Annotated in this window: 41 protein-coding genes, 2 tRNA genes and 1 rRNA gene; 15 read left to right on the top strand and 29 right to left on the bottom strand. The window is 49.3% G+C overall.

Features of this window, described 5'->3' with window-relative positions; genetic code table 11:
- Window positions 1–724 precede the first annotated feature (724 nt).
- From Q7S09_05155 to Q7S09_05085, 15 genes are all read right to left on the bottom strand, one after another.
- Window positions 725–1,453, bottom strand: a complete 729-nt coding sequence (locus Q7S09_05155) for a sugar phosphate nucleotidyltransferase (GenBank protein ID MDO8558540.1) — start codon at window positions 1,451–1,453, stop codon at window positions 725–727.
- Complete coding sequence (locus tag Q7S09_05150) at window positions 1,450–2,238, bottom strand: DeoR family transcriptional regulator (protein MDO8558539.1); 789 nt, start codon at window positions 2,236–2,238, stop codon at window positions 1,450–1,452. Before Q7S09_05150 ends, Q7S09_05155 begins: the two co-directional genes overlap by 4 nt.
- A gap of 128 nt (window positions 2,239–2,366) precedes the next feature.
- Complete coding sequence (gene alr / locus Q7S09_05145) at window positions 2,367–3,533, bottom strand: alanine racemase (protein ID MDO8558538.1); 1,167 nt, start codon at window positions 3,531–3,533, stop codon at window positions 2,367–2,369.
- Window positions 3,534–3,622: 89 nt separating this feature from the next.
- On the bottom strand, window positions 3,623–4,906 hold the full coding sequence (locus Q7S09_05140; GenBank protein MDO8558537.1) for a serine--tRNA ligase: 1,284 nt from the start codon (window positions 4,904–4,906) through the stop codon (window positions 3,623–3,625).
- 86 nt (window positions 4,907–4,992) lie between these two features.
- A complete protein-coding gene (locus tag Q7S09_05135; GenBank protein MDO8558536.1) occupies window positions 4,993–5,433 on the bottom strand; it encodes a hypothetical protein in 441 nt (146 codons plus the stop codon).
- A 178-nt stretch (window positions 5,434–5,611) separates the two neighbouring features.
- A complete protein-coding gene (gene lysS / locus Q7S09_05130) occupies window positions 5,612–7,078 on the bottom strand; it encodes a lysine--tRNA ligase (GenBank protein MDO8558535.1) in 1,467 nt (488 codons plus the stop codon).
- A 122-nt stretch (window positions 7,079–7,200) separates the two neighbouring features.
- Window positions 7,201–7,650, bottom strand: coding sequence for a transcription elongation factor GreA (gene greA / locus Q7S09_05125; protein ID MDO8558534.1), 450 nt, complete (start codon window positions 7,648–7,650; stop codon window positions 7,201–7,203).
- Window positions 7,651–7,737: 87 nt separating this feature from the next.
- On the bottom strand, window positions 7,738–8,568 hold the full coding sequence (locus Q7S09_05120) for a bifunctional 5,10-methylenetetrahydrofolate dehydrogenase/5,10-methenyltetrahydrofolate cyclohydrolase (GenBank protein ID MDO8558533.1): 831 nt from the start codon (window positions 8,566–8,568) through the stop codon (window positions 7,738–7,740).
- A gap of 67 nt (window positions 8,569–8,635) precedes the next feature.
- Window positions 8,636–10,534, bottom strand: a complete 1,899-nt coding sequence (gene mrdA, locus Q7S09_05115) for a penicillin-binding protein 2 (protein MDO8558532.1) — start codon at window positions 10,532–10,534, stop codon at window positions 8,636–8,638.
- Window positions 10,535–10,624: 90 nt separating this feature from the next.
- A complete protein-coding gene (gene mreC / locus Q7S09_05110) occupies window positions 10,625–11,533 on the bottom strand; it encodes a rod shape-determining protein MreC (GenBank protein ID MDO8558531.1) in 909 nt (302 codons plus the stop codon).
- A 21-nt stretch (window positions 11,534–11,554) separates the two neighbouring features.
- Window positions 11,555–12,607: a rod shape-determining protein gene (locus tag Q7S09_05105; GenBank protein ID MDO8558530.1), complete on the bottom strand. Its 1,053-nt coding sequence runs from the start codon at window positions 12,605–12,607 to the stop codon at window positions 11,555–11,557.
- Window positions 12,597–13,871, bottom strand: coding sequence for an aminoacyl--tRNA ligase-related protein (locus Q7S09_05100; GenBank protein MDO8558529.1), 1,275 nt, complete (start codon window positions 13,869–13,871; stop codon window positions 12,597–12,599). The genes Q7S09_05105 and Q7S09_05100 overlap by 11 nt, the downstream gene beginning before the upstream one ends.
- A gap of 118 nt (window positions 13,872–13,989) precedes the next feature.
- Window positions 13,990–15,063 (bottom strand): site-2 protease family protein, encoded by a 1,074-nt coding sequence (locus tag Q7S09_05095; protein MDO8558528.1) that lies wholly within the window; start codon window positions 15,061–15,063, stop codon window positions 13,990–13,992.
- Between the two features lie 307 nt (window positions 15,064–15,370).
- Window positions 15,371–17,608 (bottom strand): thiamine pyrophosphate-dependent enzyme, encoded by a 2,238-nt coding sequence (locus Q7S09_05090; protein ID MDO8558527.1) that lies wholly within the window; start codon window positions 17,606–17,608, stop codon window positions 15,371–15,373.
- Window positions 17,609–17,686: 78 nt separating this feature from the next.
- Window positions 17,687–18,163, bottom strand: coding sequence for an RNA methyltransferase (locus Q7S09_05085; GenBank protein MDO8558526.1), 477 nt, complete (start codon window positions 18,161–18,163; stop codon window positions 17,687–17,689).
- 24 nt (window positions 18,164–18,187) lie between these two features.
- On the opposite strand from Q7S09_05085, the gene tgt reads away from it, so the two are divergent.
- Complete coding sequence (tgt, locus tag Q7S09_05080) at window positions 18,188–19,297, top strand: tRNA guanosine(34) transglycosylase Tgt (protein MDO8558525.1); 1,110 nt, start codon at window positions 18,188–18,190, stop codon at window positions 19,295–19,297.
- Here tgt and Q7S09_05075 read toward each other — a convergent pair.
- The 12 genes from Q7S09_05075 to Q7S09_05020 all read right to left on the bottom strand — a co-directional run bounded on the left by Q7S09_05075 (window position 19,294) and on the right by Q7S09_05020 (window position 34,678).
- Window positions 19,294–20,130 (bottom strand): deoxyribonuclease IV, encoded by an 837-nt coding sequence (locus tag Q7S09_05075; protein ID MDO8558524.1) that lies wholly within the window; start codon window positions 20,128–20,130, stop codon window positions 19,294–19,296. The genes tgt and Q7S09_05075 overlap by 4 nt on opposite strands.
- Window positions 20,131–20,132: 2 nt before the next feature.
- Complete coding sequence (locus Q7S09_05070) at window positions 20,133–21,782, bottom strand: CTP synthase (protein ID MDO8558523.1); 1,650 nt, start codon at window positions 21,780–21,782, stop codon at window positions 20,133–20,135.
- A 206-nt stretch (window positions 21,783–21,988) separates the two neighbouring features.
- Complete coding sequence (locus Q7S09_05065; protein ID MDO8558522.1) at window positions 21,989–22,534, bottom strand: peptidylprolyl isomerase; 546 nt, start codon at window positions 22,532–22,534, stop codon at window positions 21,989–21,991.
- 260 nt (window positions 22,535–22,794) lie between these two features.
- On the bottom strand, window positions 22,795–23,139 hold the full coding sequence (locus Q7S09_05060) for a hypothetical protein (GenBank protein MDO8558521.1): 345 nt from the start codon (window positions 23,137–23,139) through the stop codon (window positions 22,795–22,797).
- Between the two features lie 11 nt (window positions 23,140–23,150).
- A complete protein-coding gene (locus tag Q7S09_05055; protein ID MDO8558520.1) occupies window positions 23,151–24,527 on the bottom strand; it encodes a cohesin domain-containing protein in 1,377 nt (458 codons plus the stop codon).
- A 78-nt stretch (window positions 24,528–24,605) separates the two neighbouring features.
- Complete coding sequence (locus Q7S09_05050; protein MDO8558519.1) at window positions 24,606–26,429, bottom strand: cohesin domain-containing protein; 1,824 nt, start codon at window positions 26,427–26,429, stop codon at window positions 24,606–24,608.
- Window positions 26,430–26,528: 99 nt separating this feature from the next.
- A complete protein-coding gene (locus Q7S09_05045) occupies window positions 26,529–27,932 on the bottom strand; it encodes a cohesin domain-containing protein (GenBank protein MDO8558518.1) in 1,404 nt (467 codons plus the stop codon).
- Window positions 27,933–27,986: 54 nt separating this feature from the next.
- Window positions 27,987–29,207, bottom strand: coding sequence for a hypothetical protein (locus Q7S09_05040; GenBank protein ID MDO8558517.1), 1,221 nt, complete (start codon window positions 29,205–29,207; stop codon window positions 27,987–27,989).
- 205 nt (window positions 29,208–29,412) lie between these two features.
- Window positions 29,413–30,876 carry a hypothetical protein gene (locus tag Q7S09_05035; GenBank protein ID MDO8558516.1) on the bottom strand — a complete coding sequence of 488 codons (1,464 nt, stop codon included), beginning with the start codon at window positions 30,874–30,876 and terminating at the stop codon, window positions 29,413–29,415.
- A 209-nt stretch (window positions 30,877–31,085) separates the two neighbouring features.
- Entirely contained in the window at window positions 31,086–32,006 is a 921-nt protein-coding gene (locus Q7S09_05030; GenBank protein MDO8558515.1) for a hypothetical protein, read from the bottom strand.
- Window positions 32,007–32,249: 243 nt separating this feature from the next.
- Window positions 32,250–33,566: a hypothetical protein gene (locus Q7S09_05025; GenBank protein ID MDO8558514.1), complete on the bottom strand. Its 1,317-nt coding sequence runs from the start codon at window positions 33,564–33,566 to the stop codon at window positions 32,250–32,252.
- Window positions 33,551–34,678 carry a hypothetical protein gene (locus Q7S09_05020; protein ID MDO8558513.1) on the bottom strand — a complete coding sequence of 376 codons (1,128 nt, stop codon included), beginning with the start codon at window positions 34,676–34,678 and terminating at the stop codon, window positions 33,551–33,553. The genes Q7S09_05025 and Q7S09_05020 overlap by 16 nt, the downstream gene beginning before the upstream one ends.
- A 172-nt stretch (window positions 34,679–34,850) precedes the next feature.
- Here Q7S09_05020 and ftsH point away from each other — a divergent pair, with 172 nt between their 5' ends.
- From ftsH to Q7S09_04950, 14 genes are all read left to right on the top strand, one after another.
- The gene (gene ftsH, locus Q7S09_05015) at window positions 34,851–36,665 is read left to right on the top strand and encodes an ATP-dependent zinc metalloprotease FtsH (protein MDO8558512.1); all 1,815 of its coding nucleotides are present in this window, start codon (window positions 34,851–34,853) and stop codon (window positions 36,663–36,665) included.
- A 385-nt stretch (window positions 36,666–37,050) separates the two neighbouring features.
- Window positions 37,051–37,124: transfer RNA gene (locus Q7S09_05010), tRNA-Ile, on the top strand.
- A gap of 407 nt (window positions 37,125–37,531) precedes the next feature.
- The gene (locus Q7S09_05005) at window positions 37,532–37,912 is read left to right on the top strand and encodes a response regulator (protein ID MDO8558511.1); all 381 of its coding nucleotides are present in this window, start codon (window positions 37,532–37,534) and stop codon (window positions 37,910–37,912) included.
- Window positions 37,913–37,998: 86 nt separating this feature from the next.
- On the top strand, window positions 37,999–39,756 hold the full coding sequence (locus tag Q7S09_05000) for a GspE/PulE family protein (protein MDO8558510.1): 1,758 nt from the start codon (window positions 37,999–38,001) through the stop codon (window positions 39,754–39,756).
- A 213-nt stretch (window positions 39,757–39,969) separates the two neighbouring features.
- On the top strand, window positions 39,970–40,407 hold the full coding sequence (locus tag Q7S09_04995) for a hypothetical protein (GenBank protein ID MDO8558509.1): 438 nt from the start codon (window positions 39,970–39,972) through the stop codon (window positions 40,405–40,407).
- A gap of 225 nt (window positions 40,408–40,632) precedes the next feature.
- Complete coding sequence (locus Q7S09_04990) at window positions 40,633–41,862, top strand: type II secretion system F family protein (protein MDO8558508.1); 1,230 nt, start codon at window positions 40,633–40,635, stop codon at window positions 41,860–41,862.
- A 94-nt stretch (window positions 41,863–41,956) separates the two neighbouring features.
- A complete protein-coding gene (locus Q7S09_04985) occupies window positions 41,957–42,847 on the top strand; it encodes a prepilin-type N-terminal cleavage/methylation domain-containing protein (GenBank protein MDO8558507.1) in 891 nt (296 codons plus the stop codon).
- Between the two features lie 6 nt (window positions 42,848–42,853).
- A complete protein-coding gene (locus tag Q7S09_04980; protein MDO8558506.1) occupies window positions 42,854–43,417 on the top strand; it encodes a hypothetical protein in 564 nt (187 codons plus the stop codon).
- A 154-nt stretch (window positions 43,418–43,571) separates the two neighbouring features.
- A complete protein-coding gene (gene rsmI, locus Q7S09_04975) occupies window positions 43,572–44,246 on the top strand; it encodes a 16S rRNA (cytidine(1402)-2'-O)-methyltransferase (protein MDO8558505.1) in 675 nt (224 codons plus the stop codon).
- 6 nt (window positions 44,247–44,252) lie between these two features.
- Window positions 44,253–45,740, top strand: a complete 1,488-nt coding sequence (metG, locus tag Q7S09_04970) for a methionine--tRNA ligase (protein ID MDO8558504.1) — start codon at window positions 44,253–44,255, stop codon at window positions 45,738–45,740.
- Complete coding sequence (locus Q7S09_04965) at window positions 45,737–46,591, top strand: TatD family hydrolase (protein ID MDO8558503.1); 855 nt, start codon at window positions 45,737–45,739, stop codon at window positions 46,589–46,591. The genes metG and Q7S09_04965 overlap by 4 nt, the downstream gene beginning before the upstream one ends.
- A 13-nt stretch (window positions 46,592–46,604) precedes the next feature.
- Window positions 46,605–49,061 (top strand): leucine--tRNA ligase, encoded by a 2,457-nt coding sequence (leuS, locus tag Q7S09_04960; GenBank protein MDO8558502.1) that lies wholly within the window; start codon window positions 46,605–46,607, stop codon window positions 49,059–49,061.
- A gap of 147 nt (window positions 49,062–49,208) precedes the next feature.
- Window positions 49,209–50,627, top strand: a complete 1,419-nt coding sequence (locus Q7S09_04955) for a PhoH family protein (protein ID MDO8558501.1) — start codon at window positions 49,209–49,211, stop codon at window positions 50,625–50,627.
- A 265-nt stretch (window positions 50,628–50,892) separates the two neighbouring features.
- Window positions 50,893–50,964, top strand: a tRNA-Arg gene (locus tag Q7S09_04950).
- A gap of 16 nt (window positions 50,965–50,980) precedes the next feature.
- On the opposite strand, the gene Q7S09_04945 is transcribed toward Q7S09_04950, so the two are convergent.
- On the bottom strand, window positions 50,981–51,745 hold the full coding sequence (locus Q7S09_04945; protein ID MDO8558500.1) for a YdcF family protein: 765 nt from the start codon (window positions 51,743–51,745) through the stop codon (window positions 50,981–50,983).
- A 293-nt stretch (window positions 51,746–52,038) separates the two neighbouring features.
- Window positions 52,039–53,320 (bottom strand): 16S ribosomal RNA (locus Q7S09_04940); the annotation flags it as partial.

Here is a 53,320-nt window from a genome sequence, read left to right as displayed (position 1 = left end):
CGCCAACATACTTGGCGATGTACACCTTGTAGTCGTTGGACGCGCGGAAGATATCGCCGTCATTGATCGTTACCGCAGCGTGGGATGCGACGGGCATAAGAAATGCCGCGCCGGTCATCCACACCGTTGTGGTAATGGTCGTGGTGAGGGAGATCGCTTTGATAAAGCGCTTCCTCATTACTGAATTAACATGTATCATAGTGTGATTTTTTAATTACGTCTCCTCTTGCGCGCAACATTCTGCGACTGATGTCGACCTTTTGGGGTGCATCCCATCGAGAACTCTTTTCGCGCGCCGAAGAAACCCGAAATAATAATATTTAGGAAACCGTGTTTCGTTTATCTTTTATCTTGAATTTTCTGTTTTCAAGGGTCAATCCATGCTAGCAATGTTGTAGCACAAATTTACTTTTCCCGCCACAACATCGCCATCATGAACCCAGACGAACCACTAAAAATAATGGTTTGGCCGCACTTTTCTGGGCATTTGCTATCTTAAGCAACTATAAGCTTAACACATGCCGCTAAATTCTACTGTGGATAAACCATCATCCTTAAGTACCCTTATTGAGTGCTTATCGGCAATCTCAGTCGGCTAAGCCGTTTACCTTAAAAGAGTTCTTGCCTGTACATAGAGACGGGAAAAGCAGTCAAATCTTACAGTTCTTGCTCGTCCGGAGAAATCCATGGCGGCGCTCTTCCCGGCAAATGGAGCTACAAGGCTTTATTTCCGCCCTGCCTTTACCTTATTTGCAATGTGTATATTCGCCTCAAGAAGGGAATCGAACGTTCCGGCATCTATCCAGGTTCCCTTTATTTCTATTGTGGAAAGCTGACCATTCGCAAGGTAGGCCTTATTGACATCGGTAATTTCATACTCCCCTCTTTCCGATGGTTTTAAGGTCCGTATGATCTCAAAAACATTATTGTCGTACAGATAAAAACCGGTGGCAACGAGTGAAGATTTTGGATTTTTTGGTTTCTCTTCAATGCTTATCACCGTACCATCTTTTATTTCCACCACGCCGGACCTCCACGGATCACCTACCTTCTTGACAGCGATTACCGCACCGGGACCAGATGAGGAAAACTTCCGCACCACATCTTCAAAGGTATCTTCAAATATGTTGTCTGCGAGAATAAAGGCAAACTTTCCCTCGTCTGTAAAATCTTCCGCAATCGCAAGACCATGGGCAATCCCAAGCGGTTCTTCCTGCACATCGTATGTCAGCCTTACTCCAAGATCTTTTCCGGATCCAAGAAGATCAAGAAACTGACCACCGTGTCCGGGGCGGGCAATAATGAGGATTTCGGTAATACCTGAGTCCCGAAGCGTCGTTATCGGATAATAAATAAGTGGTTTGTCGTAAACAAGTACAAGGCTCTTATTGACGACTTTTGTAACCGGCAAGAGACGCGTTCCCTTGCCTGCAGCAAGTATGACTCCTTTCATATGACTTGTATGGGTTCCGTATTAAAAACGACCGATTCCGCATGATTAAAAACATGTTCCGTATTATGCATTGATACTTCCGCATGGACAGAAACTTCATAATAGCTTCTTGGAGCAATTCCAAACCTCCGGACAAGGCCATGTTCACAAAGAGCCAGAAGGTCGTTGCGTATGGTTTTTTCGCTAAGAGAGGGGAAATGGCTTATGAGCTCTTTAAGTTGAAACTTTTTGCGGGACGAGGCGAAGCGAAGCATGAACTGCTGACGATCGGAGAGAGGACTTGGAGCAAGATGTTTCTCCGGCTTATCCAGTATCAAGTTTGTCTTCCGCGACTTTTGAAAAAAAGAAGAGCGCCCTGCTTGCTTATGAAGGATTTTCTCTTCATGCTGGCCTTGTCCATCTCGCCTGGAGACAGTCTGAAATCTTGGCGAAGCGGGATTTTTTTCTTCCGCTTCAACCATCGGGACATCTTCAGCCAAGCGCCTACTAATCCCGACATATAAGCTTTTCAGAATATCTATACTTATATCTTTGAAGGCGGGCAGATGTTCGGCAAGCTCAAGGTAATTACATATCTTCTCCAAACTCTCAAGAAGTGCTTTTTGAGAAGCAGGGAGTGTCCCTTTTGAAGCCAAGCTCACATGAGAGAAAAATGAGACGCTTTCCCGGCTTATATCGGTCCTCAACGGCTCATGTTCATCCAGAAGCTCCAAAACCTTTTGTAATAGGAGCGTGAGCCGCTTTACTTTATCTACGGAGATATTTACCAAAACTTGGTTTCCCATTGCATGTACCCTAAAAATAGAACGCCTGCATTATTGTACTCCCCCCCGTTTAGCCGTCAAGGGACTTGCATGGTTACAAAAAACAGGCCCTTAAGGCCTGATAGCGCTTTACCCAGAAAAAGCCCGAACTACACATAAACCCTTTTCATTAAAGGATTGAGCCGCGTAATGATCTCGTAATTTGTTGTGCCGGTAAGATACCCGAGCTCATCGGCAGAGACTTCTTCCTTCCCGTCTCGCCCGATGAGTGTTACTTCTTCTCCGACCATCGTATTTTTAATGCCTGTCACGTCAATGCTCAGCATATCCATGGAAACCCTGCCGAGAACCCTGGCCCGATTTCCTCTTACCAATACGTGTCCCGCGCCGGATAGGGCTCTGGGATAGCCATGCCAATAGCCGATGGGGCATATCGCCACCCGAGAATCTCTCCTCAACATCTCCGTAAAATCATATCCGATCCTACTGCCTGCCGGCAACGCCTTAACTTCTGAAATAACGGTCTTCCATGAAAGCGCCGGTTTGAGTTTCAAGGCATCTGAAAAAACCGCGTTTGTCTCTTGTGAAGGCCAAAGGCCGTAAAGACCGATACCGACCCTTACCATGTTAAAATGCGTGTCGGGAAACACAAGCATGCCGCCGGTTGCCGCAGCATGCTTAAGAACGCTAAACCCCGCCGAAGAAAGAATCTTTATTGCTTTTTCATACTCTCTTGTCTGTGTCAGCGTTTCCGAAGGAAAAGCCGGATTTTTTGCCGCCGCGAAATGCGTAAATGCACCCTCTACAATGCCTGAATTCTTGAACTTCTTTTTGAGAGCGGATGCGGCTGCAGAAATCTCGGAAACCATAAAGCCCTGCCGGTGCATGCCTGAATCTATTTTAAGATGAATCTTTGGCAGACGCGAAGACGCAGCATGTCGAATGAAGTCCTTTAAGCTATCGGGTGAGGAAACGGAAATCCGAATATCGTGCTTTGCGGCTTCCCAAAGCCGAGACGACAGGGTATATCCTAACACCAGTATGGGTTTTTGAATGCCGCTTCTTCGCAAAGCAAGCGCTTCCGTTATTGAATCGACGCCAAACCAATCGGCGCCAAGCTTCTCCATCTCTCTTGTATAATCAATGAGACCATGGCCATAGGCATTGGACTTGGCTACAGCCATAAGGCGGCAATGCTCCTTCAACATAGCCCTTACGGCCGTATAGTTGCTTTCTAGCGCTTTTTTATCCACCTCGACCCATGTCCGCACATCTTGGACGCTCTCTTTGGATACTTTTTTTTTGGCGTCTGGCATTTGGGTTATTTTCAAGCGAGTCGAGTGAAATACAAAAGTACTCTTTTGCATTTCCGAGCGAGCGCAGAAAATACAGGGGACAATACCCTTTATATATATGGAAGATAGGATTTGAGAGCCTCGGGAACAGCAAACTCCCCGTCTTTGGTCTGGTAATTCTCAATGATGGCAATAAGGGTACGCCCTATGGCAAAAGCGGTTGCATCAACCATGTGTACAAGCTCTTTTGAACCCGCACGCCTCTTAACTTTAGTTTGAAGCCTGCGCGCCTGATAATCGGTCATAAGATCTGCCGTATGGGTTTCGCGATACGTGCCCTGCCCGGGCATCCACGCTTCCAGATCGATTTGCCGTGCATCGGGACCTCCCATATCCCCCGTGCATATTTCAACTACCCTATAAGGAATGTTGAGCCCCTTCATAAGATATTCCTGACAAGCCACAATAAACTCATGCTCTTTCCGGGAAAGTTCGGGCAAACAGAATGACTCCATTTCCAGCTTATCGAACTGGTGAACCCGCAGTATTCCTTTTGTATCTTTGCCATAAGAACCGGCTTCTCGGCGAAACGAGGTAGAAAATCCTATATAGCGCTTTGGAAGGTTTTCCTCGGCCAGCGTCTCGTCCATATGAAGAGGCCCCAGCGTATGTTCGGCAGAGCCGGCTAGATAGAGATCATCTTTTTGAATGTAGTACCGCTCTTCTTCTTCGCCAGGGTTCAGGCGCGCCATTTTACGAAATACATTGGGTTTGAGCATAACCGGCGGAACCACAGGAACGAAAGGCTCGGAAGAGATTCCTTCCAGATGCGGATTTTCCCGTATAATTCCTTTAAGGATTTCTTTGTCGGTCAACGCCTTCATGGTGTACTGGATAAGCGCAAATTCAAGAAGCGCGGCCCTTCCCTTTAAGTATCCAAAACGAGAACCAGAAACTTGAGACGCCCGCTCGACATCTATAATGTCTAATTTTTCGCTGATGACAAGATAATCCTTGGGCGGAAAATCAAACTTTGGTTTTTCTCCAACTTCGCGAACCACAACATTTCCTGATTCGTCCGGTCCTACCGGGACATTCTCAAATGGCAAATTAGGGACTGTGTGGAGTATTTCGTCAAGTTCTTCCTTCTTTTCCGACTCTTCCTTATCAAGACTCTGGACACGCACCTTAAGTTCTTTGAGTTCGGCAGACTCTCCTTTTGCTTCTTTGCTTTTTTTATTCTGTTCAGCTCGAAGTTCCTCAAGCTCGCTCAGGAGCTTTCGGTGATCGGCATCCAGCCTTAACAACGCGTCAACATCAACTTTAGCGTTCTTTTTTCGAACGCCTTCTTTGACCTTTTCCGGATTTTCACGAATAAACTTTATATCCAGCATGATTTAACAATACCAATTATTTTCTTAATAAGCAATAAAAAAAGGCGTAAAGCCTATGAAGATTCGAATTGGAAACCCTTTTACTCCTAATCCGCAACTACTTCGATTAAGGCTCCCTGGACGATGCCAAAGCGCAAAGCTTCCTTTTTTGAAGGAAACCAAATATCAATGCGGTTTTGATGCCGCCGGTGCATGCGGTCTTCAACAATAAATTCCTTAGTACCGAAGAGCGACGGCATACGAATACGGGTGCCGAAAGGGAGCATGTTGGTAGCCACCACGCCATCGCGGACGCGGGTATTTGATGCCGTGATAAACGGCGTACTGTCGGTCTCGTCGATCGAGCTTGAATAGGCCGTAAGGGTCATGGTATGGGCCTTCATGACCAGCTTTTTCTTCTCTATCTCAATGGATCTGGCAAATTCAGGAGTCATAGCAGGCGAAGGGGCCGGAGAAGGCAAAATGAACGTTGAGGAGACACCAAAAATCATGGAAAGAGTCGCTGAAATAAGAGATAAGGGAATCATAAATTTGGCATATTTTAGCCATTTTTTCACTGTTACATAGAAGCGGAATTTTGGTAAAAAAAGCTTCTTTTTGGATAACTTGATATAGTAGCATATTCATATTATATAGTCAAGTAATTACTAGAAAACGACCCTGGGAACCCAAGGCCGTCTTAATATGAAATAAGATTGGTTAGAGCTATTTTTTCCGCATGGTGGGGAACAGCAATACCTCCCGCAACGATGCGCTATCGGTAAAAAGCCGTACAAGCCGGTCAATGCCTATGCCAATGCCCGCGGCAGGCGGCATGCCGTACTCCAATGCCTCCAGGTAATCCTCATCCATTCGATGCGCTTCCTCGTCCCCTGCCTTTCGGTCTTTCTCCTGTATTTCAAAGCGTATGCGCTGCTCCGCGGGGTCGTTCAGCTCGGAAAAGGCGTTCGCAACCTCCATTCCTCCCACAACTAGCTGGAAACGTTCCACCTTGCGCGGATCTGCCCTGTGAGATTTTGCAAGCGGAGATAATTCGAGTGGGTGATTGATGACAAAAACGGGGTCCTGCAACATCGGACGCACTACTTTTTTGAATAACTCGTCGAGCAACGCGGCTTTGGTTTGTTTTTTTTCTATGGTAATGCCGAGCTCTTTTGCTTTTTTTAAAAAATCTTCCGCTGAATTTTCCCAAAAATCAAGTCCGGTATGTTTTTTAACCAGATCGTTAAGATCGAGCCGCGGCCAGGGAGTAGCAAATTGCAGTTCCTTCCCGTCAAAACGGATAATAGGATGGTCTTTGCTGAAAACCGACCGTATGAGGTGCCCGAAAAGATGCTCGGTAAACCCCATAAGCCACTCATAATCCTTATAGGCTATGTAGGCTTCCGGTTCCGTAAATTCCGGATTGTGCTCCTTGTCCATTCCTTCGTTGCGGAAGCTCTTGCCCATCTCAAAAACCTTCTCAAATCCCCCCACCAGAAGCCGCTTTAAATAGAGTTCCGGCGCCACCCGTAAATAAAGATCCAAGTCCAATGTTTCCATCCGGGTCTTAAAAGGTCGGGCAAGCGCTCCTCCGGCGATGGTGTGCAGTACGGGAGTTTCAACTTCCAAAAATCCGGATTCCAAAAAAAACTCCCTCGTTGCCTGCAGAATTTTTGAACGCGTCACAAACCGGACGCGCACTTCCGGGTTCATCACCAGGTCCAAATACCGCTTGCGGAACCGTTCTTCCACGTCCGAAAGTCCGTGCCATTTTTCGGGAAGAGGCCGAACGGATTTTGAAAGCATTGTGATGCTGTGAGCCTCCAGCGTTTTTTCATTCTTTTTTGTCAGAAAAAGCGTTCCCGAAACCTCAATGATGTCTCCCACGTCATAGGCGTCCAGAAACTTCCGGTATACATTTTCGTCGAGCACATCTTTTTTCGCATATCCCTGGATGCGGCCCGTTTCGTCTTCAAAATGAAAGAATGTGGAACCTCCGTGCTCGCGCCTCAACATCATACGTCCGACAAGCGTAACGAGGGTTTTATTGCCGAAGAAGTCCTCAAACCGGTCCAATGCTTCCTTGATGGCATGGGTTTTTGAACTTGAGGGAGGATAGGGGTTTATGCCCTCTTTGCGCAAAAGCGCTATCTTTTCCTCTCTGGATTTTTTTATATCTTCAAGCGGCATACAAAAAAATTAAAAAATCAAAAGTCAAAAATCAAAATTTTGGAATCTTGCGAAGGTTTTATGCATAAAATCTTCGCGCCTCCACCATTTTGATATTTGAGATTTATATTTTGATTTTCCGGCTACCTTATCGACAGAATCTTATACGTCACCATTCCCTTGGGCGTCTTTACTTCCACGGTATCGTTTTTATGATGCCCCAAAAACGCCTTCCCTGCAGGCGATTCGTTGGATATTCGGCCTTTGGCCGGTTCCGATTCTTGAGAGCCGACGATGGTGAAGGTTTTAACGCCATTGTCGCCCTCCACCTCGATCGTCGCGCCCAATTCCACAGTTTCCGTAAATTGCTTTGAAATAATGGATGCGTTGCGTATGAGCTCTTCAACCTCCGCTATTTTTCCTTCATTGAAAGACTGGGAATCTAGCGCTTCGGTGTAAGAAGCATTTTCCGAAAGATCTCCGAGTTGCTTCGCCTCTTCGATCATGCGCGCGATTTCCTGGCGCTTTTTTACGAGCTCTCTAAGCTCATTTTTGAGCTTCTCCAAACCTTCCTGCGTAACAAAGTGTTCCATACAGACTAGCTTATAGCTTACAGCTGATAGCTTATAGGAAAAATCTGCCCAGAGTCTTTCCCCCTAAAAGCGATAAGCCATTATCTATCAGCTGTTTTTAGCTAATATAAGAACGTTTTTCATGAGCATCGCAACAGTGATGGGGCCAATGCCTCCCGGAACAGGCGTGATGAGGCGCGCTTTTTTTGAGACCTCTTCAAACTGGATGTCTCCTGAAACCTTGCCGTCTATTCTACTATAGCCTGCATCAAGCGCAACCACCCCATCCTTCACCATATCCGCTCCGATAAGACCCGGTCTGCCAGTCCCGGCAATGACAATGTCCGCATCCTTTGTGAACCTTGTAATGTCCGGGGTTCCGGCATGTACCACGCCCAGAGAGGCTGCTTTGTCGGCAAGAAGGTTAAGCAAGGGTTTGCCCACAAGCGCTCCGAGTCCTACCAGCACAACGTGCGAACGCGAAAGGTCTATCTGATACGTTTCCAAAATATTGAGAACCGCCTCGGCCGTCGGGGGAAGCACTTTCGATTTTCCGGTGGCAAGAAGCCCTCTTGCACGCGAGGAAAGCGCATCTACGTCTTCCTCGGGCCGCACGGCATCAAGAATATACTGGGTATTCACCTGCGGCGGCAGAGGCAGTTGGATAACAACCGCTTTTATACCTTTTGATCCGCGAATATCGTGAATTTTTTTTCGAAGATTGGTGGTTGTAATGGTCTCATCGAAACGATAGAGAGTAAATTCAATACCGATTTCGTCACATTTTTTCTTCTTCTCATTAAGAAACGAGATGGATGCCGGATCATTCCCCACAAGAACCGCGGCAAGGTGCGGCTTTACCTGAAGCAAAGAAATTTCTTCGCGTAATCTCGCAAGGATGCCGGCGGCTATTTTTTTACCATCGACAATAATAGGCATGGGAGGACAAGTTACACAAACATCACAAATGTTGTGAGAACAATAGTAAGTTATGGCTTGGCTGATTCTATTCGCTCTTCGGTCTAAAATACTCCATTAGTATATCACGCGCAAGAGGAACTGCCACTTCGCCTCCCTCACCGGCTTTTTCTACAACGATGGCAAGAACAATCTCCGGATCTTTGTACGGTGCAAAAACGGTAACGAGAGAATGAGGCCTAGATATTTTTCCCGTCTGGGCGGTCCCGGTTTTTGCGGCTACAGAAACCGGCAGCTGCTGCAGTAGACGCGCCGTTCCGTATGTTACGGTTTCGCGCATGGCATTACGAATAACAGCGATGTGTTCTGGATCGACAACGTCTTGCCGGATCGCAAAAGGTTCATATGCGCGGAGCGTATTAAAATCCTTATCAATAACGCGAACCATCAATTGCGGTTTCCATAGCGTCCCGCCATTCGCAATCGCGGCGGTTGCAACCGCAAGTTGCAGAGGAGTAACGCCCATGTCGCCCTGTCCTATCGAGATGTTATACGTATCCCCAATCCTCCATTTTTCTCCTTTTTGAGCTTCTTTGTAGGCAGGCGATGGGATCAAGCCCTCATCCTCCCCGAGGATATCGATGCCAAGCGTCTTTCCAAAACCGAATTTTTGCAAGTATGTTTCAATGCGTTCGGCCCCAAGGCCTCTGATCGGGCCGTATCCTCCGCCTATGGTATAGAAATAAATATCGCTTGAGAGCGCGATGGCGCGCGCCATATCCACCGGTCCCAGCGTCGCATAGCCGCGGAACGTATACACCACTGATGGATTATACACATCGGGAATTGTGATGGCGCCAGCATCCTGAATAACGGTTTGGGGAACAACCACGGCTTCTGCGAGCGCAGCGGCTCCCAAAAAAGGTTTTATCGTTGAGCCGGCAGGATACCGCGCGGCGATAGCACGATTAAAAAATGGATGGCGCGGATCTTGCAAGATTTTTTGGTATGCTTCCTGCGATATCCCGCTGACAAAGAGATTCGCATCAACGCTGGGAGCGCTCACCAGAGCCAAAATTCTCCCATTTCTTGGGTCTATTGCTACCACTGCCCCGCCCGAGGAACCATGCCTGCGAAGCGCTTCTGAAAGCTTCCGATAGGCATGTGCCTGAAGTTTTCCGTCTATGCCCAGCACCACGCCATCTCCTTCCTTGGGATCACTGCGAGAAAGCAAGCGAACTACGCTTCCGTGCGCATCAACTTCATAAAGTTCATGCCCGTATACACCTCTTAACATCGCTTCGTAAGATGCCTCTACGCCGCTCTTACCCAGAAGATCCGAAGCAAGATAGCCGCCCTCGTCAATATCTTTTTTGGTCGCGCGCCCCAAAAAACCGATCAGATGATACATCGCTTCTGCGTCAGTATATACGCGGGATGGCGTAAGGCGCATATGAATGCCGGGAAATTCTGTCTGCCGAACGGCAAATGCTATCGCCGAGAGATTATCAATGTGCTCGGCAACAAGGTACGGCTTTGAGGACGTGGTGGCAAGCCGCGCCCCAAGATCACCGCTTTGGTTTGCGGAGAGCCCAAGAAGTTCTGCGAGCATCAGGACCTCGCGATTTTTTTCTGATTCCTGTATCGGAAGCTCCTGGGGATACGCCAACAGATCAAGAACCGGAACATTATGCATAAGAGGAATACCGTTCCTCTCATAGACAATGCCGCGCTCGGCGGGAATGCTCGTAAGCTCGGTACGATTCGATTCGGCAATTCTCGCATAGGTGTCATAGCGAAGAATGGTGAACCAGAACACACGGAATAGCAATAGAGCCATACCGATGCCAAGAAGCGCCGCAAAGAAAAAAAAGTTCCGCCGTTCTATCGGTTTTTCGAGGCGTCTGGCAATTTCTCCTTGGGTATCGAAAAGGAATTCTTCCGGTGTAAGATCGCGCTTTTCTCTTTGCGGGACAAAATATCTCAACTAGCTGATAGCTGATAGCTGATAGCTGATAGCTTTCAGGAGAGGATCTAAAAAAATCCTATAAGCTATAAGCTAAAACCTATAAGCTGATTAAAACACCTTCGGTGTTTTAATAATAGTTACCGTTTCTATATTTCCAACGTCTACCGCAGGAGAAAGAGAAGCGCGCTGAAAAAAATCTGATGGAGAGGAGACGATGCGTTCAACTTTGCCGATGACGAGATTGCCGGGAAATACCCCGTCAAACCCGCTTGTGAGCACCGTATCTCCCTCATTGAGCAGCGCGCCGGATGGGACCATGTCGAGCGTTATCATCCCAAATCCTTCTCCCCGCACAAGCCCCTCCGAGCCTAACACACCCTCCTTCCCGCTCTTAAGAGCTTTGTCATCGGATTTTTCAGATTCCGCATTTCCGTCAAAAATCTTGGCGCCCGCACGAAAATTACGATTTGAAAGCAGTGTAACGTACGCGTAGTGCGGGGAAACGCGATACACGCGCCCTACGAGCGAGCGGTCCCCTACGGTCACTGTATCATTTTCACCAATATCGTCGCTCGCGCCCCGATCTAAAACTATCTCTTGCCCGAAAATATGTGAACCCTTCCCCACCACGCGGGCAACGACGGCGTTTTCGCGCCACGAGTGCGGTGGATTTCCAAACAAGTGGCGAAGTGCTGCATATTCCGTTTTAAGCGCCTCAAGTTCTCCGGCATCTTCGCGCAACATCCGATTTTCTTCACTAAGCATAGAGACGCGTAAGACCAGTTGATCGCGTGAGAGAAAAAAATCTTGGACGCTGCGCCATCCGCCATAACCGTACCCGGCAAGATTCCAGAAAGGCTTTGCCAACCTCACGTACATATCTCCGGCCCATCCGCCGAAAAATCTCCCGTAAAGCAGAAATGCAGCAAGCGCAATCGCAAAACAAAAAATCACCGCCTTTTTTGTATGCGATGTTCCATGGCGAAATGTTATTTTTTTTCTGAATCCGTACTTCAAAAAAAATTTTGCTTGAGAGCGCTATCCAATAGGCGGATCTTCCTCCGAATCTACCAGCACCTCGCGCAGCTGGTCCAGGTTTTCAAGCACTACACCGGTTCCTCGCACCACCGTAGTAGGCGGCTCTTCCTCCAGCCGTACCGGCATAAGCGTTTCTTGCGCTATAAGCCTATCGAGCCCCCGGAGCAAACTTCCCCCGCCGACCATCACAATGCCGCGACTCATGACATCGGCAAGCAACTCCGGCGGCGTCTCCTCAATAACAATTTTAATGGCGCTCACGATGGCTTTAATGGAACGGGAAAGCGCGTCGCGGATATGCGCATCATTCACCATAATTTCCTTGGGAAGACCAGTAACAAGATCTCTGCCGCGCATAGGGGTTTCAAGGCTCTTTTCAAGCGGCAGTGCGGAGCCAACCTCGATCTTAATCTCCTCTGCCGTGCGTTCGCCGAGCAGCATCTTAAATTCATTCCGCGCATATTGGATGATGTCGTCATTAAGCTTGTCTCCAGCGATCCGCAATGATTTGTCGATCACAATGCCTCCAAGAGAGATCATGGCGATGTCCGTGGTGCCTCCGCCAATATCAACCACCATATTGCCCAATGCTTCCTGTACGGGAAGCCGTGCGCCGATGGCTGCCGCCATGGCCTGTTCAATAAGATACACCTCGCGGGCTCCCGCATTCATTGTTGCATCGCGGACCGCTCTTTTTTCAACTTCCGTAACCTGCGAAGGAATTCCCACGATGACGCGGGGATGTGGCATGAAAGAAAACCGCGACTCGTGCACGCTATCAATAAAATAACGAATCATCTGCTCGGTCACCTCAAAATCGGAAACAACGCCGTCCACCAAGGGGCGCGTCGCCACGATATGCGCGGGAGTTCTCCCCACCATCTTCCTTGCCTCCTTGCCGATAGCAAGCACCTGGCCGGTCTTTTTGTTGACGGCAACAACCGACGGCTCATTGATAACAATGCCTCTCCCGCGCACATAGACCAGCGTGTTGGCTGTGCCCAGGTCAATGCCGATATCATGAGAAAATCTTCCTAAGAGTTTATTGAACATATTGTTTTTTGAATTCGGAAACAGCGGTAGAAATCCTGACCAATTTTGTTTCTTTTTCTCCTCGCCGCTTTATTTCAACACTGTCCTTCTCAAGCGTTTTTTCGCTCACCACAAGCCGTAAAGGCATCCCGATAAGGTCGCAATCGGCAAATTTCTCGCCCGCCGAAATCCCTTCCCTATCATCAAAGAGTACGCCTATCCCCGCCTTAGTCAAATCTTCATAAAGCGCCGTTGATGCGTTCCATATTTTTGTCCTGCCCCCCTCGTCCTTCGGAAAAATCGCCACCAGATGCACGTCAAAGGGAGACACTGTTTTTGGCCAAATTATGCCATTTTCGTCGTGATATATCTCTACAATAGTAGCCATGACCCTACCAAGCCCGATACCGTAAGAACCCATAACGACGGGTTGTTTCTCTCCTTTTTCATTTACAAACATAAGAGCAAACGCATCGGAATATTTCGTTCCGAGTGGAAATATGTTGCCGACTTCGATAGACCTGATCTCTTTCATATTGCCGGAGCATATTGGGCATTTGGTACCGTCTTGGAGTTTCGATATTTCCTTATTCTCCGCATATCCGCACTTTTGACATACAAAGATGGTATCTTCTCCGGCCTTACAGGGCATTTGAAACTCATGCGTATGTGAAGCCGTAAAATCTCCTCCCGCCGCGACTGTATAGATTGCTTTGAGACCGCATCGCTCAAAAATCTTCATATATGCCTGCCTTACCGTTTCATAATATTTCAAAAAATCTTCCGGAGAGGCATGGAAACTATAGAGATCTTTCATAAGAAACTCTCTCCCGCGCAAAAGACCCGATTTGGCGCGCGGCTCATTGCGGAATTTGGTCTGGATTTGGTACGCCGCAAACGGAAGGTCTTTGTATGAACTGATATACTTGGATGCAATGTCCGTTAAAACTTCTTCGTGCGTCCAGCCGAGCACGAATGATGCTTTCTTGTCGCGCTTTCCAACCGCTTCAAAGCCGACTTCCACATCCCAGCGTCCGGTCGTATCAAGATATCTTTTTTCTACCAAAGCCGGCATGAGAAGTTCCTGGGCGCCGATGGCGTTCATTTCCTGGCGAACGATCTTGGCAATGCGTTCGAGCACCCGCAGACCCAAGGGAAGATACGAATACACTCCCGCGGAATTTTTATATACAAAACCTCCGCGCTCAAGCAGTTGTGCGTTTATCGCAGTTTCGTCTTTAGGATTCTCGCGTAATGTTTTTGTGAAAAGCTTGGATTGCAACATGCTAAAAATGTAAAATGCAAATCTCAAAATGTAAAATTATGGAGTGAAAGTTTTCTTCAAGAAAACTTTCACGATAGTCCATAATTTTGATTTTTGATTTTTTAATTTTGCATTTAGCCTAAAATAGGCGCACTACGTCCCTCACCGTCACCAGCAGCATAAGGGTCAAAAGCACCACAAAACTTACCTGGTGGATCTTTTGTTCAACAAGGCGCGGGATGGGACGCCCTTTCAGTTTTTCCAACAGGATAAAAAGCAGTCTTCCGCCATCAAGCGCCGGTATGGGAAATATGTTGATGAGAGCGAGGTTCACCGAAATAACTCCCGCAAATTGCAAAAGATGCGCAATGCCGAGCTTCACCACCCGGCCGGTAAGGACAGCAATGCCCACCGGTCCCGTAACGTCTCCCGATATTTTTCCTGTGGTGAAAAGTCCGAGAAACAGATCGCCAAGAGCTTTCAGAAAAAGCCACGCGAGCACAAATGAGTCTTTAATTCCGCGCCCGATAGCCTGATGCCAGGACAATTTTTCAATTGCCGTTTTTACCATTGCAAATCCTAATGGCCCCTCTCCCTCCGGAGGATTTTCACGGGGAGATGCGGCGAGTATTTTGGAAACACCGTCGTGCAAAACTTCGATAGATATCTCTTTCCCGCGCCGAGCATCCACATAGCCGCGTAAGCCGTCAATCGCATCAAAACGCTTTCCGTCGATGCTCACGATAACATCGCCTATTGCAAGCCCCGATGTCATTGCCGGAGACTCCGAAGCTATCTCGATAACCTGTATCTGCACACGCGTAAAATTCTTTTCCGACGCGCCATCCTCAAGAATAGTCGGCAGGCCTATCATATGCCCGGCAGAGAACAATACCATCGCAAGCGCCATATTCATTAAAACCCCCGCGGAGATGATCAATGAACGTACACCTGCTGTACGGTTCGAGAAACTCCGCGAGTCTTCCGTATACTCCCCTTCCTCCCCAAAAATCTTCACAAATCCCCCAAGCGGTATCAAGTTGAGCGAATAAAGAGTCTCTCCTCTTTGTATGCCAAAAATCCGTGGGGGAAAGCCGAACCCGAACTCTTCCACCTTTATGCCGGCTTTTTTTGCCGTAAAAAAATGACCGGCTTCATGGACCATGATCAAAACGGCAATAAGCGCGATAAATATGAAAATAGTGGCAAACATACCCGCCTAAGTTTTTGCACTACTTGAGCGTAAAAACTTATCTTAATACCGTAATATAATACCATTGGATGCCCGTTCTGACTTACGCACATATCGGCTATTCCCGTGTTACGAGAATAGCTGTGCAAAAATTTAGGCGGGCAGGACGTCCTGATAATACCACGCCTCCCCTCTATTGTGAACCCCGTTAGAAGTAGGACACGGATTCGCTCCATAAGAGACTTGTTTCTTAGGAGTATGAGCGTCCGCGACTTCTAACGGGGTGAAGCATCTGAAAAATAAAAAGCCGCTCCTGTGAGCGGCGTCGTCAGAACTCGAAGTCCAGCAAATCGGACATGGAGCTTTTAACCTTTGCGGCCGTGGGAAGATGCGCTTCCTCGAGCGGCGGAGAGAATGGCACCGGGGTATCTGCGGCGGCTAGAAGTTTTACCGGCGCGCCCAAATATCCAAATGCCGCATCCTGTAAATAGGTAGCAATAGTATTCCCAAAGCATCCGGTAAGCGGTGCTTCGCAAGTAACAAGCACCCGGGCTGTTTTTTTGACGGAAGCCAAAATGCATTCTTTGTCGAACGGCACCAAAGACCGCAGGTCAATGACCTCTATGGAAACGCCCGGTCTTTCCTTTTCCAGTTCCGAAATCGCTTCAAGGACCCGGAAGATCTGCGAGCCGAATGTCACGACAGTGAGCGCCGTCCCCTCACGCACAACTCTCGCCTTGCCGATGGGTACTACGTAATCATGCTCTTTTTTGGGAACAGGCAGGTTGAGTTCATTCGGCAGTTTCTCCAAAGGAACATTGTAATACCCTTTGTATTCAAGAAACAGCACCGGATTGCCGTCGCGGATAGCGGCATTGAATAGTCCCTTTGCGTCAAAAGCGGTGATGGGAGAGACGATCTTCAGCCCCGGAAAGTTCGCAAAAAGCGGCTCGGGATTGAGCGAGTGATAGGGCCCACTATGGTTCGTCCACCCGGCGGGCAAGCGGAACACGATGTGCAAGGGACTCATACCATGAACACTCTGCGTTGCAAGATGATTCCCTATCCATTTTACCGCTTCTGTCGCAAAATCGGCGTATTGAAGCTCCACGACCGCCCAGAGGCCGCGAATAGCGGCTCCGGCCGCAAAAGCGCACATACCCGCTTCCGAAAGTGGCGAATCGATGACACGGCGTTGTAACATCGCCAGAAGATGTCGGGTTTCCGGATTCTTGCTTAACATCTGCCAGTCATACCCGTCAAAGAGCTTTGAGAAGCCTTTCGTGATCTTGAAAGGACCGTCGGAGACGCCGATATCCTCACCGATGTGGAACAGGTCGGGATTGCGCTTTGTCTCTTCTGCGAGCGCCTCGCTTATCGCATCGTGATACGTGAGATATCGCGCTTCCTCCCCTGGATTTGGTTTTGGAGGCTCGCTTAACACTACCGGATGTGCGGGTGTGGGAGAGAAAACCGCACTTTCAATATTCATGGCGTCCGGTAGCGGACTTTGCTCCGCAAAGGCGACGGCTTGAACGATCCGGCGTTTCACACCATCCTCAAGAATTTCTAGATTCCGCTCATCGGCGATACCTTCCTTGAGAAGAAATTCTCGATAAATCTTAAGCGGGTCCCGTGCCTTCCATCGAGTAAGTTCCGTTTCCGGAACATACGTCCTGAACGGGTCTGCGAGCGAGTGCCCTTCAAGACGCATGGAGAGCGCCTCAATGACCGTAATAACACGCTCATGCCGCGCGCGTTCAACGGCTTTTTGCACCGTTCCCAGAACCGTAAGCACGTTCATGCCATCGATAAGATACCCCTCAACACCCTTCCCGTATCCAAGCGCCGTGAGGATCTTCGTAGGGGGAGCGAATTGCAAGGCATTTGGCGTGCCGAACGCCCACTGGTTGTTCTCGATGACCACAACCAACGGCAAGCGCTTCACAGACGCGATATTCAGCGTTGCGGCGAAATCTCCAGTGCTGGTAGCGCCATCTCCGCAGAACGCCAGAGCAACGCCATCGCCTCCCGTATATGTTTCGAAGAACGCGCAACCGGTGGCCACGGGAACCATGGGCAGGTGGCTGATGAGCGGCACAATGCAATGCTCTCTCGATCCCAAATGCAAACTTCCGTCCCATCCTTTGGTCGGACCGTCTACCCTGCCGCATGCCTGTGCGATAACTTGCCCGGGGGTAAGTCCGCGTGTAAGAAGCGCTCCCAAGTCACGAATGGCAATGGTGAACCAATCGCTTTTCCGCAACGCATAGGCTGCGCCCACGCTTACCGCTTCATTACCGCTCGACATGAGATGTTTTCCGAACGCAAGCCCCTGCAGCGAGAGCGTTCGTAACTTCTCATCGGTCGCGCGCGTAAGCAACATGAATCCGTAAAGTTCAAGGTGCTGTTCGGGCGCAAGACCCAGCGCACAGGAACTTGGTACGTCGATCCACTCCCACGACGGATGTTCGCCGGTAAAGACATGAAGCGAACGGTCAACAAGACCGTATACCCGATCCAAACGCTCGAGCTGGGCGTAGGTCGGCTTGTTTTTCTCCTTCATTGATTTACTCCTCTTATATTATGAATTCAAAGATCTTACTCCGAGGCCACTATAGCAAACTTAGCAATGTTTACGCAACTAAAAATTGCTTAGAGCATACAGCGCGATACCGCAGGCAATGGAGACGTTAAGCGACTCTTTGGCGCCATGCATGGGAATGGAGACAATCGCGTCGGCACGGCGTAGCACCGGCCGCGAGAGACCTCTCACTTCGTTCCCAAGCATTACTGCTACGGGAAAACGGGGTTTGAATCGAGTAAGCGCTACCGCGCGAAAAGGTGTGTTATTTTCAAGCGCGACGATCCGTACGCCCTCTTTCTTAAGCATCTCTATAACTCTCCAGGTATGGCGTTCGTGCTTCCACGGCACGCTCTTTTCTGCCCCGAGTGCGGTCTTTGCAATTTCTTTTACTGGTCTCCCGTCCCGTCCAATGGGACGGCCCGTATACCCGCAAAGATATATTTTTGATACGCCGAACGCATCGGCCGTACGGAACATACTGCCCACGTTATGCAGTGAGCGGATATTATCGAGAATGAGATAGATTTTAGGCATACGGGGTGCTATATTGGCTATGTCATGAGTATCACCTTTTCCTATAAAAAATCCAAGAGCGGCGCCCGAAAAGGCATCTTGTCGCTCCCGCATGGCAACACACATACGCCCTTTTTTATGCCGATTGCAACCCGCGGCGCGGTAAAACATGTTCTGTCACAGGAACTGGAAGGACTTGGGGCTGAAATTATTCTTGCAAACACCTATCACCTTCTTCAGCGGCCGGGGCTTGCGGTGCTTAAAAAATTCGGCGGACTGCATGGCTTTATGCGCTGGTCGCGTCCCATTCTTACCGACAGCGGGGGATACCAAGTGTTCTCGCTTTCTCACAAAAGAAAAATAACCGAGAAAGGTGTCCGGTTCAGGTCGGAAATTGATGGGAAAGAGGTCTTTCTTACGCCGGAGAATGTTGTCGAAGCACAGCTTGCCATTGGCTCTGATATCATCATGGTTCTGGACGAATGTCCTCCATATCCTGCCAAACACTCCTACATGGAAAAATCGCTTGAACGGACCATCCGATGGGCCAAGCGCGCAAAAGTCTATTTTGAAAAAAGAATGAAAGCGCTACATCCTAAAAAACGCCCCTTGTTGTTTGGCATCATCCAAGGGGGAACATACAAAGACCTGCGCGAAAAGAGCGTAAAAGAAATGGTGAAGATTGAGTTTGACGGATACGCCATCGGCGGAGTTTCGGTCGGCGAACCAAGGGCATCCAAGCAAAAAGAGATTATGTGGTCTCTTAAATATCTCCCCGAAAACAAACCGCGATACCTCATGGGGCTTGGGAAACCCGAAGAAATCGTCTGGGCAGTGAAACGGGGCGTGGACATGTTCGACTGCATCATTCCGACCCGCGAAGCGCGGCACGGAAAACTGTATGTGATGAAAAAACCCGCCAGCATCGGGGGTGATTTTTATAGAACCATCAACATTAAAAAAGAGGCTTTCGCAAAAGACGCAAAGCCCATAGACGCACATTGCCCTTGTGTGGCATGCAAAAATTTCTCACGCGCTTATCTCCGGCATCTTTTTTCGGTCAACGAAATGCTCGGCCAGCACCTGGCAACGCTGCACAACCTCGCATTCTATTTAAGACTCATGCAAACGCTCCGGAGAAAATCTGGAAATTAGTTTCTAAGCGACCGGAGTATAGCCAAATTCCGCAGGTCATCCTCGTCGGAATCTTTTGGCGTCTCAAGTACCGCGTTGATGTGCGCAAGACGCTTCTCGTTCACGAACGCGCGGAATGCCTTAATGCCAAGCTTCCCCTTCCCTATCTCCTCATGCCTGTCTTTTTTCTCTCCCAGGTCCACTTTTGAATCGTTCACGTGTACAACTTCAAGATGTTCAAGGTCGAAAAACCTGTCATACGCATCCAGTAATGCACCTAGGCCCTTGGCGGTTCGGATATCATAGCCTGATGCGAACGCGTGAGCGGTGTCCAGCATGACACGTAATGACGCGTCCTCATTTCCTTTTGCCCCATCATAGATCTCCTTAAGTTCTTCCAGGGTTGAGCCGATGATATCACCCGAACCGGCAGATATCTCAAGAAACAATGTGGAGGGCGCATGTTGCACAATTCTTCGCACTCCCATAATGACCCTTTCCAATGCTTCTTCATGCGTCATCCCCTTTGCACTTCCGATGTGCGTGATGACGCCGCGCGCGCCCAGACTCTCGGCACGATCCAGCTCATCGCGCAATACTTCCACAGAACCTTCCCAGATGCGCGCTTCTTGGGAAGCAAGATTGATAAAATAGGGAGCGTGGATATAAAAATGAGTAAAACTAAACTCTTTGGCACTCTCTTTGAACATTCGCGCGGTACCTACGGAAAGAACGGACTTGCCGCCCCGGGGCGATCGCGAAAAAAACTGGAATGTCTCGCATCCCAGCTTACGCGCCCGCTCGGGTATGTGTTCCAGTCCTCCGGCTCCGGATATATGGACGCCAATCTTCATATTCAATGATTTAGCGCGGTTTTTATAAATGCCCTGAAAAGAGGATGCGCTCGCAAGGGACGCGACTGCAGTTCGGGATGGAACTGGGTACCCACAAAGAACGGGTGATTTTTAAGCTCCATGATCTCCACAAGGTTCCGGTCGGGATTGATGCCGGATGCGACCATGCCCGCTTTTGCGAACTTGCCAAGATAGCTATTCGTGAATTCATAGCGGTGGCGATGCCGCTCCTGTATGACGCTGCCTCGCATGCGTTCGCGACCGAATACGCGATATGCTTTGTAGGCCCTGGTATCTTCGCCCAACGAACACGCGTATCCGCCCAACCGCATCGTGCCGCCGTAATCTTTTTTCTCCATAAGTTTTTTTTGCTCGGGAAGTATGTCGATTATGGGATGCGGGGTTTTTGGATCTACTTCGGTGGTATGCGCTCCTTTAAGTCCCAGTGCATGGCGCGCAAATTCGATGCAGGCAAGCTGCATGCCGTAGCATAACCCCAAATATGGTTTTTTCTTCTCCCTGGCAAAACGAATTGCCTGAATTTTTCCTTCCACGCCCCGACCGCCGAATCCTCCGGGAACGATAATGCCGTCATACGCTTCGAGCAGAGAAACGCTCTTTTTCTTTTTTTCGAACCTCTCCGCATCTACCCAGGTTATCTCGGGACTGGCCCCTTCGGCATAGGAAGCATGCTTGATGGCCTCGATGACCGAGATATAGGAATCTCCAAGACTATAGTCTCCTACCCCAAAATACTTCCCTACAACGCCGATACGGACCTTCTTTTTTGCCTTATGGCTACCCGCCACAAAAGCGCGCCACCCTTTCAAATCCTTTCCCTTTGAGGAGAGATGCAATTTTTCAAGAATGCGGTCGGCAATGCCTCCTTTCTCAAAATTCATGGGAATGTCGTATATGGAAGCAACGTCTGGAGCGGAAATAATATCAGCGATGTCCAGATTGGAATTAACGGCGACCTTCGCCCTGCGGATATCATCAATCGGCCTCTCCGACCTGCCGATGACGATATCGGGCTGAAGTCCGGCCTCATTGAGCGAGCGGATCGCGGCTTGCGTGGGTTTTGATTTCATCTCGCCAATGGATGGCGGGATGGGAAAATATGAGACAAGCACCGTAAGCACATCGCCGGGGTTTGCGCGCTGCATAATGCGCGCCGATTCAAGGAATAGCAGACTTTGGTATTCACCGACAGTGCCACCTATCTCCACAATGCAGAATTCCGCGCGCGCGACGCGTGCGGCATGCTCCAGGCGCCTAATGACCTCCTGGGGAATGTGCGGGACCACTTCAACGCATTTCCCCCCGTATCCCAAATTCCGCTCGCGCTCGATGACAGAGAGATACACCTGGCCATTGGTCATATAGTTCACACGGGAAAGGTCCGTATCCAAAAACCGCTCATAATTACCGATGTCTTGGTCGCACTCAAGCCCATCAAGCGTCACAAATACTTCACCATGTTCGGTAGGATTCATGGTGCCTGCATCCACGTTTAGATATGGGTCAATTTTTACGGCCGTGACGCGAAACCCCCGCGCCTTAAGCAAAAGCGCGATAGAGGACACCGACGTCCCCTTCCCGATACCGGACACCACCCCGCCTACCACGAATATGAATTTAGTTTTTGGCATACTTTATTTCTCACGCCCCGTGATACTTTTTTTATTTCACCCCCCCCTCCCGGCAAGGAGATATATTTTTCTAATAGTTTTGCCGCTTTTGAAAGTTATGTAATTTTTCGAAACTCAAGAGGGAGTCTTACCTTTTAACTTAGGGGTGTTGAAACGGTCACCCTCTTGGTGGAGAAAAATTGCGTAACCGAAAAAGGGAGGTAAAACTATTTCACCGTCACTTTCTTCACCACATCTCCCTGCTCAATTTTCAATACCACATCCATTCCCTCCACCACCTTCCCAAACACTGTATGTCTCCCATAGAGATGCATTTGTGGTTTGGTGGTCACGATAAAGAATTGGCTTCCGTTAGTATTGGGGCCGGCATTCGCCATAGCAAGGTAACCCGGATCCACCGGCAGAGACTGTACGCCGTAGTCATATACGTACCCTTGCGCCTCAAGTTGTTGGATCTGGGCATCGGAAAGCCCCAAAGACCTGGGATTTATCTCATCCGCAAAACTATATCCCGGCCCTCCCTGGCCGTCGTTGGACGGGTCATTGTCTTTTGAATTTGGATCTCCGCCCTGGACCATGAAATCGCTGATGACCCGGTGAAATTTTGTTCCATTGTAAAATCCCTCGCGCGAGAGTTTTACAAAATTTTCAACTGTCTTCGGAGCAACGCCGTGATACAGCTCGATCTCAATTTTTCCTCGTGACGTTTCGAGCAAAACCGTATTGGATGCAACGGGAATAAAACTTGTCATAGGACTTATGGGGGAAGAGGGCGAGACTGAAACGGAAACCTCGGGAATCTTTGAAGAGTTTTCCGTCTTGCCCAAAAGCAGCTTCCAGCCAAGAACACTTATGCCAATAATAAAAAGCGCGGCAATAATATATGCTCCGCGGCTGGGACCCTGGGGACCTGCGGTCATGCGCTCGGTTCTCCGAAATTCTTTAAGTTTTTGCTGTTTGCCCATAATTTCTTAAATCAAAATTTTTGACATTTGGGCTTTGATATTTGCACTTACCGTATGTGCCACGGCTTATTCGGGAATTTTCTCACAAGATAGGCATAGCGGTCAATGGGCTTGTCTTCTCCTTCGTCAAAAAGCGGTGAACCATTCTCGTAGACCGTATCGGGAGCGTCGCCGTGCGCATTCAGGCCTTGTTCTTGCAGCCACTGGTTGATACGGTCGTGTTCGGCGCGGACAACCGTTTTTGCAATAGGCGTATCCGCTTCGAGCAGAATAAGAAAACTCGAAAAATTTGATATGGCGCGCATTACCAACGAAAAAACCAGGACCGCACAGCAAAGAATGATCGCGGCACCAACACGGGTTTCAACATGAATAGTGAAAAGATTTTTCACAAAATAGGATATTATTGCGGCGGGGGCGGGGGGGGAAGAGAACTCTCGTCAATCGGAGGAGCCGTCCGATACGTCCGAACGCGCTGATACATCTCCTGATATTCTTGCAGAAGTTTCTCTTCGGTTTCGGTAAGATTTTTCTGCAATTCTTCCTCGCGCGTATAGTGTTTGTGGCGCAAAAGCCACACCAAAAAAAGCAAAAGAAGCAAAAGAAGACCAAGAAACAGATACGCCCATGTCCATCGGATAATCATGGCATAAACCCGAAAACCGTCTTTGGTAAACCGCTGTGGCTGGGGCGGCGTTAATTCAATTTTTTCCAGCGAATCGCGCGTGTTGCCTGCCCGGTCAAACGCACGTACCACCACCTGGTAGGTGCCCGGCTCAACAACCGGAAACGCAAAGGGGCTTGTTTCCTCGGTAAAGAACGAAACGGAACGACTCTCTTCCTCCCCGCTTAATTTGGCAATGCGCACTTCGTAATGGTCCATGCCGCTCGTTTCATCGGTAGTAAAAAACGTAACTAGCGGATGTTCAAGCGGGGTGAGCGGTCCTTTTGGAATTATGGAGAGTGTGTAAGCCGCGGGCAGTCCCCGATCAGTACGTATAAGGTAATGCGTCACGCCGCCCCACACATCACCGACATGGGAACGGATATGAAAATACCATATGCCGTCGAGAATGTTCGAGAATGTCGCAGAGGTATTTACGCCTTCGGAAATCTCGTCGGGAGTCTCGAATGGATCCTGGCTTAATGCGTAGCTGAACCCATCAACGCTCTCTCCGCTTTTCCAAAAAAATGCCGCATCGGTCTTTTTATACCACACATTCGGATCCGGTTGGGTTGGAGAAAACACCTCGGGTCCTTCGGGAGGGGGAATAACAATAGTAAACCGGGCAATGCCGCGGCTTTTTAGAATATTCGTGCCCTTGCCGTCGTTCGCAAGAACCTGGGATGTCACAATATACTCCAATTCCGCCTCCCCCGTGTCTCTTGCACGGAACGTCGCGGTAGAGATAACGCCGTTAGAAGTGATAATGCCGGGATTGGGCACCCCGCCGCGAAACGTAAGCGTGCCTTCGGTGTTCGAGTAGCTTGGGGGGGTGACCCAAATAGAGATAAACGACGTGCCAATAGAAGGACTTGCCACCTGTAATTTGTCTGGAGGGAATTTCACCTGCACTTCCAGGGCGTTTACCGCCGCTTCTCCCGTATTAAGCGTGAGCGACACATTAAAAGTGCTTCCCAAAAAAAATGTCCCGCTTGAGGGAGAAAATTGCAATGAAGCACCTTCGGCCGCCTGCGATGAGGAACCGAATAAAAACTGTGCGCTGATAACAGCGAGCACAAGAAAAATCTGGAGTAGTTTTTTTGAAGAGAATCTCATCGCTTATAGCTTTTAGCTTTTAGCTTTTAGCTTTTGGACCGAAATTCCCATAAACTATCAGCTAACAGCTATAAGCTGCTATTGCGGCGGGGGTGGGGGCGGCAAATCCTCTTTGGAAAGCGAGTAACCCTTAAGTACCCCTTCAATGTCCTGAACTTCCTTGGTTACCTGAAATTCAATGAACGCCAGATCCCTCAAAAGCTTTTCCCGTCTTGCCGTCTCCTCGGGCATAAGCGTACGCATGGCCTGTAGGGCATCTATGGTATGCAATTCTTCAATCACATCCCCGCGCAGGGTCTGAAAACCCGCGCGCACCGCATACTCGGCCTCCGTGACTTCCTTAAGGACTCTTTTGTGGAACTTCTTGATTTTTTTTCTGTAGTGGAGAAAGGCTATGAGAACGATAACCGATAACAGCGAAAGGACACTTCCTCCCATGCCATACGCGGAAGCATAGGTGAGCGTGTAGCTGCCGATGTGTATTACCGAGGAAAGGATCTCAAAAGCAACCTCCGCTTTTCTTTCCGAGACCGCGCCCTGTGCATTCTTCGACTGGGCCGTGATGCGCCACTGGCCCGCGCCCCGGAATTGCTTTCCCAGGAACGTCCAACTGCCGTCTGCGTCACTTGCGACCTCGCGGGTAACTCGCTGGGTGCCGTCAACACGTTCAATGGCAACGATAACGGTGATGTTCGGAATTGCTTTCCCTTCAAGAAATATGACCTCGTCCGATGAGATGGTTTTCGCGTATGCGGTAATGACGGGGGGTTCCAGCGTCCCGATAGTAAATTCCGCAAACGCCTCGCGATGGTTTTCTGCACGATCATACGCACGCACCCGCACCGCATGGATACCCCCTGAAAGCGTACCGAGCCCAACGGGATGTCCGGCTTCGGCGGGAGTTATTATGCGGGGCTCGGCGCTTCCCAGTCGAACTATGTAATGGTCAATGCCCGATGTGATGTCTTTGGTACCGAACTGGATTTCCGGCTCCGGATCAAAAATATCTCGTCCGCCCACTATATTCACATCGAAACTCTCCGGGAGTGTTGCGTCAATGTGCACTTCATAGTGCACCATGCTTCCCCATCCGCCTGCATTCTGGGAGCGAATATGGAAGAACCAGATGCCATCTTCAACATCAGAATACACTTTGGCGGTCAACGACCCTTCCGATACCGTATCGGGAACCGTCGAGGGATCGCGGTTAAACACATACGAAAAACTGTTGGCATCCGGATCCGATCTCCAATTGAATTCCGGATCGTTATTATTGCTCCAGAGCGTCGCATCGGGATGTTCAACGAGATTTACCGGATGAGTGGGAGAGGATATGAGCGGCGGAGAAGGAAGTGTGATAGGAACCTGGGAAGGAACCGGCGTTGGTTTCGGCTTTGGGACACCCGGAGAAAATGTCGCGCTCTGGCTTGCGGCAAGCACATTTGTGCCTTGCCCGTCATTTGCAAGGACTGAGCCGGATACATACCGGAGTGTCGTGCTTACAGATTTTTTGAGCCGCAGCGTTGCGGTAAAGATAAGACCCGAGGAACCGTTGAACCCGGGCGAGGGAACGCCGCCGCCAAAACTGATGGAGCCGGCAGTATTTGAAAAAACGGGTTCTTGCGTCCAGATGTTAAAAATGGACCCGGATTTTGAAATCGAGACGACTTCAAGCTCATCGGGTTCATATGCAAGATTGCCTTCTGCGGCATTAATAGAGACGCCACCGGAATTAAGTCTGAAGGAAACCGAAAAATTCACTCCAACGGCCGAGGTTCCGGTAGCCGGAGAAATAAAAAGAGTAGCTCCGGCGGCCTGCGCAGGCAGAAAAAGTATACGGGTAGAGAACCCAAGCAAACATATACCAATAAGCAGAATGGAACTTCTCGTAGATAACTTCATGCCTGCACAAATGTAAAAATCAAAAGTCAAAAATCAAAATTTTGGAATCTTGCGAAGATTTTACACATAAAACCTTCGCGCATCCATTATTTTGCATTGTTATTGCGGCGGGGGTAGTGGCGCGTCCGGAGCCTCGGAAGCCGGTTCTTCTATCTTCCCTTGCGGCACCTGGTACGAGTTTTGTTGAGGATTTTTATTCTCGAATTCGTGTGTGAAGTGCTCTCCGAACCGCAAATATTCTTTTTGCATCTCCTGGGAGAGCGAGGCAATATCGCGCGTGGTGCGCAAGCGTATCGCGCGGACATTGCGCAGAAGATACACGCCCCACAAGAAGAGCGCGATAAGCAAAAACCCAAAGAACATATAGACCACCTTGAAAGGAATAAAATAGTTTTTGAATTTAATGCCCTGATCGGAGAGTAACGCCACCGTCGGCGTAACGATATTCACGACCGCATCCCGGGTATTTCCCGCTTTATCGAACGAGCGCACCACCACCGTGTATTTTCCGGGAAAACTCACCGGAACTTTATAGGGACTTTCGGTTTCCACAAAAAACGGCGTTATGTCCTCTTCAATGCCGCTTGTTTCATCCGTTCGAATGACCTTGACGGCGTAGTGGTCTACCCCTGCGTGCGCATCTTTGGTTTCAAAAAACACTATCGGCGGCGCGCCCAGTTGCGGCGCATACTCAATTCGCGGAGTAAACGGGAGGGGTGGAGTTGAATCGATCCGTACGGGAAGATGCGTTACGCCGCTCCACGCGCCGTCCTTGTAAACTCGAATATGAAAGTATTGGATACCGTCTTTCACATCGGAGTACGCTTTCACCAGGTCTCCAGTAAGCACTTCCGGCAGAGGAATGTCTTCCGAGTTCTCGTTCAGCGAGAAACTGTAGCCGCCGCCCCCCTCTGTCGGCTGCCAGGTAAAAAGCGGGGCGTTATTTTGATACCATCGGTTCGGATCCGGGTTTGTGGGCGAAGAAACATTCGGACCTTCCGGAGGACGAACGCGAATGGTGAAAACCGCACTCCCCCGGGAACCCAGAATATCGGTCCCCTTGCCGTCGTGCATAAGGACCTTTGACGTCTTTAAAATGGAAAGAGCGGCATCTCCCGGGGCTACCGCACGAAAGGTCACGGTGGTAATAAGCCCGTTTGATGTGTTGATGCCTCCGGGCGCAATTCCGCCGGCAAGCGCCAGCGTTCCATCTTTATTGGAGAATGTCGGCGGGAAAAACCATGTTTGAATGAACGACGTGCCGCCTGCGGGCTTGATAATCTGTAGAATGTCCGGCGGATAGGTCATCTGTACCTCAACCGCATTTATTTGGCTTCCATGGGTATCAAGAAATATGGATACTTCGAAAGTGCTTCCTACCAGATATGCGCCGTATGCCGGTGCCAAAGACAACGAGGCACTTTCCGCCCCCCGGGCCGGAATTGCTGATTTTAAAACCCCTACAATAAGCAAAAAAGAGAAAAATAAACGCAAAAAAGGCATAATACTATTGTACCATGACCAATTTAAGAGGGTTATGGAGAAGTGGCCTCCCTTTTAAAGCTTGCTTCTCTTTCTGCGATATCGCCAAATCCATCCAGCAATAAGCAGGGCCGCTAAAACAACTACCCCCCCAATAATCTCATAGAGGGTCATGGGTTCCTTTCCGGGCTTTGGGGGATAGGAAACAAGAATTTCCCGCTGATTTCCGGCTTTATCCAAAACCCGTACCTTTATTGGCGCGTCAGTTTCTTGGCCGAGAAGTTTGTGCGGAGAGATAGCACGCTCCGTCCAGTCGCCCGACACCTCCCAAACATCATACCGGTCTGTGCCGCTCAAAGTATCACTCCCGGAAAATGACACGAAAAATTTTCCTTCATACAAGGAAGGGTCCGAGCCGATTTGGGCAGAGAGCGCGTTCGGCGGCGTGGTATCGATTTGCGCGCGAAATGTTCTTGTGCGGCTCCATCGGACCACGTCAGGCTCTTTAACGCCTTCCCGCAGATGGAAATAGTACACTCCTTCCGTAAGGCCTTCGTATTTTAAAGATCCGTCAAAGCGAAGTTCGCCCTGCGGAGTATCCGCAAGCGTGTCCGGAACGCTACGCGAATCATGGTCAAGCACATAACTGTATAATGCTTCTTTCGCAGGAATCCAGGACACGACAAGCGTTGTTCCCTTGTACCATTTCGATTGATTTTCATGGGATGAGGAGGAAATGCGGGGAACGTCCGTAAGAGCCGGCGTGACCTTCGCAGATGTTTCAAGCACCTCCAGTTCGTCCTTCGTCCCCCGCCCGTCATTGAGCAGAATTTGAGAAGCTCTGTCCCAACCCAGCATGGATTCTCCAACGGCACGCGCCTGCAGGGTGATTTTTGCGATAAGCCCGGAAGTGAAAGACGCCCCCAAAGGAATTCCTCCCATAAAACGCACCGTTCCGTTGGCATTATCGATAAGCGGCTCTGTTATCCAGAGCGTGATCGCCGAGTCGCCACGGGAAACGTCAGCCACCTCAAATGCTTGCGGAGAAAAATGCATCAGTGCGTCAATGGCATTGATGGAGTTCCCCTCGGTATCAAGTCTTGCCTCCACCACTATACTCTCTCCTTCCTCAACCTCTATCCCGTCCTGCGGATTGAAAAACAGCGCGGAAGCATTAGCGACGCCTGCGACCAACAACCAACAACCAACAACCAACAACAGGATATTAATAAGATGTTTTAGGTATGACCGCATACTAGTTTTTTCCATCCATGCCACGGATTTTTTATTTTTCAAATAGAAAATTTATTCACCTCTGGGCAAGCGGTTGTTTTCTTTGAGCGGATTAGCGGCGGATGAGTTAAAGCCATCAAAGCCGAGCCGTAGTATTGCGCTGTCTGACGAGCCGGGGGCGAGGAGTTCGCAATACTACGTTGCGAGGCTTTGTTTGGTTTTCTCATCCGGAGCGTTAAGCGAAAAGAATGCAACCGCTTGCCCGCGCCTACCGGGTCCACTGGAACATCATAATACTGAAATCAACTAGGTTCACAATACCATCTTTATTGATATCGGCGCAGGGATTCTGGGGATTCCGCGACTGCCACCAGAAGAGCAAAATGGAAAAATCAACAAGGTTCACCTTTCCGTCGTTATTCAGATCCGCCCCATGACATACGGGCCCCGTAGGAGTGGGAAGCGGCACGCCTTTGGGGAAAATGCGAAAAAGCCGCGTTTCCGAAAAAGTGCTCTGATCCCCATCCGGCGCTTGCGTCTTTGCGCGCGTCGAGTGGTCTCCAATGCCGAGATTTTGCAAAGAATAGGCGAGCAACCATAGGCCGTCTGCGTCAGACGAGACGCGCTCTAAAATTTCATGCGAGGAATTAAATACGACATTGACATTGCTTTTTGGGAACGCATATCCATCAATTTCAAGCGTCTCATCCGGGTAAAAGATGTCGCGGTTGGTGATGATGGTCGGCGGAATAAAAATACCGCTGACCATGTTCGTCAGATCTTTAATGACATTGATGGTGAACGAGAGGGTAAGCGATTTACGCCCTTTTGCATCTTCCGCAAATACGCCGAATGTATAAATTCCGGGCTGTATCCCTTTGAGTTTTATCTCAAACATGCCGTCTTCCCCCGCGCTGACGGTTGAAACGACCTGGCTATTTTTGAGCCCCGTAACAAATGCCCGCGGATAGGCCTTGCCGGCAAGCGTTACCGCTGTCTCGCCCGCAGGAGGCAAGATGGTCCCTCCTCCTCCCCCTCCTCCCGGAGCGGGAGTCGGCGTTGGCGCGGGCGTAGGCGTGGGAGTTAACGAGGGACCCGGAACCGTTGCACTCACTGCAGAGCCTTCGCCAATGGCAACAACGATGCCAGAAATCACTACATTTTGCTGGAATGTTCCGGATATGTTCGCGAATTTTGTTCCTGCGCTTGCAGGATTGGTCATCCAGCTCGTTCCTTGTTCCTGGAACGTCGCATTGGATCCGATGCGTATGATAACGACGGTGCTCGTTACCACATACACTCCCGGAGCGGTCGGAGCCGTCAAGGTCAACGCCGTTCCCGATACTGCAAAGCCCCATGCCGTTGCAGTTGCGGCACAGCTGGAAAGATGCGAGGCGGAGTTAAAACCGAATTCAACGGACGTTGAGGCGTCAACGTCTCCGCAGTCAATGTCCGCCAGCCCCGAAAAATCAGGGAAATCTATCGTGAGCGTCTCTCCCGCGGCGATATCATCCTGTACGACAAAGGTCAGCGTATGGTTCGATGTTGCGGATATATTTGAGTTGGAAAGCTCGTCGCCACGGCTTGAGACCTGTGCGCCCTGAACAATGAGCGTTCGTCCAAAATAAAAAGAAAAGAACGCGCTCATTCCAATTACAACAACAAGCGCGTTCTTCCATTGAGAACGTAGGTTCTTTCCCTTGTTATTAAGATAAAAAATAGGACTCGCCATGGTCCTTCCTACTTACCAAAGCCCGCCATAAAAGATGCGGCGGTCTTCCGATAGTACTTCGGGGCATCGGATGCGTGTCAAACATCGGAAGAGGGGCTGTGGCGGGCAGGCTTAGTGTACCTCGCGGCTTGATTACGAACTAGGGGAAAATTTGCACAAGAGAGTCGGTAATGCCACGTATCTGCTTCGCTTTGCAGGCAAAGCGGAAGCTATAACGAAGCATGTTCCCCTTTAAACAATATGTTGAAGGCCGCACGGAAGCGTTTCCGCGTTTTGATAAGCACCACAAGAAGCACGATAAGTCCTCCGAGAACTTCAAGCGCAATTTTCCACGGGAAGACCCAAAATGTCGTGACCGCCGAAATAGGCGTGTTTGAAATCCCAAAACTTCCCACGAGCGTCGCGGTAAATTTTCCAATAGGATAGCGCTTATCCCACATGACCTCTATTTTTCTCGTATTGCCCGGCAAAACTCTTTTCGGAGAGAGCGGAACATCCGCAACCTTGTTCCCAAAAAAATCCGCGATGGTGACAAAGCCCATCGGCATCACATGCACCGAACCGATATTCTCAAAACGCACCAGGAACGATATGGGACCCTGCTGGGAAAAAGACGGTACGGAAAATTCACGGATAAATAACTCCTCGCGGATGGATCCGGAGACGGAAAGAAGCACCAGTGAGCCAACTTTTTGCGATATAGCAGACCCCGTTACGTCCGTAGAGCCCTTGATGGTCGCAAGAATCGTAGCATAATGCCCCCCCGGCTCGCCGTCCTGGGGCACCGAGACGGTAAAATCAACCACTTGGGTTTTTCCGGGCTCCAGGGTAAAACGCATGGGATTCGTTGAAACCCATCGCTCCATGGAAAGGGTTTCATCCACATCGGGCCCCACGATAACTTCTCCTCCTTCTCCCGCGGCCGTGAAATCCTGCACTTCCATTTCAAAAATAAGAGAGCCTCCGGTTGGATTGGTAACCAGTAATTTATTTGAAACCATCTCTCCGGGGTCGGCCGTAAGTTCAAAGGTAAGGGGTGAAATCGTAATTCCTGACGACTGCGCCAACGCAAAAATGGGCATGCTCATGCCCACAAAAAAAGAAGATAGCCACAAAAATAGTTTTTGCATAATTTAGCTCACACCCCCACACTAATTGTCTGTTTGCGACGCGAAGCGTCACAAGTAACACTCTCGAAGAACAAAGTATTCACTAAAAAACTAGACTTCGTAACAAACCTATAGACATCCTATAGGCAGACGATTAGTGTGGGGGCACAAAAACTGCAAAATTATCATACCACACCAAAAACTCCCCTTACAAGGGGAGTTTATACACAACTTTTGCAATAGTTTGTGGGAATGCGCCGAGGTCTAAAATATAGGCGTTGCAATGTAATTAACGATATTCGTGTATGTTCCTGCGGCCTGGGTACCCGGAATTATCAGGCGATACTTTGCTTTTATTTGAATCTCTCCCCATGGAGCAACCGAGGTGGTGGAAAACCGCGTTGAGGAGACAAATCCTGCGCTCTCGTTGGCAAAGGGAGTAAAGTTAGCACCATTAGCATAGTTTGGACTTGATGCTGAACAAGATGAGGATGTATTGGTGGAACTCTTACAGCTCACGCCAAGCCCCGGGGCATTACTAGTCCAGGTGTCCTCTATATATGGCGTACAATTCGGGGTACCATCGCATACGGTATCAGGAATAATCGCGTCACCAGTGGTTTTCAGGGAGTTATTTGAACGCTGGCTTACAGTATAGCCTCCCGCCGCATTGGTGGAAACCGCAAGACGTTGGCATCCTTGATATACATTACCTGAAGTGATTGCTCCAAAAGGAACCGAGGTTGCCGTGGTGGTAACAAGCGTAATGGTCTCGCTGTCATCATCGTCGGTTGTTCCCGGAATCGAATTACAAGAAGCCATGTTATTAATGTTTCCCGCAGGACCCTGACCGGGAAGCCCAAAAATGTTGAAAGTAAGCGTCTCGGCTACCGTTGCCGACACTTCAACGCCGCTCAAAATAGCAACAAGCATATCGCCGGTCCCTCCAAATGTGCCGCCAACACGCATCTTCTTGGTTCCTACGGCCGTAGGATTGGTAATAACCTCGTTCCCCGTGTCTTGAAACGTTGCGTTAAGGCCAACGCGAACATTCACAATGGTGCTGGTCACCACATGCGTCTGCACCGCTGTTGGCGTGTAAAACGTAAGGGTATCCGCCGAAGAATCAATGAAAAGGCCCCAGGTCGTCGCTGACCCCGGGCAACTTGTCCGTGTCGTGCGGCTGCCGCCATTTGCATTATCAGAAATACTGGCTGATGTGCCGGGTATTGCGCCAAAAGCAAGGTCCACATCTCCGCAATCAATTCCGGTTAAATCAAAGCCGCTTGCGTCAGGATCAATAGTGATCACGATGGTATCCGACGCGCTTTTGCTATCTGCCCCGTTCCATCCAACAGTATCCAGGCTGTTTTCTATCGTGAAAACGAACGTGTGATTGGACGTTACAGCGGTGGGTTGCACAAAGCTAAACGAGGCTCCGGAGTTATTGAGCGTATCGCTACGGCTTGAAACCTGTGCCGCCTGTGACCTGTCTACAAAGGAAAAATAGAAACCGAACATGCTAATGGCCAAAACCAAAGCAAACACTTTGAAAGAATACCGTTTTATGATTTTCGCCATAGAAGTACTTTTAAGGCGGATAAGAATCGCTTTCTATATAATACCACGAATAACAAAAGGAATGTAAGGGGTAGAGCTGTGGATAACACGAACAGCCTTGGAAATGCCCAGAACGTGATGACGGAAGGCCCCGGAGAGGCCACATAATCGGAATTGGCGTCAAGGACAAGACGGGCCGTGTAGCGGCCGGGAAGAAACCCTCTTTGCAAGAAATCGGGAATGAAGCCCAGGGACGGGAAACGGGGCGTTCTTGTAAACGATATCGCGTACGCGCGCAAAGCTTCCGGCAGAACCGCCCCATCGGGAAACGGAACGCGCCCTATCTCGCTCCCTAAAATGTTAGAGATGGAAACGTGTCCTGTAGGACGGGCCAGATACCGCCCTTCATTGAAAAGCCGCGCGGTGAATGTGAGAGGACTTCCTTCAATAAAAGCCAACGATATGCGATCTAGTTTCAGGGTCTGGACGAGTGAGGCGCCGAATGGCCTGAACTGCACTATTTGGCTCTCCGGAATGGAGAAATCCTTTACCGTAAGCTGGCCTTTTTCCGCAAGCGCCTCTCCCGGCCGGGACACCACGTCAACAAAAAAGAGCGCGCCTATTCCCGGAAGAAGCTGGGCGCTGTTTTTTGCTTCGGTCAATTCGGGGAACTTCGATTGAAAAACCGCCGCTATCGTATAGGTGCCGAAAGCCGCATCGGCTGGAACGGTGAGCGTGTAGGGAACCGGGCGGAACTCTCCTGGTCCAAGCAATAAGAAGGGATTCGACAGCACGAGCCACGTATCGGGATTGTCTCCGGAGGCAAAGCCCAATGAATCGCGAAACACCACGGAACCCAACTCATCCGAAATGCCGAAGAACTCCGCCTTTACCGCAAGAGGCAGAGGTACGGAACTTTTATTTACGATCTCGAAAACGCCCCGATAAGTTTCTCCGCGCCGGAGAGTGGTGAATGTTTTTACGGGAGAAACGGAAAAGCCGGGAGACTGGGCATGCGCGCCACGCCCAAAAAAAGAAGCAAATAGCAAATAACAAATAACAAATAGTAGGGAACTGAATTTTAATCTTCCCCGTTCCATTTTTTGATCATTGGCAGTATGGTATCGATGCATTTGAGAATTTTTGAATCAGCCCGTAGTATACCATTTTGAGACTGGCAGCCGCAAAGTTTGCTATTTGAGCGACCTTTTTTATTATTAGGGCATGGACCTCGACAACAAAAAGGAGCGTTGGTATACTCTGGGAGTGGAAGAGTAAGAATCCCAATAGAGTTGTGGAAAGAAAATGAACAAAGCCTTCAAAAACTTCTTGACGGTCGTTATAGCACTGCTCGCCATCTCGAGTATTTTTGCGTTCATGCGCCCCGCGGATAAACAGGAGAAAATCGCCTTCAACACGCTTGTTGCGCAGATCAAGGAAGAAAAAGTAGAAAAGATATCGGTTGAGGGCAACGATCTGCATATCGTTCTCAAAGACGGTAAAAAAGAGACTTCCCGGAAGGAAAATGAGAGTTCTCTGGCCGAAATATTAAAAACCTACGGCGTAGAACCGGAGAAGCTTTCGGGAGTGAATATCGAGGTAAAGGACCCTTCCGGGTTTCTCTATTGGCTTTCTGCGCTCCTGCCCATCATACTCCCCTTCCTATTCATAGGGCTTTTGTTCTGGTTCATGATACGGCAGGCTTCTCGCGGCAACATGCAAGCCTTTTCTTTCGGCAAGTCGCAGGCGCGCATGATAGACCCAAACGATAAAAAAGCACGCACCACCTTCGCAGATGTTGCGGGGCTTAAGGAGGCAAAGGAAGAGCTTCAGGAAATAGTTGAGTTTTTGAAACATCCCAAGAAATTCCTTGAGATGGGAGCGAAGATACCCAAAGGAGTACTTTTGATGGGCGCTCCCGGAACCGGAAAGACGCTGCTTGCCAAAGCCGCGGCCGGAGAAGCGAGCGTCCCATTTTTCAATATGTCCGGATCAGAATTCGTGGAGCTTTTTGTAGGCGTTGGGGCAAGCCGCGTGCGCGACCTTTTCAAAGAAGCTAAAAAACATGCTCCGGCGATTATGTTCATTGATGAAATCGATGCCGTGGGAAGGCATCGCGGAGCGGGGCTTGGCGGAGGACACGACGAGCGCGAGCAGACGCTTAACCAGATCTTGGTGGAGATGGATGGGTTTGACACCGATACCAACGTCATCGTGATAGCGGCGACCAACCGGCCGGATATTCTCGACCCAGCTCTTTTGCGCCCGGGAAGGTTTGACCGTTCGGTCACGCTTGATGAACCGGATATCGCCGACCGCGAAGAAATTCTCAAAATCCACATTAAGGGCAAACCGCTTGTTAAGGATGTGAATTTGCGCTCGGTAGCGGAGCGCACGCCGGGATTTTCGGGAGCGGATCTTGCCAACCTCATGAATGAGGCGGCAATTCTCACGGTGCGCAGGGATAAAAAAATAATCGGGCAAGAAGAGCTGTTCGAATCCATCGAAAAGGTCATGCTCGGACCCGAGCGCAAAAGCAGGATCATCTCGCCCAAAGAAAAAGAAATCACGGCTTACCACGAAGCTGGACACGCCTTGGTTGCTGCCTCTTTGCCGGAGGCAGACCCCGTGCACAAAATTTCCATCATATCGAGGGGCCGGGCAGGAGGATACACGCTGAAGCTTCCTATTGAGGACCGACACCTTCACTCCAAAAAGGAGTTTCTCGCCGACCTTGCGGTTCTGCTGGGAGGACACGTCGCGGAAAAAACGGTTTTCGGAGACATTACCACCGGCGCCTCCAACGATCTGGAAAAAGCAAGCGGCCTTGCACGCAAACTTGTAATGCGATTCGGCATGTCGGAGAAGCTGGGCCCCATGACGTTCGGAGAACAGCAGGAGCTTATCTTTTTGGGCAAAGAAATCTCGACGGAGAGAAACTATTCCGATGACATTGCCCGTGTTATCGACCAGGAAGTTTCGCGCTTTATCACCGATGCGCAAAAAACTGCGGAGCGTATTATAACGACGCGCCGGGACAAACTTGACCGCATTGCCAAGGAGCTAATGGAAAAAGAGACGATAGAGCGCGATGTGTTTGAGAAGTTGATGAAGGAGTAAGTTTTATTGTGCATTCCGCACGCTTGTTTCATAAAGACGCGGTCGCCTCACTCCAGCGGGCAGGCGCCGCTCCGCTCTCGGCTTTGCGCTCCCGCCAAGGCGGGAACCGTGCACGCAAAGCCTCCGAGAGGCTTTCTGAAACAACATACTCCATGCACAATAAAACTTAACGAGAAAGAATAACGCATCGCGCGGGGAAAAAAGTGTGTACGTTGGAGTATGGCGTCTGCCCATTTTGAATGGGACCCCAGCCGCCATATTTTATTTTGGAAGATTTTTTGATTTTTTGAGAAAAATATCGTACGATGGGCCTATCATGCGCCCGTAGCTCAATGGTGGGGGGCGCGATTATAATCGGCGGCAAGGAGTGGAGTGAAGGGCTTTTGGGTGCATAGCTCAGTCGGTTAGAGCACGGCTCTTATAAAGCCGGGGTCGATGGTTCGAATCCATCTGCACCCACAGATAGCAAAAACGCTTCCCTTGAGGAGGCGTTTTTGCTATCTTGTGCTCGTGGATGGATTCGAAGGGATGTCCGGGGGACATCCCGGGGTTTTGCGGAGGCGGGCGAAACGTAAACGTCTTTACGTTTCGCGGGCAGATGCGTTGTTTCGGTAGAATGATTGTCTGCCCAGGGGGAACGAGCCAAGCACAAAACCGAATCCAACTTCACCCACAAAAAAACATTGAAGGCTTATCTATTTCCGGACTAACATCGGCCAGAAAAGCTGTTTTTATCTTATCCACTTCCAAAAAGCGGATTTTTTGGCTATGCTTCCTTATAGGAATTAGTCGATTACGGATTACGAATTTCGGACACGCATCATGCGCAATACGTAATTCGCAATGACATAATTCTCCTACTTGCTATGTCTAAACAAAAAACTATCGTGTTTATCGAAGATGAGCCGCACCTGCAAGAGGAGCTCACGGCAGCATTGGTTGAAGAGGGGTACACCGTTAAAAACGCATATGACGGAGAAGCGGGATTAGCCCTTATCATGAAAGAAAATCCTGACCTCGTACTCCTTGACCTTATCTTGCCGAAAAAAGACGGATTCGAGATTTTGGAAGCCATAAAGGCAAATCCCGCCACTAAACATATTTCGGTCATAGTGCTCTCGAATCTCGAGACGGTGGAAAACGTTGATCGCGCGGTGTCTCTTGGCGCAACCGCGTACCTTGTGAAGCCGAACTATGAAATTGCGCACATCACCGAGAAAATAAAGAACGTGTTGGGAAATTCCTGACATATAATTTCTAATGTCTAACTCCTAATCTCTAATGGCAAAGCCTTGATTAGATATTAGATATTGGATATTAGAGATTCTTTGCAGTGAGGGTTGACCCAAAACAATTGAAAGCGTTCATGCTTGATGGGGCCTTGGCAAGCGTCGAGAATCTCGAAAAAGCAGAGCAGGAGACCGAACGCACCAAAAAGAAATTCCGAGACGTTCTTCTGGACCTCGGAATTATTTCTAAAGAAAAGCTTGTTAAACTCGAAGCGTATATTTTAGGTATTCCCTTCGTAGACCTTACGCGCGAAAACATCCCCCTTGAAATTCTCCAGATCATTCCCGAACCCATTGCCCGCAAACATAGCATCATCGCCTTCAAAAAGAAGGATAAGGAGCTGCACGTTGCGATGCTTGACCCGGAAGATCTGCAAACCATTGAATTCATCCGCAAGAAATCGAACCTCGCCATACTCCCGAGGCTCACCAATGCCGAATCCATAAAGCACATTCTCACCCAGTACCAACGCTCGCTCTCCGCGGAGTTCGGCGACATTATCGACAAAGAATCCAAAGCGGTTCACGTCATAAAAGAAAAGGCGGGGGGCGAGGAAGAAGCCGGCGATCTGCGGAAGATTGCGGAAGATCTTCCCATCGTGCGTATTGTGGACACCCTCATTAAACACGCCATCCTGCAAAGCGCATCCGACATCCACGTTGAACCGTATGAGCATGAGGTTATTGTCCGTTACCGCATCGATGGAATTTTGCACGACACGATGACGCTTCCCAAACAAGTGCATGCGGGGCTTGTGGCGCGCATCAAGGTGCTCTCAAACTTGCGCCTTGATGAACATCGCCTGCCGCAAGACGGACGCTTTAAGATTGAGAGCGAAGATTACAAAGTATCGTTCCGCGTCTCCATTTTGCCGGTGTACGACGGAGAAAAGATCGTAATGCGTCTCCTGCCCGAAGACTCGAAAGGTTATACGCTGGAAAATCTGGGATTCCACGGAGTTGCGCTTGAAGTTCTGCACCGAAACATCCAGCGCCCACATGGAATGCTTCTGGTCACGGGTCCTACCGGATCGGGAAAGACAACAACGCTTTACACCATTCTCGACATTCTCAACACGCCCGATGTGAACATCTCAACCATCGAAGACCCCATCGAATACCGCATGCCACGCATCAATCAGACACAAGTAAGATCGGATATCGGTCTTACCTTTGGCTCGGGCCTGCGCTCGCTCGTTCGCCAGGACCCCGATATCATCATGGTTGGGGAGATCCGCGACCAGGAAACTGCCGATATGGCCGTGAACGCCTCGCTCACGGGGCACCTTGTACTCTCAACGCTCCACACCAATAGCGCTTCCGGAGCCCTTCCCCGTCTCATCGATATGAAAGTGGAGCCGTTCCTTATCTCTTCCACCGTAAACGTCATCGTCGGACAGCGGCTGGTGAGAAAGCTCTGGCGTGACAGCGCTGAAAAATATAAGCTCACCGGCGCGGAACTTACAAACCTCAAGAAACTTGCCGATTTCGACAGAATTCTGGAACTTATGAAGCGGGAGAAAATCGTGCCTCAAAAAGCAACTTGGGAGACTATCGAACTTTTCCGGCCGAAACCCGCTCCCGAATCTCCCGACGGCTACAAAGGCAGAGTTGGCATCTACGAGGTGCTGGATGTGACGGAGGATGTGCGGATGCTGATAGAAAAGAACGCCAATGCCGATGAAATAGACCGATTTGCGCGCGAGAAACTGGGTATGGTTTCTATGATCGAAGATGGGTTCATTAAGGCCGTGCAGGGGGTGACATCGCTCGAGGAAGTGCTACGGGCGACGCAGGAATAATCTGCAACTCGTTTGGGTTGTCGCAATTCTTTCACCAAGGGAGGAGCGCGTTTCAACCCTCCCCAAGTTAAAGGATTGATCCCTCCCTTGAGCTTCAGAATTGCGACAACCCGCACTCGGCAAATTATTCCTGAAAAAAATAAAAAGTGTTAGTTGGAGTTCCGTCGGTTTTCGTTCCTTCGGAATGGCTTTGCAAAACCGCCGATTAAAATTATGAGGATTGAAAAAATAATTAAAATCGGCCATCCGGCTTTGCGCGCAGTTAAAAAAGCAGTTTCCGCCGAACTAGAATATGAAAAGCTGACTGGAAGAAAGTTAGGAATCACTGGTGAAGTTGGCGAATTACTGACTTGCCAAAAACTTAAACTAAATCTTGTAGCCAACCCGTTAATTGCCGGATATGACGCTATTGATAAGAAGGGTCGAAGATATCAAATTAAAACCAGACATGGGCATAGCGACCGGGGAAGAACAAGCAGATTTTCGGAACATGATTTTGACTACGCAGTCCTAGTAATATTGGATAAAAAATATAAAGTTTCTGGTTTGTGGCAAACAACATATAAAAAGTTGCGTCCCGTATTAAAAAGACTGAAAAGACGCAATCCTAGCTTAAGAGAATTTAAACGGATTTCTAAAGAACTACTATAAACTTGAAGTTAAATCTCCCAAATCGGCGGATGGGTTCCCACCGAAGATGGGCAGCCGCCGGGACTCCTTATCCAATCTCCTCCCCTTTCCGAATTTTATTGCTTTCGAGAATTATGCGATTTTTCGCAACTCAAGGGGGAGTCAACCAATTAAACATAAGGGGGTTGGAGCGGTTTCCCCCTTGGTGGAGAAAAATCGCATAATCGAGAACCAGCAATAAAATCCATGCCCTTATTTTCATATTCAGCAAAAAATTTTAAGGGAGAAGTAAAGACCGGAGAATTAGAGGCGACTGACACGCTTGATGTTGCGGGGCAACTTCGCAAAGACGGCTATGTGTTAACATTCTCGGAAGAAGCGTTAAAAACCCAAAAACCGAAGCTTGCGTTCCTGCAAAAAGGTTTTGACTTTCTCCAGCACATCTCGCTTGCGGATAAGATGATTTTTTCCCGCAACCTTGCGGTGCTTGTGGGAGCGGGGGTTTCGTTAAACCGGGCTCTCGATATTCTTGCCAAGGAAATGGAGAAGGAGCGGTTTAAAAAGACCATTCTTGCAGTCTCCGAACGCGTAAGATCCGGGAAGCCGTTCAGCGATGCCCTGGAGCAATTCCCCGGAATATTTGAAGAGATATATACCAGCATGATCCGTGTGGGAGAGACCGGGGGAAACTTAGAAGAAGTTTTGAAACTTCTTGCGCTTCACTACGAGAAAGAACACGACTTACGCTCGAAGGTGCAGGGAGCGATGATCTACCCGGCAGTGGTTGTCGTCATCATGTTTTTAGTTGGTGCCATGATGATGATCTTCGTCATTCCCAAACTGACCAAAATATTCGTGGATCTTGGCGTCGAGCTTCCCTTTACGACCAAAGTCATCATTTTTACTTCGCATATTATGGAAAAATATGCCCTGCTCGTATTCGCTGCTATTTTTGCCCTCATCTATGCCCTGCGCACTTTTTCTCAGAAAGAAATCGGTAAGAAAATCTTTCATAAGCTTATCCTGAAGGCTCCCATTCTTAAAAATATCGCAAAAAAAGTAAATTCCGCCCGCATGTCGCGAATTCTCTCTTCCCTCATCGAATCCGGCGTGCCCATGGTGCGGGCTTTGGAGATCAGTGCGCGCACGCTTTCCAATTATTATTTCCGCAAATCGCTTATCACCGCAAGCGAAGAAGTGCAAAAGGGCAAACAGCTGTCTAAATCGCTTGCCGAATATCACGAACTTTACCCCGGACTCATTACACAAATGATCGAGGTTGGGGAAGAATCCGGAAAACTTTCGGAGATCTTGGTGAAGGTTGCCGATTTCTATGAAGAAGAGGTTTCCGCCATAACCAAGAACCTTGCTTCCATTATTGAGCCTGCACTCATGGTGGTTATCGGCGTTGCCGTCGGGTTTTTCGCCGTATCCATGATCCAGCCGCTTTATGCGATCGTGAGCCAAGCCGGATAAATTGCACATAATATCCAATGCCTAATATCTAATTTCCAATAAAACTTTGAGGATTTTTATTAGATATTTGATATTAGATATTTGAAATTCGGCGATGGCAGTATATTTACGAAAACCATACATACGTTCGACAAAAAATGGTTTTGTGCTCATTGAGTTATTATTGGTTGTCTCCATAATCGCCCTTATCACCGTTTTCGTATTCAATACTCTCACCACATTCAGACAGCAATCCGACATTGACAGCGTCGGCGAGGGAATATTAGGGGCTCTGCGCTTGGCGCGCTCCAAGACGATTTCATCCGAGAACGCCTCCAGCTACGGCGTGCACTTCGAGTCGGCAACGTACACGCTTTTCATGGGCCGCACGTATACTTCCGGCAGTTCCTTAAATGAAGACCATGCCCTGCCTTCCCAGGTAGAAATATTCAACATTGCCTTATCCACCTCAACGCAAGCGGTGGTATTTGACCGCCTTACCGGACATACTTCAACAATTGGAACCATAAGCATCCGTCCGCAAGGAAGTGTTGTGACGGCAAGAACAATCCAAATCGATAGCTCGGGAGATGTATCCGTTGCCGCCTCGAGTATTTCGGCACTCAATACGCGCATCACGGATACCCGGCATCTTCACTTTGACCTGGGCTGGTCGATACAAAACGCAACAACACTCCGTCTTCGTTTCTATGACTCCCCGAATCCGGACGTGGTAACCGACGTCACCATGACGCCAACTCCTCCGCGTACATCATTTTCCTGGGAGGGAGATACCGATGTATACGGCCAAAATCAGCATGTTAAGGTCAGTGCGCACTCGCTTGATATTTCCAATACACTCCTTTCTATCCAGCGCCACAAAGATCAAAATACAAAAGCAGTGAAAGTTTCAATCATTGATGGGGTTGAAAAAGATGTTGTGTCTTACGCCGCAAGCGGCACTTCCACGGTGGAAATTTATGGAGGAGTGATGAGCGTTCAATAAAGAATTATGAATCACGAATCACGAATCACGAATTTAATCCGCAATACGCCCGCCTCGCCGAGACGGCGAGGCGAGGCTGGGCAATACGCGATTCGAAATTCTCAGCGCGGCATCAGCGTCATCGAAGTCATGATCGTCATATTCGTCGCGACCGTTCTACTTTTTTCTATCGCGGAAGTTGCCGGCCTCTCGCACCGCATCTCTTCCGAGAAGAAACTTGAACTGCGCGCGGGGTACTATGCCCATGAAGGTGTTGAGGCTTTACACGCCATGCGGGATGAGAGCTGGTCCACGCGCATCGGCACACTCTCCGCAAGCACCACCTATTATATCGTGCCGACCGCAAGCGCTTGGATACTCTCCTCTTCCGATCCCGGAGCGCTCGACGGTTTTTTCACTCGGACGGCGGTGATGCAAAACGTGTATCGCGACACCAATGATGACATTGCCTCTTCCGGAACCCTTGATCCGGACACCAAAAAATTCACAATAACTCTGACCTGGGGTACGCAAACAGGAACCAAAACGCTTGCCATAGAAGCATATCTTACGAATTTATATAAGAATTAGCTTTCGGTGTCTGCCAAATCTGGACACGCAACCAAAATATCCTCGGGCCGATGCCCGAGGTTCTTTGCCAAACACACCGAAATCGGCTAAAATGTGACTGCTGTCGAATAGACTTTTAAAGCGAAATCGAATGGTTGTTCGGTAGCACTCCCACATGCCTACGCTCTATATCATAGCCACTCCTATCGGAAACTTGGAAGACATGACGCTTCGGGCATTACGGATTCTTAAAGAAGTTGATACGTTATTTTGCGAAGACACGCGTGTCACCGGAAAACTGCTTGCGCACTTTGGCATATCCAAGCCTCTTCTGTCACTGCGAGAGCGGGTCCAGGATAAAGCCATAGAAAAAGCCATTGCGCTCCTGCAAGACGGGAAGGACATTGCCTATGCCACCGATGCGGGGACTCCGGGCATTTCGGATCCCGGCGGAAAACTTGTTGCTCAAGTAGTACGCGCACTTGGGAGCACGGTAACCATTTCTCCCGTCCCGGGTCCAAGCGCTTTAATTGCCGCCTCCAGCATTGCAGGAACTCCCCTAGACCGTTTTTTATTTATGGGGTTCCCGCCGCACAAGAAGAAACGAAAAAAATTCTTTGAAGAAATCGTGCTGGCGCAATACCCGGTAATATTTTACGAATCTCCACATCGCATCATTCGCTCTCTTCGAGAGCTCAAAGAAGCAGATAACAAAAAACAAGTAACAAAGGTGATTGTTTGCCGGGAATTGACCAAGAAGTTTGAGACAGTGTATCGCGGAACTTTTGATGAAATTCTTCCGGAAATTGAAAAAAATCCGCGTGGCGAATTCGTAATCATCGTGTCGTAGTAACCCATGTCAAAATCCTACATCACTACCGCAATTCCCTATGTAAATGCCAAACCCCACATTGGTTTTGCTTTGGAATTGGTGCAGGCCGACGTTATTGCGCGGGCTCACAAGGAAGCGGGAGATGACGTGCGGTTTCTCACCGGCACCGATGAAAACTCCATAAAGAACGTGCAGGCGGCAGAAAAAGCAGGTGTGCCGATCCAGCAGTTCGTTGACGAAAATGCTAATGTATTCTTCAAATTGACCCAATCGCTCAATATTGGGGCTGATTATTTCATCCGCACAACGGAGGAACGTCACAAAAAAGGCGCGCAGAAATTTTGGGAAGCGTGTAAAAAGGACATTTTCCAAAAAGAATACGAGGGGCTTTACTGTACGGGCTGTGAGACATTTTACCTTGAAAAAGAACTGGAGAACGGCTTGTGCCCCGAACACAAAACGCAACCGGAGCCCGTACACGAAAAAAACTACTTTTTCAAGCTCTCGGATTACTCCAAATTCCTTCTGGACGCTTTTGAGAACAATAAAATCCGCATTCATCCAAAAAGCCGCCAGAACGAGGTCTTGAACTTCATCAAAGAGGGACTGGAAGATTTTAGCATTTCGCGCTCAAACGAGCGCGCAAAGAACTGGGGTATTCCTGTGCCCGGGGATGACTCGCAGATGATGTATGTATGGTTTGATGCGCTTACCAATTATATCAACGCGCTCGGATATGGCTCTGGCGACGAGGCGTTATTTGAAAAATACTGGAATGCGCCCGACGCAGAGGTGCTCCATGTCATTGGCAAGGGCATTATGCGGTTCCATGCCATCTATTGGCCCGCGATGCTTGAATCGGCCGGCATATTCCCCAAAAACGGCATTGATATCATGGTGCATGGATATGTGACGGTAAATGGCCAGAAAATCTCAAAATCCATCGGAAATACGGTTGACCCATTTGAACTGGTAGAGAAATATGGCGCTGATGCAGTACGATACTTCCTTTTACGCGAGATTCCGGCAACTGAAGATGGTGACTTCAGCGAAGAAAAATTCATCCAGCGCTATAATAGCGACCTGGCCAATGGCCTTGGGAATTTAGTTTCTCGAGTGGCTACACTCGCAGAAAAGTCAGGAATTGCAAACCTCGGACGAAGCGATGAAACTTTCACAAAACCCATGGAAGACGCTGAGCGCCGAATCAATGTAGGCCTTGTCGACTATCAATTGCATATGGCACTCTCCGTATTATGGGAGCTCGTGATGCTCGGAAACCAATATATAGACGAACAAAAACCTTGGAGTAAATCGGGTGATGATACCGAAAGTATTTTAGCGAATCTTTCACGCCTGATCCTGCGCATCAGAAGACTCTCAAGAAGATTTCTTCCTGACATCTATAAAGAAATCGATAAACAATTCGGTATTGCCGACGATACTCTTACGATAGACCGAAATGTGAAGCTTCGGGTCCATAAAGGCAAGCCACTTTTCCCGCGTATATGAATCCCCTCCTCGTCGACACTCACGCGCATGTGAACTTCAACGCCTTCAAGAACGATGGTGATGCGGTCATACAGCGCGCGCTTGACGAAGGTACTTGGGTTGTAAACGTCGGCTCGCAAATTGATACCTCGCGCCGCGCGGTGGAATATGCCGGGCACTACCCAGAAGGCGTATACGCGGTTGTGGGGCTCCACCCCGTACATCTTTTTTCACAGCATATCGACGAGGAGGAATTCGGATTTGACTCTCGAGAGGAGAAATTCGACTATGAAGCATATAAGACGCTTGCGAAACATGAGAAAGTGATTGGCATCGGCGAATGCGGGCTTGAATACTTCCACCTGCCGGATAGCGAGGCAGAGGAAATAAAACGCACTCAGAAAGACGCATTCATACAGCAAATAGAGCTGGCTTCGGAACTTAAAAAGGCCCTCATGGTACATTCGCGCGACGCCTATCAGAATATTTATGAGATTCTCAGAGAGCGCCGCAAAATATTAAGCAATGTTATCATCCATTCCTTTATTGGCAACTGGGAGGAAGCGAAAAAATTTCTGGACCTGGGTTGCTACATCAGTTTCAACGGCATCATCACCTTCAAACCCCGAAAAGAAAAAACTCCAGGAGCTTCCGATCCCGAACTTCTGGAAGCAGTGAAAAATATTCCCCTTGAACGCATGGTGCTGGAAACCGATTGCCCTTACCTCGCGCCCGCAATCCACCGGGGAGAGCGCAATGAACCAAGCTACGTAAAATTCACCGCAGAAAAAATCGCAGAGATAAAAAATATATCTTTTGATGAAGTGGCGCGTCAAACAACGCAAAATGCCAGAACGGCATTTGCGATCTAATGCGTCTTACGCAATGAAACTCTATAACCACAAAAAAATTGAAGAGAAGTTGCAGAAGGCGTGGCTGAAAGACGGCACGTATAAGGCCGCGGATGATGACTCGAGGAAGAAATTCTATCACCTCGTCATGTTCGCGTATCCCTCCGGGGATCTCCATATCGGCCATTGGTATAATTTCGCTCCGGCGGATGTTGTCGCCAGAAAAAAACGCATGGAGGGATATAACGTCATGAGCCCTTTTGGCTTTGACGCGTTCGGACTGCCCGCCGAGAATGCCGCGATAAAAAGAAAATTACACCCGAAAGACTGGACGTACTCGAATATAGAGCGGATGCGCAAACAGCTTTACAGCATGGGACCGTCATACGACTGGTCGCGCGAGGTTATTACCGCAGATCCCGAATACTACAAATGGACCCAATGGATGTTCCTGCAATTATTCAAAAAAGGGCTTGCCTATAGGGCGAAAATACCCGCAAATTGGTGTCCATCATGCAAAACAGTGCTTGCCAACGAACAAGTGGTGGACGGAAGATGCGAACGGTGCAAAGAAGAGGTTATTCGTAAAAAAGTAGAACAGTGGATGTTCAAGATAACCGCATACGCGGACGAGCTTTTGCGCGACCTCGATATGCTCGATTGGCCGGAAAAAACAAAGACCGTGCAACGGAATTGGATTGGCCGTTCCGAAGGAGCGGAAATACAATTTGGCATCAAGGACAAAAGATCGGATATCAAAGTATTCACTACGCGCCCGGATACGATATTCGGCGCTACATACTTAGTGCTTGCGCCGGAGCACCCGATGGTAAAGGATCTGACAACAAAGGAACGACAAAAAACCGTTGAAGCATACATTATGCAGGCCGCGAAGGCCACGGAGATAGAACGCACCAGCACCGAGCGAGAAAAGACCGGAGCGTTCACCGGAAGCTATGCCATAAATCCGGCTACAAAAAAAGAAATTCCCATCTGGATATCCGATTACGTACTGGGGCACTATGGCACGGGCACAATCATGGCCGTTCCGGCGCACGACGAACGAGACCTTGAATTTGCCAAAAAATTTCACTTACCGATAACCTGGGTCATTAAAGGCATTGCTCCCGGCATGGGGGATGTGGAAACCGACATTTGGCAAAAAACCGTCGGAGATCATGCGTATACCGGAAACGGGTGGATGGCGGATTCGGATAAATTTACCGGCATAGAGACGGAGAAAGCACTTCCGGCGATGATTCGCTGGATGGAGAAAGAGGGCTGGGGATGTCCGAAGGTAACTTATAAGCTCCATGACTGGATAGTATCGCGCCAAAGATACTGGGGAGCACCTATTCCTGTCATATATTGCACATCATGCGGCATTGTCCCGGTACCCGAAAAAGAGCTTCCTGTTCTCCTGCCGGACGTTGACGATTACAATCCGCCGGGAGACGGCAAATCCCCTCTTGCGCGCTCGGATGCGTTCGTAAAGACAACGTGTCCCAAGTGCGGCCTTATTGCCAAGCGCGAGACGGATACCATGGACACGTTTGTGGACTCTTCATGGTACTTTTTGCGTTATGCCGACCCTAAGAACGACAAAGAATTCGCGTCTGCAAAAAAATTGAAACATTGGCTTCCTATAGACCTCTACATCGGCGGAAGCGAGCACACGGTGATGCACCTGCTCTACGCCCGGTTTTTCACCAAGGCCCTGGCTGACGCCGGGCATCTTACCTTCCGAGAACCTTTCACCGCCTTGCGGCACCAGGGTATTATTTTGGGCCCCGATGGAGAAAAAATGTCTAAGTCGCGGGGCAATGTTGTTGACCCCGACGACCTTGTGAAGAATTTCGGGGCAGACACAGTGCGCCTCTATCTTTGTTTTATGGGAGATTACTCCCAGGGCGGTCCGTGGAACCCGGGTGGGATACATGGCGTGAACCGATTTTTAAATCGCGTTTGGAAATTCTATCAAAGCGCGCCGGCAAGCAAGAAAGACGCGACAGATAGCAAAAATATTCTAAAAACTCTACACAAGACCATAAAGAAGGTTGGCGAAGATATTGAGCAGTTAAAGTTCAATACGGCCATAAGCGCACTCATGGTCTGCTTTCGCGAGATGGAGAACTCCGACAACATTTCTACGGAATATCGGGAATCATTCCTGAAGCTACTCGCTCCTTTTGCGCCGTTCGTAACGGAAGAGCTCTGGAGCGAATCACTCGGCTACAACAAGAGCATTCATCTTGCGCCATGGCCCGCGTATCAGAAGGGGCTTGCGCAAGATGAAATGTTCAATCTCGTCGTGCAGATAAACGGAAGGGTGCGCGGCACCATCAACCTTCATAAAGGCACAGAAGAAAAAGATGCGCAGGATGCCGCAGAGAAAGATGAGAAGTTGAAAAAATATTTTAATGGCAGAACTGCCACAAAAATCTTCTTTGTGAAAGACCGCCTCATAAATGTCATTTTCCCCGAGGCATAGCAGACTCTTAGAACCTGCTCGCCTGAATTTTTCTGAACAAAATTTAGGCGGACTTGTAAATTTTTGCAAAATATGGTAGTATCCGATTCTGTACATTGAAAGACATCAATAATCCCTACCAAATCCCGAGTGCCAAAGGAGCGCAACTTGCCTGACGAAAAAAAGGTCTTCGATCTGGACACCAACGTATTGATCCAAGACCCCGAGGCCGTAGAGAAATTCGGGGATAACGATGTGCTCGTGCATATCTGCGTCATTCAGGAACTTGATAAACTCAAGAGCGATCAACGCGACAGGAATGCGCAGAGTAAGTCAAGACAGGCCTCCAACAACATTGCCAAATACGGGGATGCGGCTTCTCTCCAAAAGGGAGTGCCGAAACAAGGCGGTGGCAGACTCTATGTGGATATTGAGCCGATCAAGTTCGCAGAACACCCCATTGCGCTGGAAGAGAGCAACGATAGCAGGATCATACTCGCCGGATATCGTTGGCAAAAAAAACACGGTCGGCCTGTCGTGGTCAAAAGTAACGACCTTAACGTACGAATCATTGCGAGCGCCATCGGCCTTGAAACCGAAGCATATACCTTCCAGAAAAGCTCTTCGGCGACTGACGAGTCTTTCACGGGAATCATGACCCTTCCCCTCATTCGGGAAGGAGCATACGATATTTTCCGGCAGCTCCATGAACAAGAATCGGTCCCTGTCGAAAAAGTGTTTGAAGCCCTGGAGCAGCCTCCGGAGAACCTATATCCCAATCACTGTTGCTACTTGGTGCGCCCGACCGGTCAGACTCTTTTGGCAATTTATAAAAAGGCGGACGGGGTATTCCGCTATGTTCCAAAACCTACTCCGAAGGGAACAGAACGGGGCATCTGCCCCATTAATAATGAACAGGCATTCGCATGCGCCCTCCTCGAAGATCCCCAGATACTCATTGTGACCCTGAAGGGGGCGACCGGCAGTGGGAAGACCCTTTTGCCGCTCGTTGCCGGATACGAACAGCTCGAGGAATTGTACGATCAGCTGGTTATCTATCGTCCGACATTCGAGCTTGGGAATCAGCTTGGATTTCTTCCCGGCGACATCTCTGAAAAGTTTGGCCCATGGACGCTTCCCATCCTCGACAACTTTGACTTAATGCTCGAAAAACGAAGAGGGGTCTCTGCGTGTCAACAAAATTCAAAATGGAAAAAGTCCGACAGAGATACGGAAACCAAAGCGGCTCTTACCAGCATGGGCGATTTCATCCGGGCGGGACTGCTTCGTATTACTCCTATAAATTACGAGCAGGGACGCACCATCCACAAGAGCTTCGTGCTCGCAGATGAGGTGCAGAACATCGACCACGCGGACACGAAGATTCTCATTGCCCGCATGGGCGAAGGCACCAAGATTGTGCTTGTCGGCGACGTACATCAGATCGTCAATCCGTACTGCCACCCCACATCGAATGGGTTGTGGGATACCATTGAAGCGTTCAGGGGGCAAGAGGTATATGGGCACATCACCCTTGTGAAAACCGAGCGCTCACTGCTGGCAGAGCTTGCCGACCAACTTCTGTGATTTACATATTCATACAAACAAACCCCAGCCTTCGGGCTCGGGTTTTTTCTTTACCCCCACACTAATTGTCCGCTAGCGGGGCAACGCGCCGCAAATAACGTGTAAGATGCATAAAGATTTTAAAAAATAATTTTGTCACATGTCTACGGATATACCGACTGCGGACGATTAGTGTCGGGGGTTTCTATGGAGTTTGCTCCGCACTTATCGCGATAAGTGCGGGATTTACCGCGGCGCGTAAATAGTGTATAACAGTGAGCATCATGCCCTCGTAGTTGAACGGATACAACGCCTCCCTCCGAAGGAGGTAGTACAGGTTCAATTCCTGTCGAGGGCACATCAATTAGAAAAAGCTATTGCTTTACAGATGTTGGCGGAAGGTTCTTCCAATATGTCCCTTCAAGAACCTGTGCCGTTCCAGCCTGCTCCATTTCCATTGTGGTTTTCCAGGCGGGAAGCCCTCGTGCCTCGTCAACGACTTTTTTATAATGCGGGCTAGTCGCAAGCAGCACTTCTTCCGCGGAGACAAAAGTGATTCGTACACTTGATCGCATTTCTTTAAATTTTTTTAGGGCTTCCTGAACTTCCGGTTGTTCCCAGTAGCCGTTTGGATCATGGAGCTCGTCAATATGCTCAAGCATTGCCTTCGACCTCGGGATATGGAAGTCGCTGGTTATTACCGATACGTGATGCCAGTCGTTTGCCGCGATTAGCTTTATAAGCTCGAGAAGTTCAGTAAATGTAGAGTAGGAGTTTTCTTGAAGAATGATCGTTTTTTCATCTACGCCCCTTTTCTGGAGTTCTTCGGCAGTTACACGGGCAAAGCTTGCCGGTTCAGTCTTTATCCAGCTATTGGCAACCACTTTTGCTTCGGGAAAGAAACGATGTAGTTCGGCCGCCGCGATACTTCGGGCCTTTGCGCCACCCATCAACCCATGGACGTCTCCTTTGCTCCCGTAACTTCCCGATTTATATTCTCCGGTTGCTTCATTTTTTACAATATCACGAGCCAAAATATAAAGGGCGTCGGGCTTGCCCTCGCACAGGCGTTCATAGGCTTCCTTCCTCTCCGTCTCTACTATAGTATAAGATTTTGGTTCGGATCCTGCCTCTCTCATTTTATAAGATTACCCTATGCGGGGGATCCTTTCAAATAAAATGAAAAAACACAAAAACCCCCGCAAAAGGGGGTTTTTGTGCTTTTCGTTGCCCTGAATTTTCCGGTGGACGTCACCGGAAACGAGCCGATCTTCCAAAGTCCTTCGGCAAACACTTACGGCTTATTCGCCGCTGCAGCATACCGTTTGGTGCGGCGTGGTGGTTCGATCCACACAACACCGCACAATACCGTACACTTATACGACGTCCGTACCGACACCCAGAAATATATCCTTGTAAGATATATTTCTAGTAAAGAAATGTTCCATCGACAGCTTCCGCTACCGATGCCTTGTTACGACTTAGCCCCTGTTATCGATCTTGCCTTAGCTCATCATAAAGATAATCTTCGGGCATTACCGACTCCCTTGACTTGACGGGCGGTGAGTACAAAGCTCGAGAACGTATTCAACGCCGCGAGGCTGATCGGCGTTTACTAGCGATTCCGGCTTCATGAGGGCGGGTTGCAGCCCTCAATCCGGACTGGGACCGGTTTTGGTGGGATTGGCTCCCCCTTGCGGGTTGGCGACCCTTTGTACCGGCCATTGTAACACGTGTGTAGCCCAGGGCATCAGAGGGCCATGCTGATTTGACGTCATCCCCACCTTCCTCCCTCTTTGCGAAGGCAGTCTCGCCTGACACTTATAACAGGCAATAGGGGTTGCGCTCGTTTCCCGACTTAACGGAACACCTCAAGGCACGAGCTGACGACAACCATGCAGCGCCTGGACACCTGTCCTTGTAAGACGGCACCCCTTTCGGGACACCTTCAGGTGAATTTCAAGCCCTGGTAAGGTTCCTCGCTTAGTGTCGAATTGAACCACATGTTCCACCGCTTGTGCGAGCTCCCGTCTATTCCTTTGAGTTTTAGCCTTGCGGCCGTACTTCCCAGGCGGTTGACTTAACGCGTTAGCTTCGCCACGCAGAGGGTCGATACTCTGCATAGCTAGTCAACATAGTTTAGGGCGTGGACTACTGGGGTATCTAATCCCATTCGCTACCCACGCTTTCGTCCCTGAGGGTCAGCGGCGCCCCAGCAAGCTGCCTTCGCCTTCGGTGTTCCCCATGATATCAACGCATTTCACTGCTACACCATGAGTTCCGCTTGCCTCTTGCGCGCTCCAAGTCGTGCCGTATCCTGCGCGGTTACGGAGTTAAGCCCCGTGATTTAACGCAAGACTAACACAACCCCCTGCGGACGCTTTACGCCCAATGAATCCGGATAACGCTTGGGGTCTCTGTATTACCGCTGCTGCTGGCACAGAGTTAGCAACCCCTTATTCGCCGGGTACCGTCAGAAATTCTTCCCCGGCAAAAGCAGTTTACGACCCGAAGGCCTTCATCCTGCACGCGGCGTCGCTCGATCAGGCTTTCGCCCATTGTCGAAGATTCTCGACTGCAGCCTCCCGTAGGAGTACGACCCGTATCTCAGTGTCGTCGTTGGGGGCCGTGCTCTCACACCCCCTACCCGTCATAGCCTTGGTGAGCCGTTACCTCACCAACTAGCTGATAGGACATAGGCCTCTCCCGAAGCG

The organism is bacterium, from assembly GCA_030649025.1.
Taxonomy (GTDB): domain Bacteria; phylum Patescibacteriota; class Minisyncoccia; order JAUYLV01; family JAUYLV01; genus JAUSGO01.
The sequence above is the reverse complement of the archived record's forward strand: the minus strand, read 5'-3'. Positions and strand labels throughout refer to the sequence as shown.

Bases quoted from the DNA above. Each gene is read 5' to 3' on its own strand.
- Q7S09_05065 (MDO8558522.1), bottom strand. From the start codon at position 22,534: ATGACAAGTTTTATTCCCGTTGCATCCAATACGGTTTTGCTCGAAACG.
- tgt (MDO8558525.1), top strand. From the start codon at position 18,188: ATGAGTATCACCTTTTCCTATAAAAAATCCAAGAGCGGCGCCCGAAAA.
- Q7S09_05070 (MDO8558523.1), bottom strand. From the start codon at position 21,782: ATGCCAAAAACTAAATTCATATTCGTGGTAGGCGGGGTGGTGTCCGGT.
- Q7S09_04965 (MDO8558503.1), top strand. From the start codon at position 45,737: ATGAATCCCCTCCTCGTCGACACTCACGCGCATGTGAACTTCAACGCC.
- Q7S09_05030 (MDO8558515.1), bottom strand. From the start codon at position 32,006: ATGCAAAAACTATTTTTGTGGCTATCTTCTTTTTTTGTGGGCATGAGC.
- Q7S09_05035 (MDO8558516.1), bottom strand. From the start codon at position 30,876: ATGGCGAGTCCTATTTTTTATCTTAATAACAAGGGAAAGAACCTACGT.
- Q7S09_05050 (MDO8558519.1), bottom strand. From the start codon at position 26,429: ATGAAGTTATCTACGAGAAGTTCCATTCTGCTTATTGGTATATGTTTG.
- Q7S09_05100 (MDO8558529.1), bottom strand. From the start codon at position 13,871: ATGTTGCAATCCAAGCTTTTCACAAAAACATTACGCGAGAATCCTAAA.
- Q7S09_05020 (MDO8558513.1), bottom strand. From the start codon at position 34,678: ATGCATCGATACCATACTGCCAATGATCAAAAAATGGAACGGGGAAGA.
- alr (MDO8558538.1), bottom strand. From the start codon at position 3,533: ATGCCAGACGCCAAAAAAAAAGTATCCAAAGAGAGCGTCCAAGATGTG.
- Q7S09_04995 (MDO8558509.1), top strand. From the start codon at position 39,970: ATGAGGATTGAAAAAATAATTAAAATCGGCCATCCGGCTTTGCGCGCA.
- Q7S09_05155 (MDO8558540.1), bottom strand. From the start codon at position 1,453: ATGAAAGGAGTCATACTTGCTGCAGGCAAGGGAACGCGTCTCTTGCCG.
- Q7S09_04945 (MDO8558500.1), bottom strand. From the start codon at position 51,745: ATGAGAGAGGCAGGATCCGAACCAAAATCTTATACTATAGTAGAGACG.
- rsmI (MDO8558505.1), top strand. From the start codon at position 43,572: ATGCCTACGCTCTATATCATAGCCACTCCTATCGGAAACTTGGAAGAC.
- Q7S09_05075 (MDO8558524.1), bottom strand. From the start codon at position 20,130: ATGAAGATTGGCGTCCATATATCCGGAGCCGGAGGACTGGAACACATA.
- ftsH (MDO8558512.1), top strand. From the start codon at position 34,851: ATGAACAAAGCCTTCAAAAACTTCTTGACGGTCGTTATAGCACTGCTC.
- Q7S09_05120 (MDO8558533.1), bottom strand. From the start codon at position 8,568: ATGCCTATTATTGTCGATGGTAAAAAAATAGCCGCCGGCATCCTTGCG.
- greA (MDO8558534.1), bottom strand. From the start codon at position 7,650: ATGGAACACTTTGTTACGCAGGAAGGTTTGGAGAAGCTCAAAAATGAG.
- metG (MDO8558504.1), top strand. From the start codon at position 44,253: ATGTCAAAATCCTACATCACTACCGCAATTCCCTATGTAAATGCCAAA.
- Q7S09_05135 (MDO8558536.1), bottom strand. From the start codon at position 5,433: ATGATTCCCTTATCTCTTATTTCAGCGACTCTTTCCATGATTTTTGGT.
- Q7S09_05095 (MDO8558528.1), bottom strand. From the start codon at position 15,063: ATGTTTGCCACTATTTTCATATTTATCGCGCTTATTGCCGTTTTGATC.
- Q7S09_04990 (MDO8558508.1), top strand. From the start codon at position 40,633: ATGCCCTTATTTTCATATTCAGCAAAAAATTTTAAGGGAGAAGTAAAG.
- leuS (MDO8558502.1), top strand. From the start codon at position 46,605: ATGAAACTCTATAACCACAAAAAAATTGAAGAGAAGTTGCAGAAGGCG.
- Q7S09_05045 (MDO8558518.1), bottom strand. From the start codon at position 27,932: ATGCCTTTTTTGCGTTTATTTTTCTCTTTTTTGCTTATTGTAGGGGTT.
- Q7S09_05005 (MDO8558511.1), top strand. From the start codon at position 37,532: ATGTCTAAACAAAAAACTATCGTGTTTATCGAAGATGAGCCGCACCTG.
- Q7S09_05150 (MDO8558539.1), bottom strand. From the start codon at position 2,238: ATGGGAAACCAAGTTTTGGTAAATATCTCCGTAGATAAAGTAAAGCGG.
- Q7S09_04980 (MDO8558506.1), top strand. From the start codon at position 42,854: ATGAATCACGAATCACGAATCACGAATTTAATCCGCAATACGCCCGCC.
- Q7S09_05025 (MDO8558514.1), bottom strand. From the start codon at position 33,566: ATGGCGAAAATCATAAAACGGTATTCTTTCAAAGTGTTTGCTTTGGTT.
- Q7S09_05055 (MDO8558520.1), bottom strand. From the start codon at position 24,527: ATGAGATTCTCTTCAAAAAAACTACTCCAGATTTTTCTTGTGCTCGCT.
- Q7S09_04985 (MDO8558507.1), top strand. From the start codon at position 41,957: ATGGCAGTATATTTACGAAAACCATACATACGTTCGACAAAAAATGGT.
- Q7S09_05090 (MDO8558527.1), bottom strand. From the start codon at position 17,608: ATGAAGGAGAAAAACAAGCCGACCTACGCCCAGCTCGAGCGTTTGGAT.
- Q7S09_05105 (MDO8558530.1), bottom strand. From the start codon at position 12,607: ATGTTCAATAAACTCTTAGGAAGATTTTCTCATGATATCGGCATTGAC.
- Q7S09_05140 (MDO8558537.1), bottom strand. From the start codon at position 4,906: ATGCTGGATATAAAGTTTATTCGTGAAAATCCGGAAAAGGTCAAAGAA.
- lysS (MDO8558535.1), bottom strand. From the start codon at position 7,078: ATGCCGCTTGAAGATATAAAAAAATCCAGAGAGGAAAAGATAGCGCTT.
- Q7S09_05085 (MDO8558526.1), bottom strand. From the start codon at position 18,163: ATGCCTAAAATCTATCTCATTCTCGATAATATCCGCTCACTGCATAAC.